Raw genomic sequence first — 54760 nt, forward strand, 5'->3', positions numbered from 1 at the left:
TGTTCGCCATCGATGCGACCACCGGCGTCGTGACCACGGCCGCGGCGATCGACCGTGAAGCGCTCGGCAGCAGCGCGGGCATCACGGTACGCGCCACCAGCGCCGATGGTTCGACGGCAGACCAGGCCTTCAGCATCGCCATCAACGGCGTGAACGAGTCTTCTCCGGTCATCACCTCCAATGGCGGTGCAGCGACCGCCTCGGTGAACGTGGCCGAGAACTCGACGGCGGTCACGACGGTCACTGCCACGGACGCCGACCAGCCTGCGGCCCCCTTGGTCTACTCGATCGTCGGCGGGGCGGACGCTGCCAGGTTCGCCATCAACGCTTCGAGCGGAGCGCTGAGCTTCGTGTCGGCACCGGACTCCGAGTTGCCGACCGACAGCGGTGCCAACAACGTGTACGACGTGACGGTGCAGGTCAGCGACGGTACGCTGACCGACACCCAGGCGATCGCCGTGACGGTGACGCCGCAGAATGAGTTCGCGCCGGTGATCACCTCGAACGGCGGCGGCGCCACCACCTCGGTGAGCGTCGCCGAGAATTCGACCGCCGTGACCACGGTCACCGCCACCGATGCCGACCTGCCCCTGCCGACCTTCACCTACTCGATCGCGGGCGGCGCGGACGCTGCCCTTTTCACGATCAACGCATCGACCGGTGCACTGGCATTCGCCGCGGCGCCTGACTTCGAGGCGCCGACGGACGCCGGTGCCAACAACGTCTACGACGTGACGGTGCAGGTCAGCGACGGCACGCTGACCGATACGCAAGCCATTGCGGTGAGCGTCACGAACGTCGCCGAATCGGGCGGCAACGACACGTACACATTCGGCCTGGCCGCCGGCAACAACACGATCGTCGATGCGGGCGGCACCGACGCGGTCGCGATCACCGGCACACCCGTCACCTCGCTGAACTTCGAACGGGTCGGCAACGACCTGGTCATAGACGCCAACAGCACCCACATCACGGTGTCCGGCCACTACGCCGGCACCGGAAACGCTGTCGAGAGCATCAGCTTCACGGGTGGCGGCTCGGTGTACGGCTATGCCTTGGGTACCGGCACCTACACGCTCACGACGACGGCCACCGGAGGCACCAGTGACGACGTCGTCGCCGGCACCTCGGCGGCCGATGGACTGAACGGCGGCGGTGGCGGCGGAGACGACCTGCTGTTCGGCAATGCCAGCAACGACGTGATGGTCGGGAACAACGGGCTCGACCTGCTGGTCGGGGGGGCGGGCAACGACACCTTGAGCGGTGGCCAGCAGGACGACACGTTCGTCTTCAACACGGCGCTCAACGGCACCACCAACGTCGACCACATCACCGACTTCAGCGCGAACGCGGCGGACTCGATCTTCCTCTCGAGTGCCCTCTTCTCGGGCATCGGCAGCGGCGGCACCCTGGCCGCGGCGGACTTCGCCACCATCGACAGCACGTCGACGCCGGTGTCGTCGCAGACCGTCGGGTCGGGCGTCAACATCGTCTACGACAGCCACACCGGCGCGCTCTACTTCGATGCCAACGGCGGCAGCCTGAACAACGCGGTGCAGTTCGCGGTGCTGGACCTGCCCGGGTTGACCGGCACCGTCGACGCCAGCGACTTCAAGGTGGGCCCGTGACCTGCCCGGCCTCCGCGATCAACCCATGAAAGCCCTCCTGCGCCTGTTGCGACGCCCGCTGCTGCACGTGGCGGCCCTGTCCTTCTTCGTCAACCTGCTCCTGCTCGTCCCCGCGCTGTTCATGCTGCAGGTCTTCGACCGCGTGCTGGCGAGCCAGAGCGGCGAGACCTTGCTGGTGTTGATGATCGGTGTCGGCGTGGCGCTTGCCCTGCTGCTGGCGCTCGACTACCTGCGGGCGCGCCTGCAAGGGGTCGCCGGCAACATCGTCGCCGAATCGCTGTCGCCGGCGGTGACGAGGATCGTCGTCGCGCAGGGCGCCCGGCGCAGCGGCCGCGGCACGCCGGAAAGCCTGCGCGACGTCGGCGCCCTGCGCGCGCTGTTCTCGGCGCAGGGCTTGCTGGCGCTGTTCGACGCGCCCTGGGTGGTCGTCTACGTGGCCGTCATCTGGCTCGCCCATCCCGTGCTTGGAATGGGCGCGTGCGGCGCGGCTGTGGCCATGCTCGCCTTGGCGCTGATCAACGACTTCGTCAGCCGCCGCGAGATCGAGGCGCTGCAGAAGGCCGCCGCGGGTGCCACCCGATACCTGGAGGCCTCGCTGCAGAACGCCGAGGTCGCGCACACACTCGGCATGACCGACGCGCTGGTTGCGCGCTGGCAGCAGCGCAACGCCGAAGTGGTGGCGCTGCAGCACCCGACCGCCACCAAGACGGTCGCGATGGCGGCGCTGGCGCGCACCGTGCGCCAGGCCGTCCAGGTCCTGATGATGGCGCTCGGCGCGTGGCTGGTGATCCGCGGCGAGGCGAGCTCCGGCGTGATGATCGCGACCACCACCCTGCTCGGCCGCGCGCTGGCGCCGGTGGAGCAAGTGGTGGGCAGTTGGCGCATCCTGGCCGAGGGCCGTGCAGCGTTCCGGCGCCTGAGCGAGTTGCTCGCTTTCGCCGACGCGCAGCCGCCGCGCATGGCGCTGCCCACGCCGACCGGGCAGTTGCTGGCGCAGAACCTGATGTTCCGCTCGCCGCAGGGCGAACGCATGCTGATCGCCGGCGTCTCGCTGCAGCTCGAGGCGGGCGAGTCGCTCGCCGTCATCGGCGCCAGCGGTGCCGGCAAGTCGACCCTGGTGCGGCTGCTGACGGGGGTGTGGAAGCCCACCGCCGGGGTGGTTCGGCTCGACCAGGCCGACCTGGCGCAGTGGCCGCGCCAACACCTGGGGCCCTCATTGGGCTACGTGCCGCAGGATGTGGAGCTGTTCCCCGGCACCGTCGCCGAGAACATCGCACGCCTGGGCGAAGTGGATCCGGACAAGGTCGTGCAGGCCGCGCAACGCGCTCACGTGCACGAGCTGATCCTCTCGCTGCCCGAGGGCTACGACACGATGGTCGATCCGCTCAGCCCGGTCATCTCGCCCGGCCAGCGCCAGCGCATCGCCCTGGCGCGGGCGCTGTATGACGAGCCGAAGCTGCTGATCCTCGACGAGCCCAACTCCAACCTCGATGGTGCCGGCGAACAGGCCCTGGCCGAGACGCTGAAGGCCCTGCGCGGGCAGGCGACGGTGGTCGTGGTCACCCACCGCACCACCTTGATCCAGCACGTCGACAAGATGCTGGTCCTCGACGCCGGCAAGGTGCAGCACTACGGCGCCGCGGCAGAGGTCATTAGAGCGATGCAGCACAAGGGCCCGGCGGCGGGCGGCGGCGCGCAGGTGGTCCCCATGCCGCGCGCGACGAACCCGGCAGAGCATGACGTGGCGCGGCAAGTGCGCGAGGAGAGAGCCTGATGAGCAGTGCCGTGATGAGTTCCGTGGAGCCGCAGGCCCCGCTCGCCCTGCACCTGCTCGAGGCGCGCCAGCTCGCCCGCCGCGCGGCCGCGGTGCTGGTGCTCGGTGTCGTGCCGGCGGCCGCCTGGATGGCCTTCGCGCCGCTTTCGGCGGCCGTCGTCGCGAGCTCGCACGTCAAGGTCGACCTCGACCGCCGCGTGGTCCAGCATGCCGAAGGCGGGACGGTGCGCGAAGTGAGGGTACGGGACGGCCAGCATGTCGCGAAGGGCGAGACGCTGCTGGTGCTCGGCGACGTGTCGGTCGATGCGGACCTGAACCGCCTGAACTATCGCGTCGCGGTCGAACGCGCCAGCCTCGCGCGGCTGGAGGCCGAGCAGATGGCGGCGGCGGCGGTGCAGTTTCCGGGCGCCTTGATCGAGGCGGCGCGCAGTGACCCGCGGCTGGCCGAGCAGATGGCCAAGGAGCGTGCGCTTTTCAGCGCGCGGCGCGATGCGCTGGTCAGCCAATCCGTGCTGCTGCGTTCGCAGCAGGTCAAGGTGTTGCAGGAGGCGACGGCGCTGCGCGCGCAGATCGCCCAGGCCACCGAGTCGCTGAAGCACCAGACGGCCGAGCTGGAAACGAACCGCCGGCTCCTCGGCGACGGCTTCATCTCGGCGACGCGCATCTCGCAGCTGGAGGCCACGGTGGCCGACTACGGCGTCAAGCTGGAAGAAAAACGCTCGGACCTGGCGCGCGCAGAGCAACGCCTGCTCGACGCCGACCTGCGCATCAAGTCCCTCGAGGGTGACTACCGACAGCAGGCGAGCGACCAGCTGAAGGTGAGCGCGGCCAAGCTCGCCGAGATCGAGCAGGAGCAGCGCAAGACCGTCGATGCCTCGAGCCGTCAGGTGATCGTCGCGCCGGTGGCGGGCGATGTCATCAACCTGAAGTTCACGACGCCGGGCAGCGTGGTCTCGCCGAGAGAGCCCATTGCCGACATCGTGCCGAGCAATCCGCGGCTGGTCGTCGAAGCACATGTCCGCACCGAAGACGTGAGCCGCGTGCAGCAGGACCAGCCGGCCGAGATCCGCTTCACCGCATTCAATTCCCGCACGACGCCTCTGGTGCAGGGCAAAGTGTTCTACGTCGCGGCCGACCGCACGATAGACCACGCAACCAGCCAGGCGTTCTACGTGGTGCAGGTCGAGGTCGACCCGGCCTCGATGGCACGCGCAGGCGACGTGAAGCTGCAAGCCGGCATGCCGGCCGAGGTCTACCTCAAGGGCGAGGAACGCACGCCCTTGCAGTACCTGGTCGAGCCAGTGACGCAGGTGCTCAGGCGCGCCGGTCGCGAACGCTGAGCACGGGCCTTCTCGCGCGGGCGAGAAGTTGCCGGTCGGCCAGCTGCGACGGTATCGCGCAGCCGGCCGACCACACGCTCAGCCCCTCACGGCTTGCGCCAGGCCGCGCACCATCCCCCGTTGGCCACCTGCTTGCGCCCGAACATCGAGCAGCCGCCCCAGGCATCCGTGGCGGCGCCTTGCCAGAACCCGCAGTTGGCGCAGTGCTGGCTGGCTTGGTGGGTCGGGAACTTCTTGACGTCGACCTTCTGCGTGTCGTGGCGGTAGCCCAGGGCCACCGCGGTCTCGGAGTCCTCGTCGACGTGCGCGGCCTGGGCGTGGGCCGCGGGCAGCGCGGCCAGCGCCGCGCCGCTGCAGGCCAGCCGGATGACGACCCGGCGGCGGGTGGGGTGGCAGCTCATGGCTTCTTGCTCCTTCGGCTCACTTGGCCAGCTTGAAGACCCAGACCATGCCGCCCTGCTCGAGGTAGTTGACCTTCTTGGCCACGTCGCCACCCCACAGCGGCACCGCGCCGCCCCAGCCGGACACCACGGCCACGTACTGCGTGCCGTTCTGCTCCCAGGTCACCGGCGGCGCGACCACGCCGGAGCCGGTCTGGTACTCCCAGACGACCTTGCCGGTCTTGGCGTCGGCGGCCTTGAGGTAGCCCTCGGGCGTGCCCCAGAAGACGAGGTTGCCGCCGGTGGTCAGCACCCCGCCCCACAGCGGCGCGCCGTTCTTCACCTCCCAGACGATCTTGCCGGTCTTGGGATCCATCGCGCGCAAGGCGCCGATGTAGTCGTCGTTGATGGTCTTGATGGTGAAGCCCGCCCCCAGGTAGGCGGCGCCCTTCTTGTAGGCGATGGGCTCGTTCCAGATCTCCATGCCCCACTCGTTGGCGGGCACGTAGAACAGCTTGGTGTCGGGCGAGTAGGCCATCGGCATCTGGTTCTTGCCGCCGAGGAAGGACGGGGCCGAGAACACCGAGTTGCCCTTCTTGCCGTCGCCGGAGGTCGGGTCGCCCGGGCGGTTGTCGGCGTTGAAGTTGGGCTTGCCCGTCTTCAGGTCGATGCCGGAGGCCCAGGTGATCTTCTTGACGAAGGGGAAGGCGTTCTCCAGCTTGCCGTTGTTGGCGTCGATCACGTAGAAGAAGCCGTTGCGGTCGGCCTTGCCGCCCAGGCGGCGGCCGTCGGGCGCGTCGAAGGTGACGAACTCGTTGACGCCGTCGAAATCCCAGCCGTCGTTCGGCGTGCCCTGGTAGTGCCACTTGATCTGGCCGGTCTTGATGTCGATCGCCACCGTCGAGCACGAGAACAGGTTGTCGCCCTTGCGCAGGTGGCTGTTCCACGGCGCGGGGTTGCCGGTGCCGAAGTAGGCCAGGCCGGTCTTGGCGTCATAGGTGCCACCCAGCCAGGTGGCGGCGCCGCCGGTCTTCCACAGGTCGCCCGGCCAGGTCTGGCCGGTGGTGCCGGAGATGCCGTTCTCGATCTTCTTGCCGTCGGCGTCGAACTTGTAGCCCATGTGGCCTTCGACGGTCGGGCGGACCCAGACCAGCTTGCCGGTCTTCGCATCACGCGCCTCCACGCGGCCCACGACGCCAAACTCGCCGCCGGACACGCCGGTCAGGATCAGCCCGTTGGCGATGATGGGCGCGGCGGTGCTGGAGTAGCCGGCCTGGTAGTCGTCGATCTTCTCTTTCCACTCGACGTCGCCGGTGTCCTGGTTGAGCGCGACGAGTTGCGCATCGAGCGTGCTGAAGATGACGAGGTTGTCGTACAGCGCGGCGCCGCGGTTGACCACGTCGCAGCAGGGCATGATGCCCTCGGGCAGGCGGTGCTCGTACTTCCACAGCTTCTTGCCGGTGGTCGCATCCAGCGCGAACAGGCGCGAGTACGACGCGGTCACGAACATCTTGCCGTTGTAGATGACGGGCTGGCTTTCCTGGCCGCGCTGCTTCTCGCCGCCGAAGGAGAAGGCCCACGCCGGCACCAGGCGGGAGGCGTTGGCGGTGTTCACCTGCTTGAGCGGCGAGTAGCGCTCGCCGTCTGTCGACAGGCCCCACGACAGCACGTTCTTGCCCGCGCGGTTGTCGGTCTGGATCATCTGGTCGGTCACCGAGGCCTGGGTGCCAGCGGCGGCGCAGGCCATGGCGGCCAGTGAAAGGGCGCGAAGGGCGTGGAAACGCATGTCCTTGTCTCCGGTTTGAATGGGGGCGCCGCGGGCGGCGTTGCCGCGGCGATCGGCAAGCGACTGATCAAGCGCAAAGCCCATGCCACGCGGCGGGACGGCCGGAATCAGGCGCCGCCTACGTGGCAACCCTGTAGCGAGGGCGTATCCGGAGCGCGCGCTGTCGCAGCTTGGCGCAATCGAGGCGGCGCGAAGCTCGCTCCACGCTGTGACAAGCGCGGTGTCAGGCTTCGTTCAGGGTCGGCTCGGCGCGCAGCCGCGGCGCGGCGAAGTCGACGAAGGCGCGCACCTTGGCCGCCGCGCGCCGGCCCTCGGGGTAGACCAGCTGGACGGGGATGGGCGGTACCTCGAACGACTGCAGCACCCGCACCAGGCGACCCGCCGCGATGTGCGCGCGGACCTGGTACGACAGCGCGCGAGCCAGCCCGTGGCCGGCGATCGCCGCCTCGATCGCCACGTCGCCCGCATTGACCACCAGAGGCGCCCGCGGCGCCGTGGCTTCGCGCAGGCCGGGCTCACCCGGCGCCGAGAAGATCCAAACCTTCGGGGTGGCGCCTCCTTGCGCAAAGAGGATGGCCCGGTGCGACTTCAGTTCGGCCGGATGGGCCGGCGTGCCGTTCGCTTGGAGATAGGCCGGCGAAGCCACGAGCACCCTACGCACCCAGCCGACCGGCACGGCCGTGAAGGAAGAGTCCGGCAGATGCGCGATGCGGACCGCGACGTCGAAGCCCTCTTCCATCAGGTTCACCACCCGGTCGACGAACAAGGCTCTGGTGGTGACCCTCGGGTAGCGTGTCAGGAAGTCGAACAGCAGCGGCGCCACGTGCAGCCGGCCGAAGATCACCGACGCGGTGACGGCCAGCTCGCCGAGCGGCTCGCTGTGCGCGCCGCGTGCCGAAGCCTCGGCCTCGTCCAGCTCGGCGAGGATGCGGCGCGCGTCCTGCACGAAGCGTTCGCCGATGTCGGTCAGCCGCACATGCCGCGTCGTTCTGTGCAGGAGCCGGGCGCCGAGATGCAGTTCCAGCGCGGCGACCGCACGGGTGACCGCGGGGGCCGAAATGCCGAGGTGCCTCGCCGCCGCGGCAAAGCCGCCCGATTCCGCCACGGTGACGAAGGTGCGCAGGTGATCGATCTCGGCCATTGCAGCGGGCGTAATGCTGAAGTGCGACTCGTGGTGATTCTGCTCTCCACGCGAAATGCCTATCGTGCGGACATCCCCCAAGCACCCGGAGAACACCATGCCCCTGCGCCTGTACCGCTACGCCCTGTCCGGCCACGCCCACCGGGCCCAGCTGATGCTGTCCCTGCTCGGGTTGCCCGTCGAACTCGTCGACGTCGACCTCCTCGGCGGCGAGCAGCGGCGGCCCGAGTTCCTCGCCCGCAACCTCTTCGGCCAGGTGCCGGTGCTCGAAGACGGCGACGAGACCATCGCCGACAGCAACGCCATCCTGGTCTACCTCGCCACCCGCCACGACCCCAGCGGCCGCTGGTATCCGCGCGACGCTCTCGGTGCCGCCCGCGTCCAGCGCTGGTTGAGCGTGGCGGCCGGCCAACTGGCCAACGGGCCCGCCTCGGCCCGCGCGGCGGTGGTGTTCAGGCGCGAGCAGGACCCGCAGCGCCAAGCCCTGGCCGAGCGCCTGTTCGCCCAGATGGAGCAGCACCTGGCCGCCCAGCCCTGCCTCGCCGCGGCCGAGCCCACCATCGCCGACATCGCGCTCTACACCTACACCGCCCATGCGCCGGAGGGCGGCGTTTCGCTGATGCCCTATCCCGCCGTGCGGGCCTGGCTGTCACGCATCGAAGCCCTGCCCGGCTTCGTCGGCATGGCCCGGCAGCCGGAACCGCCGGCAGCGCCTGCGTGAAGGCCCGCGTCATGACCGACCGCCAACCCCTGCCCGGCTGGGCGCATGCCGAGCCGGCCTTCCATGCCGGTGAGCGGGCCCTGCAAGCCCGCGCCGGCGTGGCCGAGCGCATGGCCGAAATCGGCCACCGTGTCGTCCGCGCCGAAATGCCTGACCAGCACCGCGAGCTGTTCGAGAAGCTTCCGTTCATGCTGGTGGGCGCGCTCGATGCGGCCGGACGGCCGTGGGCGACGATGGCCGCCGGCCGGCCAGGGTTCGTTCGCACGCCGGATGCGCGTTCGCTCGTGCTCGGGCACCGGCCAATCGGCGAGACGACGCTGGACCTGCGACTGGAGCCTGGCCGGCCGATCGGCTTGCTGGGCATCGAGCCGTCGACCCGCCGTCGCAACCGGGCGAACGGTGTCGTCGCGTCGCCAGTCGCGGCCGGTGAACTCGCGGTCGAGGTGGTCCAGAGCTTCGGCAACTGCCCCAAGTACATCCAGGCCCGCGACTTCACCTGGACCGAGGCTGAGCCGGCGGGGGCTCCTCGAAGCTTCGGGCCGCTGCTGCCGGCGGAGGGCGTCACAGTCGTCCACCAGGCGGACACCTTCTTCATCGCCACCGCGTCTTCCGGCGATGCGGCGCCCTCGGCGAACGGCGGCGTGGACGTCTCGCACCGAGGCGGCTTGCCCGGCTTCGTCCGGGTCTCGCAAGCCGACGGGCGCAGCCTCCTGACGATTCCCGATTACGCCGGCAACTTCTTCTTCAACACCCTGGGCAACGTCGCGGCGTATCCGCGGGCCGGGCTGCTCGTCGTCGACTGGCGGCGCGGCGACCTGTGGTGCCTGACCGGCAAAGCCGAGGTGCTGTGGAACGACCCCGCGATCGCGGAGTTCGATGGGGCGCAACGCCTGTTGCGTTTCCAGCTCGACGAAGGCTGGCACCTGCCGCGGCAGCTTCCCCTGCGCACAGGGGAGCCAGCCTTCGCGCCGCAGTTCCGGCAACTCTGAGGCGCCGAGGAAGCCCGGCGCCACGCTTCAATCGACTCGCCGACGGCGCGGTGCGCCGTCCAGCACCCTCGCCTGCTCCTCGGCCGAGAGCGACGAACGGCTCACCGCCTCGCGCAGCGCGTTCGCAAACGCATCCGACCCTCGGGCGAGAGCGCCGCTGCAGGCCGTCACCCCTTGATGCTCGGCCAGCAGCAGCTCGACCTTGAGCGCGGCCGGCAGCGCCGAAGAAAGGACGGCATCGGCATACGCCTGCACGGCCCCGCCGCGGTCGTGCAGCGCCGCGGCCGCCAGGGCAGGCAAGCCGCCGGGGTCGCGCGCCAGCAGCAGATCACGCTTGGCGCCCGGTGGCAGGTCGGAGCGAGCGACAACGTCCACGAACTCCGCGATGGACCTCGGCTGCTCCGACAACACGGCCACCGACAGCGCCGGCCGGCCCAGCTGATCGCGGGCGGACAGCAAGTGGTACTTGTGCACCGCCGTGAGCTTGCTGGAGTTCGCAATGCCTTGCGCCAATGCGCGCACGGCATCGCCCTGGCCGCTGCCCATTCCTATGGCCAGCGCAGGCGCCGGCCTTCCATCAGGCCGAGGCCCCTGCAACAGCGCAGCGACGTAAGGCGTCTCGAAATCGGATCGTTCCAGGGCATCGACCAGTGCGCTGACCGACTGGTGCTGGCCCATCTGCATCGCCATCGACACCGCCGGCACGCCATCAGGATCAGCCGCGATGATCAGCTTCGCGCGCAAGCGCGAGTCGAGGCCCGAGTCGACGATGCCGCCGACGAGCGCACCCACCGCTTCCGCCCGCCCTTCCTGCATGCCGACATGCAAGGCCGGTACACCGTCGCCGGCCTGTCCGGTCAGGAGCTCCACCTTCGACTCGTCGTCCAGCGCGCAGTCGCGCACGATCTCGCAGAAGGCGGAGGTGGCATCGGCCATGCCCTTGTCGACGGCTGCATACAGCCCCGTGTCTTCGTCGATGTTGTAGGCGGCCAGCAACTCGGTCGCGCCTTCCGGATCGTCGCGCGCCATCTGCACGATGGTGGGCTTCAAGTCGCGCAGCGAACCGCCGAAGCCGTCGCCGAGCAGGAAGTACATCACCGTCTCGTCGAGCGGCGGCAGCTCGTTCGCCAGCCGGCGGCCCACCGGCCCCCCCGGCGGCGCCGCGGGAAGGCTCGCCAGCCCGCCCTCGGGAATGGCACGAACCAGGAGCGCGGTCGATCCGAAGTACGCGACGGAAAGATCCTCGTGCTTGAGGAAGTCCTTGATCGCTCCTTCCTGCACGTCGCCGAGGTCGCCGGTGCTCGACCTCTTGTGCGTCAGCGTCGAATTCGGGTCGTAGACCTTCTGCACGTACTGGACCGGCTGGCCGGGCTCGCGCTTGATCTTGAACTCCGCCGCCATGGTGTGCATGGTCGATTCGACGAGCATCCGCATCACCGTCACGGCGCCCTGCTCCATCTCGCGGAAGCACTTGGCGGCGAAGTGGCCCCACTCGTCGGGCTTGACGATGTACAGGTCCGTCTGCGCCGCGGCCAGGTTGTCGTAGGTGGCCTGCTCGGTGCGAGGCACGTTGCGCACGATGGCCTCCAGGCTTTCGAAGGCCCGGTAGTCCGGCTTGGCCGGGCCCGCCTCATGCTGTCGCAGCCAGGCCATCGCCAGGTGCCGGCATTCGATGAGTTCGCCATCGGCACCCGCAAAGTGCGCCTGCTGATTGAGTCTCACCTCCGGGTCGCGCCCGGGCTTGCTCGAGTAGTAGGGGATCTGCTTGAGGCCCGCGATCGCGACCGCAGCAGCGTCCGCCCCATCGGCAGGGGCCTTCTTGTGCGCCGGCGATGGCGATCGCGGCGCTGTGGCACCGGCGACCGATCCGCCTCGCGGCGATGGGCCCGGGAGACTGCTTGCGGGCAGCTCGGCCGTGGCATGCCGTCCAGCGCCAAGAGAGCTCTCGTCGGGCGTGCGGACGGGCGACGGCGTCCGCCCCGGGCTGGCGATACGGGAGGGCGAGAGCATGAGCTGGCAGGGACGAACCCAGTACGAGATGTATCGCTCGAGTCTGCTTCAACCCAGCCTGGCCATCGACGCGGTTGCGAAAGCGACTTCGACCGCCCGAACATCGCCCGATCGGACTCAGCGCTGTTTGGCGTCGAATCAATTCACGCGCCGCACTCAGCAGCCACGCGCAACATCGCCGCCAGGCTGCGCTCCACATCCCCGTCGGTGGTGGCCCATGACGACACGCTGATGCGCATCGCCGTGTGCCCCTGCCATTCCGTCACGCCGCACCAGCAGGTCCCCTCGGCCTGCAGTGCGGCGATCACGCGGCGGGTCATGGCGGCATCGCCGAAGCTGACCAGCACCTGGTTCAGCACCACCTCGTTGCGAATCACATGGCCGGCTTCGGACAGGCCCTGGGCGAAGCGCCGGGCGTGCCGGCAGCAGCGCTCGACCAGGTCCGCCACGCCCTGGCGCCCCAGCGCGCTCAGCGCCGCCCAGATGTCGACGCCACGCGCCCGGCGCGACAGCTCGGGCGTGAAGTCGGACGGCACGCGCTCCTGCGCCGTGGCCGGCAGGTAGGCCGCGGTGACGGACATCGCGGCGCGCAGCGCATCCGCATCGCGCACGAACGCGAGGCCGCTGTCGTAGGGCACGTTCAGCCACTTGTGGGCATCGGTGGCCCAGGAGTCCGCCTGCTCCACGCCATCGGACAGCGCTCGCAGCGCCGCGCAGGAGCGAGCCCACAGGCCGAACGCGCCGTCCACATGCACCCAGGCGCCCGCGGCGTGGGCCTGCGCGCAAAGCGCCGGGATGGGGTCGAACGCGCCGGTGTTCACATTGCCCGCCTGCAGGCACAGGATGGTCGGGCCGGACAGCGCGGGCAGCCGGTCGGCCCGCATGCGGCCCTGCGCATCCACCGGAACCTGCACCACGCGCCGGCGGCCGAGACCGAGCACGCCGAGCGCCTTGAACAAGGTGGGATGCGCCTCCTCGCCCACCACCACGGTCACGGGCGGCGCCCCGAAGAGCCCGTCGGCCTCCACATCCCAGCCGGCACGGGCCAGCACCGCGTGCCTCGCCGCGGCGAGGCCGCACAGATTGGCCTGGGTGGCGCCCGTCACGAAGGCGCCCGCCGCGTGCGCGGGCAGGCCGAACAGGTCCAGCAGCCAGCGCAAGGCGGCCTGCTCGAAGGCTGCCACGCCGGGCGAAGCGCTGGGGGAAGCGGCGTTCTGGTCCCAGGCAGTGGCCAGCCAGTTTGCGGCCACGGCCACGGGCAAGGCACCGCCGACAACGAAGCCGAAGAAGCGGCCGCCGGCCATCGCCATCGTGGCCGGCGACCCGAGCTCGTCGAGCCGTTGCAACACGGCCTCGGGCGGCTGCGGCCCTTCGGGCAGCGTCTCGTCCAGGCCTTGCAGTCGCTGCCTGGCCTCGGCTGTCGGCGCGACAGGACGGCCCGGCAGGCCTTCGAGATAGCAGGACGCCCGCCGCGCGGCATCGTCCAGGAGAGCGTGGGTCATGTATCGCGCCGCAGCTTGAGTTCTGGCTCGCGCGATTGTCGCCAGCGCAGCGCGCCGAGCCGCTTCGTCAGCAGCGGCCGAAGGCGGCGAGCGGGCAGCTGAAGGTGCCGCGCCAGCAGCAGACACAAAGCCAGCCCCGCCAGCAGGGGCCGCAGGTCGGCTCGCGCGTTCACCGGCCGGGCCAGCGACGGCGCGGTCAGGGCCTTGGCCAGGCCCTCCTCGCCAGTCAGGCGGTGGAAGCCCAGGCGCTGTTCACGGGCGAGCAGCCGCAGATAGGCCTCGCGCATCGACGACAGGTGCTCGCTGCCGGGCGTCGCGCCGGGCAGCGCGGGCGCGGGCGCGTCGTCGTCGACGAACTTCTCGGAGCGCACGCTGGCCCCGCGCCCTTCGCTGTAGACATCGCTCTGGGCCACTTCGTCCGACCCCCAGAACCCGAGTGAGCGACCCGACGGATCGGTCTTGGGGATGGGCATCGGCACCAGCCCGCCTACGCCCACGATCAGCCCCGCCACGTCGCCCGGCTTGTCGTCGAACGAAGGCCGGTGCTTCGGATTCAAGGGCGGCGCCTCGTGGCCGTCGGTCACGAAGACCAGCGAAGGCTGGTGCGGCAGCGCACGGGCGATCCCCCAGGCGCTGTGCAGCCCCTTGGCCACCTCGCTGTTGCCGCTCCAGGCCATCTGGCCGTCGATGCGGGCCAGGGTCGACTGCAGCTCCACCAGACCGCCGCACACCTCGATGGGCGCGATGAGCAGGAAGGCCCTGTACTCGGTGAAGATGGCCCAGCCCACCTTGGAGCCGCAGGGCAGATCGTCCAGCGCCTGGCCCAACGCGTGCTTCGCAAAGGCCAGCCGCGAGGCCGGCCGGCCTTGGACGAACTCGTCCTGCACGTTCATGCTCTGCGTCACGTCGAGCACGATGACGTGCTCGAACAGCGACTGCTCGACCTCGACACCGGGCTTCAGGAAGCAGGCCGCCAGGGCCAGCGCCGCAGCGCCCAGCTGCCAGCGGTCGGCCTCGCGCCGGGCCGAGTCCACGGCCCGCCTGCCCAGCGCGGACAGCGCCTGCGCCCCTCGGCGAAGGGGCCCGTTCATGGCAAGCCCGGGCTGTAGCCGCGCATGGTGGTGGCGGCCCGTTCGGCCCGCTTGGATTCCGCGGCCGCGTCGGGATCGGCCTCCTCCGGATCCGGCAGCATGCGCTGCGCGCGCTCGAGGTTGTAGCGGGCGTCCCAGTCCCCGGGGTCGCGCCTGAGCACCTCGCGGTAGTTCTCCTTCGCCAGCTCGATCAGCGCGATCGCCTGGCCCGAGGGCTGCCCTTCCAGCGCGCGCAGCGCCTGCCGGACCAGCAGGTTGGCGCTGTTGAAGCGCGCGGCCTGGCCCAACGCCGTCTCGGCCTCGAGCGCCTGGTAGCGCTTCAGGGCCGGGTCGAACTCGCCGCTGGCCGCCTGGGCGTAGGCGTAGGCGAACTGCAGCTCCGGTTCGGCGCCGGCCGGCGGGGGCGTAGCCTGGCCGGCCTTGATCTGCGCGTTCAGGCGCTGCAGGCGCCACGTCCAGGCACCATCGGCCGTTGCCACCACAGCGAGCGCGGCCAACGCGGCCCAGACGGCGCGCCTCACGCCCATCGCTTGATCTCCAGCAGGTTGGCCGCAGTCAGCAGCAGCACGCAGGCCAGCGCCAGGCCGTAGGCCACCGGCGCCAGGTCGCGCCGCGGGACGATCTCGCGGTAGACGATGGGCAGGTTCTCCAGCCGGTCCAGGTCGTCGATGGCCTTCTGCAGCGCCGTCGGGTTCTCGGCCTCGTAGGCGTGGTACGGCGCGCCCAGCGATTCGAAATAGCGATGGAGCACGTACTCGGGCACGACGTCGAGGTTGGCCGGGGTCTCGTTCTTCTCCACCCGCAGGCCGGGGCTGTTGAGTGATCGCAGGTAGATCCAGTAGATGCCGACGCGGTGCTTGCGCACGAGGTAGCGCAGGTGCTCGCGCACATCCGGGTCGAGCTGGTCGCCCCCGTCGGAGACCAGCAGCAGGATGCGCGAGCCGGTGTACGGCCGGCCCTCGAAGTACGACAAGCCCGAGGCCAGGGCGAGCCCGATGTTGGTCTCTGACAAGCCGCGCCCGACGCTGGCCGCCGCGATGGCGGCCTGGATCGCCTCCTGCTGCTGGGTGAAGTCGAGCACCCTCATCGGCACGGTGCTGAACACGACCATGCCGAAGCGGTCGTCCGGGCGCCGGGCGGCGAACTCCGCCAGCAGCTGGCGCGCGGCCTGTCCCTTGGAGTCGCGGTTGCGCGCGTTGGCCAGCCTCGAGTAGTAGTCCAGCGCCTCGGGGCCGGTGCCGCGCACGGCGGCTCCGCCGGCCGCCGTGGCCGAGCCGGCAAAGCCCTGGTCCATGCTGCGGCTGCGGTCGAGGATCAGCACGATCTCGGCCCCCTTGCCGACCTTTTCCACCGGGTACTCGGGCCGATAGGGCCCGCCGATGCCGATGACGATGGCGGCCAGCGCCAGCAGCGCCACCAGGCGCAACGCGGCATTCAGCGCGGCCGAAGCCCGGTCGCGCGGCATCTGCTCGGCGGCGGAATTGCGCAGCTCGTGCGCGACACCCGGCAGCAGGGCCAGCAGCGCGAGAGGCAGCAGCCACAGGGCCCAGGGATGGGTGAGGCTCATCACGATGTGCCCCGCTCGGCGTCGCGGCAGGCGCGGCAGAAGCGCAGCAGCCAGTCGTGGTCTGCCGAATCGCCAGCGGGCACCGCTGCGGCGAAGAACTGCTCACGCGAGCGCCGGAAAAAGCCCGCCAGCTCTTCGCGCAGGCCGGCGAACTGCGGATGCTCGGCCACGAAGGCGGCGATGTCGGATTCGAAGACCACGCGTCCGGCGGTCTGGTTCAAGGCGCCGTGCAGACGGCGAAATGCCTCTCGCCGCTGTTCGGCGGACGCCGTATTCCCCTGGCGCAGGGAGCGCCACACGACACCGAAGGGCCGGTGGTACGGGGCCCACCACGGCAGCCAGAGGTACACGAAGCCGAGGTAGCCGAGCAGGACCGCCGCCACGGCGGCATAGGCGAGCAGCCGCTTGCGCGCTGCGGTGGTGTCGAGCAGGGGCGGCAACCGGTCGGGCCGGAACTCGCCCAAGCCTTCCCTCGTGCGGGCCTCGGGGGGCGTCAGCGGGGACACGGTCACCGGCCAGGCGTCGACGCGCAGATCCTGCTCGCGCGGCGCGTTGCGGCCTGTCGACGAGGGCACGAGATGCAGCGTGATGGGCGGCAGCTCCAGCGTGCGAACGTCCGGCGGAGACACCAGCACCTGGTACTCCAGCTTCAGCTCGTGCCGCCGCCCTCCCGGCCGCCAGCTGCTTTCATGGGCCAGGCGGCGCAATTCGATCGCCCGCCCACGCAGCGCGCTGTCCGGCAGCGAGGCCTCGTCGAGGTCGAGGCCCGCCGGTATGTCGACAGTGACGACACGCAGCACGACGTCGCCGATCGAGTAGCCGAACGCGCGCGGCTCCTGCACGTGAACGCCAGGGACGTCGGCCGCGCGAACCTGCGCCCACCCGCCCATGGCCAGCGATGCCGCCAGGAGCGCCGGGACCGCGCGAGCATTCATCCGGCGCTCACGAGAAGAAGTAGCGGGTGACGGCGTCGGCATCGAACCCGTCCTCCAGGAACAGCGGTGCCAGCCGCCGAGCCTGGAACTGCTTCAGCAGGGCATCGCGGCGGGCCTGCTGCTGGACCAGCCAGCGCTGGCGAAGCGCCGGCCGCCACCAGACGAGCCGGCGGTGGCCGGACTCCGGATCCACCACGCGGGCCAGGCCGCTGCGCGCCTGGAGGGCGAACTCCTGCCGGTCCCACAGCACCACCGGCACCACGTCGTGCGAGGCCAGGCTGTCGAGCACCTGCTCCACCAGCGCCGGCGGCAGGTGGAAATCGGACAGCAGGAAGACCAGCGAGCGCTGGCGGCTCAGGTGCCGGTGCGCCTGCAGCAGCCCGCCGGCCGATCGGCCCTGCGGCCTGAGGCTGCGCAGGCTGTCGGCTATGTGCGCCACGGCGCCTCGCGCGCGGGTCTGCGGCTGGAGGAAGCCCTCGATCACCTGCGTGTCGCAGCCTATGAAGCCGAAGCTGTCGGCATTGCGCCAGGCCGACCACGACAGGCTCTCGGCAAAATCCGCCAGCACCTGCAGCTTGGGGCGGGCCCCTTCGAAGCCCATGGAGGCGGACAGGTCGGCCACCATCGTGACCGGGATTGAACGGCGTTCGCTCTGCACCCGTACCAGCCAGTTCTCCAGCGGGTCGCGCAGGCTGGCGTGCAGGTCCAGGCGGCGCGGGTCCGGCACGTCGAGCAAGGAGGCGTGTCCGCGGAACTCGAAGCCACTCGCGCCGCGCGTGCTGCGGTGCCGGCCGGGAAACTGGCCGCGCACCATGGTGCCGACCCGGTAGTGGATCTCCCTGGGCGGCGCCGCATCCGAGGCCATGGCGTCAGGGCGCTGCCACGCCGTGCAGGATGCCCGCCACCAGCGGGCCGGCGATCTCGTGGCGCCGCATCTCGTAGACCGGCTGGTAGCAAAGGCGATGCGCCACGCTCTCGAAGAACACGGCCTGCACGTCCTCGGGCGTCACGTACTCGCGATCCTGCAGCCAGGCACAGACCCGCGCCGCGCGCAGCACCATGCTCATGCCGCGCGGGCTGGCGCCGGCCAGCATGAGCTTGGAGACATCCAGGTCCGACAGGCGCACGCCATAGTCGGCCGGCGCGGCGGTCGCCTGCCACAAGGCCAGCGCATAGTCGGAAAGCGCCTGCGAAGCGCTGATGCTGCGCTGCACCAGCGCGCCGATCTCGTTCAGGGCCTGGTGGTCGACCATGGCCGGTGGCAGGTCGCCGACGAGGCGATCGGTGTCGTGGAAGCGCGGGTCGAACATCAGCGCGCGGCGGTCCTCGGCCGTCGAAGGGGCGTCGATGGTGATCTCCATCATGAAACGGTCGCGCGCCGCCGACGAGATCTCGAAGGTCTCTTCACGCTCCACCCGGTTGCGGTCGGCAAAGACCTGCAGGTGCGGCAGGCGGACCTCCCGGTTGAAGGCCGAGATGCTGCGCTCGGCCATGGCCCGCAGCAGCAGCGAATGCACTTGCGGACGGGCGCGGTTGATCTCGTTGAAGAAGAAGATCGCCAGCTCTTCGCCGTGCCGGATCAGCGGGCCGGGGTCGACCGCAGGGCGCCCGTCGCGACCGATGTGGGTGTAGTAGACGAGGTCGTTGGGCATCAGGTCGATGGTGCCCTCGGTGCGGGCGAAGGCGCCGCCCAGCACTTGCGCGAAGGCGCGCAGCAGCGTGGTCTTGCCGACGCCCACGTCGCCTTGCAGCAGCACGTGGCCGCGCGCGAAGACGGCGATGTTGACCAGCCGGATGACCCTCGCCTGGCCGATCATGGCCTTGGCCACCTCGGATTCCAGCGCCAGCGCGCGCTGCCGCCAGTCGGCCAGCAGCGCGTCGTCTCCGTTCATGCGGCACCCTTTGTCGGTGTTGTCGTTGGTGACAGTGTGCGCCGGACACGGCACAGCCCTTGCGCCGGAGCGCTCCGTGCCCCGGCAAGCAAGAGCCGAGCCGTCGTTCACAGCTGCGCCCGGCCGCAACGATCGCAAACCGGGGCCGCCGGTTCGCGCCGGCGTAGCTTGGTTCGGGCCGCGTGAAGGTGGCGTGCCCAGGCCGCCCTACCCTGGGCCCGGACCGATCATGACGCGACCTCTCACGCCTTCAGCGCCGCCGCATGCCGCGCACCGACCTTCTCCCTCGGGAGACACCCACCGCCCGGCCACTCCGCAGCCGGGGGGATCCAACCCTCCTCCCTCCACGTTCCAGGAGCTGCCGCCCCGCGGCTTGCAGGCCCTGGAAAGCACCACGCTCTCGCGCCGCGCGCCGTTGCCGGTCGAAAGCCGGCTCACCACGCGCGGGCAGGCGGCGACCATTCCCTTGCGGCAACCCGATCGGATCGCCGCGCAGGAGATCCCCCTGGCCGCTTACGTGGCGGCCAGGGCGCTGGACGGACGCAAGGTGGAACCCGAGGACCTCGACCGGCTCAGGCGCTCGGATGAGTCGCTGCGCGAGGCCCGGGCGCTGCTGCCCTACGGCCGCGGCAATGTCCGGGAGGACCACAGGCAGGGATTCGGCCAGGCCACCACGCGGGTGGAGGCTGCCCGCACGCTGGAGTTCGCCACCCTGACAGCGTCCACGGCGGCTCGGGCCCTCTGGGCCGGTGCCGGAAACTGCGGCGAACATGCCGTCGTGACGACCTTCGCGCATGCCGGCCGCCTGAGCGCCGGATCCGGCGAGACCGTGGTCATGCTGGGCAACGTCGTGGCCGATCACGGCTGGGCCGAATCCGTGATGGCCGGGGCACGCAAGCTTTCGTCGCTCTGGAAGCCGGACGAGAAAACGATCGTGCTCGACGCGTGGAAGGACGGCCCGGCCGTCTTCGCGCCGGACAGCACGCGGGTGCAGTGGAAGTGGCTCAGCGCCTTCACCTTCATCAAGGTCGACGGGCCGCGGCCCGAGCTCCTCGGGCAGGCCAAGAGCGACGCGCGCCACATCGCACTCGAGCACGATCCGCGCAACCTCCCGTCGCAGAACAGCACATGGGGACTCCTGCGCGCCCAGCCGGGCGTCAGCGAAGCCTTCGTGCAGCGGGCGCTCTCGAAGCCAGTGTCCGCGCAGGAGGCGCTGGCCGTGGCACTCAAGGGTCGCCCCGTCACGGGCGGCGAGGCCACTTCCGCAGCGGTCCTGCCCGCGGAGGTTCGCCAGGAGATCCTCGTGGCCGGGGTGGCTCGCGAGTTCCTGGAGGCGCCGCAGCCGCTGGAGACCACCGCGCCCGGCCGGGGCCGGGTCCGATCGGCGGCCGATCAGGCACCGGAGGTCATGGCCGCCATCGGCCGGCTCGCGCAGGTGCAGGTGCGACAGCACTTTCCAGGGTTCCTGCCGTCCTTCGGGCCACCCTTCACCCTGGGCCTGCCCGTCCAACCGCGGCTGGTGACGCGACCGGTGCGGAGCCCCCAGGGGCCCGAACCAGCGTGACCTGGGGCGATCTCCGTCATTCCCGGGCGCTCAGAACCCGATGCGAACGCCCAGCCACCCGGAACGCGGCGCGCCGGGCCCGACGAACTGCTCGGTGCGCCACTCGTCGGGCGGCAGCAGGCGCTGGCGTGAATCGAAGGCGTTCTGTCCCAGCAGCCCGGCCGTGCCGTAGCGGCGGTCGAAGAGGTTGGCGATCTTGCCGATGAGCTCGACGCCGCGGCCGAGCTTCCAGCCGGCGGTGAGGTCGACCACCGCGAAGCCGCCTATGCGCCCGCTGCCGTTGAAGGCATCGCCGTCCGGCCGGTGGGCGTTGTTCTCGTTGCCGCGAACATACTGGCCAGAGTAGGCCCGCAGCTGCGTGCCCAGGCTCCACCCTCCGCCCGGCTGCCAGTCGGCGGCCAGCTTGAACGTGTGCTGCGGCAGGCCCGGGAGCCGGTTGCCGGGCCGCACCTCGATCTCGCCCTCGCCCGTGCAGCGCGGGCTCGTCCCGGCGCTGCTGTTGGCCTCGGCCACCAGGCAGGCCGAGGATTCGAAAGTCGCGCGCAGGTAGCTGTAGGAGGCCGACCAGTTGAAGCCCGTCATCTGCTGCGACACGGCCAGCTCGACGCCCTGGCGCTTGGTGCGGCCGAAGTTGGTGAAATAGCCCGCCGCCAGGCCGTTGCTGATGAACAGCAGGTCATCGCGGTTGACGGTGCTGAACAGCGACGCGTTCCAGTGCCAGTCCGGCTCGAAGCTGCCCCGGATGCCGGCCTCGACGGTGCGGGAGACGACCTGCTTGAGCGGCGGGTCGGATTGCAGCGCGTTGGGCAGCACGCAGGCATGCTCGGGGTCGGAGCATCCGAGCTCGATCGGGCTCGGCACGCGATTGCCCTGGGAAAGGCTGGCATACGCGGTGAAGCGCGGCGTCAGCTGCCAAGTGAATCCGGCGGCCGGGTTGAGCTTGCGGTAGTGGCCTTCGCCGTCGAGGTTCGTGTCGAGCCCGAGGTCACGGCGGCCCTCATCCACCGTGGTCACCCGCGTGTCGTTGAAGCGGGCCGACAGCGTCAGCTGCAGGTCGGGCCTCAGGGCATAGAGCTCGTGGACATAGACGCTGGCCGTGCGGCTGTGGCCGGCGATCAGGGCGTCGGTCTGGGGTGCCTCGGTCGGGACGATCAGGAGCGTGTCGTCGATGTCTCCTTCGGCCGCGGTCTGGCGGAAGCGGCTGCGCGCGGTGTCGATCGAAGCGCCCACGGTCAGGCGGTGCGGCGCACTCGTCCAGGTCGATTGAAGGGCGGCGCCCATGCCGCTCTGGCGGGTGTGGGTGCGGTGCTCGACGCCGGCCGGGGTGCCAGCCGCGGGGTCGTAGTCATCGTTCAGGTCGCCGTTCAAGGTGTCGGCGTTGGCGATCCGCGTATAGACCGTCGCCGACAGGCGGTGTTCGCGGCTGAGGTCCAGGTTGGCGTTCAGGTCGACGAGCGTCATGTCGTTGTCGGTCCGGTCCGGCCGGGTGTAGACCTGCTCCCGGCGTTGCGCCAGCATGGTCTCCGGCAAGGGCCCGTTGCCGATGAGGCTGCCGCCGACATGGGTGAGCGCCACATCCCAGGAGAAGCTGCCGAGGTGCTGCCCGCCCTTGCCGAAGAACTGGCGCAGCTGCGACGGCGAGTAATCGCGCCAGCCATCCTCGTTGAAGGTGCTGGCGGCCAGGAACAGATGGCCTTGCTCCCCCAGGGCCTGGCCGTGGGTGACCTCGGTGCTGACGCGGTTGAAGGAGCCCAGCTCCAGCTCGACGTCGGTGCCCGGGTGGGTATCGCCGCTCTTGGTCTGGAGGGACAGCGCACCGCCCAGCGTGTTCAGGCCGAACAAGGGGTTGGAGCCTGGCAGCAGGGTGATGCTGGCCAGCGCGGCCTTGGGGATCAGGTCCCAGTTCACGATGTCGCCGAACGGCTCGTTCACGCGCACGCCGTCCTGGAACACCGACAGGCCCTGTGGCGTGCCGAGCAGCGGGCTGGCGCTGAAGCCGCGGAAGTTCACGTCCAGCTGGAACGGATTGCCCTGCATCTCGTTCACATTGACGCTGGGCAGTTGGCCGCCCAGGAAATCCGGCAGGTTCAGGCTCTGGAGCTGGCGCAGGCGGCGATCGTTGGCCGTCTGCACGTTGGAGGGGATCTGGTCCTTGGCGACGCCCGTGCCGGGCACCGGCGTGACGCCGATGATCTCCACGCGCTGCACGTCCCCGGCGGCGGCCACCAGCTCGTCCTGCCCGGGCTCCTGCGCCGCCGCGCCGGCACAGGCCAGCGCGCTCAGGCCGGCCAGGGCCAGGGGGTGTCTGCGCCAGTGCGGCGTCCGAGGGAACATCCGGAGTCTCCTGTGTCCTGTGCCCGTCATCGATCGGCGAGCTTGGCGCCGACGCTATCAAGGGCCCTTCGCACCGACCACGGAAAACTTCCCGGCGTTCACCGCCGCGCCCTCAGGCCCCGGCGGTCGAGATCACGCCATGCCGCATCGCCAGGTGCACCAGGGCCGCGGAGGTGGTGACGCCGAGCTTGTCCTTGATCACCGTCTGGTGGTTGGAGACGGTCTTCGCGCTGAGCTTGAGCGCCTCGGCGCATTCGCGCGGCGATTGGCCCTGGGCCAGCAGGCGGAAGACCTCGAACTCGCGGCCGCTGAGGGCCGCCAGCCGCGCCGCCTCGTCGAGCGGGTCGCGATGCAGGAGGTTCGACGGCAGATCGGGGTCGAGATATCGGCGCCCGGCATGCAGGCTGCGAACCGCGTCGACCAGCCCTTCGGGCGGGCTGGCCTTGGTGAGGTAGCCGCGCGCGCCGGCCTCGAAGGCGCGGCGCACGAGCAGCGGGCCGTCGTGCATGGTGAACACCAGCACGCGTGCCTGCGGCTCACGCGCCAGCACCCGGCGGATGAGCTCCAGGCCGCCGCCGCCCGGCATCGACAGGTCGGTCACCAGCACGTCCGGCCGCGCGCTCGAGAAGGCCGCATAGGCGGCGTCCGCGTCGCCGGCCTCGTCGACCACCCGGATGTCGCCCGCCTGGTCGAGCAGCCGCAGGTAGCCGCTGCGCACCACCGGGTGGTCGTCGGCGAGCAGGACGCGGATCATGCGGCCTCCTGCAGCGGTGGCGCTTCGACGATCGCCGGCAGCGGGATGCGCAGCGTGAGGCGCACGCCGGAGCCAAGCCGCCCGTCCACCTCGAGGCTCCCCCCGAGTGCTGCGGCTCGTTCGCGGGCCCCGAGCAGGCCCAGGCCGCGCGTGGCCGCCTTCGGGTCCATGCCGTCGCCGTCGTCCTGGACGGTCAGACAAAGCTCGCTGGCCGACGGACGATCCAGTCGCACGCGAACCAGGCTGGCCCCGGCGTGACGCATCACGTTCGTCAGCCCCTCCTGCACCGTGCGGTAGACGGCGATGTCCACCGATTCGCCGAGCGAGGCCGGCAGCACGTCGTGGTGGAAGGCGCAGCTGACGCCGGTGCGCTCCTCCCAGCTTTCGCACTGGGCCTGCAGCGCGGCCACCAGGCCCAGCGCGTCGAGGTCGGCCGGGCGCAGCCGGCGCAGCAGGTCGCGCACGAGCTGGTAGAGATCGTGCGCTGCGTTGTCGGCGCGCCGGGCGGCGGCCAGCATCCCTTCGCGGTCGTCCACGGCGCAGCGGCGCAGCCAGGCCGTCTCGGCGCGGATGGCACTGCAGCGCTGGCCGAACTCGTCGTGCAGCTCGCGGGCCAGGGCGCGGCGCTCGCTCTCCTGCAGGGCGATCAGGCGCTGCGCCAGCTCGCGGTTGTGCTCCAGCAAGTCACCGACGTGGGCTTCGGCCTGGACCCGGCGTCTGAGCTCCGCCAGGGCTTCGCGCCGCCGCCGGAAGGCATACCAGGCCAGGCATCCGGCCAGCACGGCCAGCACCAGCGGCAGCTCGTCGAGCTGCCAGTGCTCGTAGCGGCCCAGCCAGCGCGCGTAGTGCTCATGCAGCTCGAAGGCAACGGACAGGCCGTAGGCGCCTGCCGTGACGACCACCACCCAGCCGAGGTCCCCCAGCCCGGGTCTTCGTTTCATGGTCCCCCTCCCCCGCCCCGCTTGGTGAGGCCGCCGAAGCCGCGCTGCGGGTCGTAGCCCCAGCAGGCGAAGATGAAGAACGCGGCCAGGCAGCCCAGCACCACCCAGGGCGCCGGCCCGGGGTCTTTCCCATACAGGGCGAAGCGCATCCACTCGACCGCGTGCGTGAAGGGATTGAAGCGCGCGACCTCGTAGACCCAGCCGGCGCCCTCACGCAGCTTCCACAGCGGATAGAGCGCCGTCGACAGGAAGTACATCGGGAAGATGACGAAGTTCATCGTGCCCGCGAAGTTCTCCAGCTGGCGGATGTGGACCGACAGCAGCAGGCCGAAGGCGCCCAGCATCAGCGCCCCGGCCAGCAGCGCGACGAGGGCGTGCAGGCCGCCGAGCGACCACAGCGGGAGCTTCGTGCCGAACAGCAGAGCCACCGCCACGAAGGCCAGCGCCTGCAGCACCGACAGCAGCGCGGTCGCGCACAGCTTGCACGCCAGCACCCAGGCTCGCGGCAGCGGTGCCGTCAGCAGCAGGCGCATCAGCCCCATCTCGCGGTCGTAGACCATCGACAGCGAGGACTGCATCCCGTTGAACAGCAGCACCATGCCGGCGAGACCGGGTGCGATGTAGACGTCGTAGGGAATGGCAGTGCCGTAGGGCTGCACGACCGCGTCACCCAGGACGTTGCGAAACCCGGCGGCGAACACCGCCAGCCACAGCAGCGGGCGGACGAGCGCCGAGACCAGGCGCCCGGTCTGCTGGAAGAACTTGAGCAGCTCCCGCAGCACGATGGCCCGCAGCGCCTGCAACGCATGCGGAATGCCGCGACGGGCCAGCGGCTCGGCGCCCACGCCGTTCACTGGTGCACCCTCGGGCCCGCGGCCCGGTCCCTCCGAGAGGGAACGAGCCCCCGGGCCATGCAATGGCCCCTTGCGGGGCCGTGGCGGCCGGGCGCCGCTCATGCGGTGCAGGCGATGAAGCCCGCCTCCAGCGTCGCGCCGCCGAGCAGGCGCGTCACATCTGCCGGGCTGCCATCGGCCAGCAGCTCGCCGCGGTGCAGCACGAGCACGCGATCGGCCGCCTCGGCCTCTTCCACCAGGTGCGTGGCCCACAGCACGCAGGTGCCGCGCTCGCGCACGCCGACTCGCAGCGAGGCCAGCAAGTCCTGGCGCGACTTCGGATCGAGCCCGACCGTCGCCTCGTCCATCAACAGCAACGGTGGCCTGTGCAGGTTCGCCCGCACCAGCTCCACCTTGCGCCGGTTGCCGCCCGAGAGCTCGCGCGCCGGGCGGTCCAGGTCGGCCTGTATGCCGAGATCGGTACAGCCTGTCTCGATGCGCTGCGCCGCCAGCGCGCGCGGCAGGCCGTGCAGGTCGGCCTGGAACAGCAGGTTGCGGCGCACGCTGAGGTCCAGGTCGAGCGACAGCTGCTGGAACACCACGCCGATCTGCCGCAGCGCACGCGTTGCCGCGTGCCGCAGAGAGTGGCCCGCCACCTCCACCTCGCCCTCGTCGGCCGCGAACAGCCCGGTCAGCACCTGGAACAGCGTCGACTTGCCCGCGCCGTTGGGGCCGAGCAGGGCCACGAAGCTGCCGGCCGCCAGCTCGAGCGAGAGCGAGCGCAAGGCCACGTGCTTTCCATACCGCTTGGTCAGGCCGGTGGTTCGCAGCATCGCTGCAGCGGGAGCTGGAGCAGTCATCGGCAGCACATGGATGGGGACTCACCTGAAAGCTCGGAATGGAGGCAACGATAGCTGCCCTTGATAGCAAGGCCCGGGCCGCCGCGCGCGCCGGCGGGAACGCCCCATGCCCCGGAGCCTGGCGATGAAACACTCTGTGCCGGCCCGGATGCTTCGCTTTCGACGCACCCTGTCAGCAAGCGGTGTGGAGGCGCATTGCCGTCCCCTCGGCGAAGACGTCGAGCCCTCGTACTTTCCCTATCCGGATGATCCCTGAATCGTCGGCCGCCGGACCGCGCCGAAGCGTTGCTCACGAGGACAGCTGTGCCGGCGAGAACCAGGGCCTGGAGCAGATCCGGCGGGCGGTCGTCGCAACGGCCGCATAAGTGGGCGCAGAAATTGCGGTTGGCTCGCTTGCCGAGTTCTCGAGGTCGCGTGGCGACTCATCGAAAGGATGACGCTGCGAGGCCGGGCTCCGGTCACTTCTACAAGGAGACACAGCAATGCGCATTTCTGGGCAATCTCGTCGGCCCGCCTGGTCGCGTTTGGCGTTGGCCGTGTTCGCCCTGCCGGGCCTGGCTCTGGCAAACGCGGACGTCGAGAAGAACATCGCCAACGAGAAGAACTGGGCGATGCAAGCGGGTGACATGTACAACCAGCGCTACAGCAAGCTGAAGCAGATCAACACCGGCAACGTCGGCAAGATGCAGGTGGCGTGGACCTTCTCCACCGGGGTCCTGCGCGGCCACGAAGGCTCGCCGCTGGTGATCGACGGCACGATGTACCTGCACTCCCCGTTCCCGAACAAGGTCTTCGCGATCGATCTCGACACTCAGAAGATCAAGTGGAAGTACGAGCCGAAGCAGGATCCCGCGGTGATCCCGCAGATGTGCTGCGACACCGTCAACCGCGGCCTGGCCTATGCCGAAGGCAAGGTCATCCTGCAGCAGGCCGACTCCATGCTCGTCGCGCTGGATGCCAAGACCGGCAAGCCGGTGTGGCAGACCAAGAACGGCGATCCGAAGCTGGGCGCGGTGAACACCAACGCCCCGCACGTCTTCAAGGACAAGGTCATCACCGGCATCTCCGGCGGCGAATGGGGTGTGCGCGGCTTCCTTGCGGCGTACAACCTGTCCGACGGCAAGCTGGCCTGGAAGGGCTACAGCGTCGGCCCCGACGCCGAGATGCTGATCGACCCGGCCAAGACGACGACCTGGACCGACGGCGCCGTCAAGCCCGTGGGCCCGGACTCGTCCATCAAGACCTGGAAGGGCGACCAGTGGAAGATCGGCGGCGGCACCACCTGGGGCTGGTACAGCTACGACAAGGCGCTCAACGCGGTCTTCTACGGGACCGGCAACCCCTCCACCTGGAACCCGAGCCAGCGCCCGGGCGACAACAAGTGGTCGATGAGCATCTGGTCGCGTGACGTCGACACCGGCAAGGTCAACTGGGTCTACCAGATGACGCCTTTCGACGAGTGGGACTTCGACGGGATCAACGAGATGATCCTGGCCGACATCGACGTCAAGGGCAAGCCCACCAAGGCCCTGGTGCACTTCGACCGCAACGGCTTCGCCTACACGCTGGACCGCACCAACGGCGCCCTGCTGGTCGCCGAGAAGTACGACCCGCAGGTCAACTGGGCCACGCACGTCGACATGAAGACGGGCCGGCCGCAGGTGGTGGCGAAGTACTCCACGGCCCAGAACGGTCCTGACGTCAACACCAAGGGCATCTGCCCGGCGGCGTTGGGCAGCAAGGACCAGCAGCCGGCGTCGTACGACCCCGAGACCAAGCTCTTCTACGTGCCGACGAACCACGTCTGCATGGACTACGAGCCGTTCAAGGTCGAGTACACCGCGGGCCAGCCGTACGTCGGAGCCACGCTGTCGATGTTCCCGGCGCCCGGCAGCCATGGCGGCATGGGCAACTTCATCACCTGGAACGCCGGCACCGGCAAGATCGTGCAGAGCCATCCCGAGAAGTTCTCGGTGTGGAGCGGCTCGCTCAACACCGCGGGCGGACTGTCCTGCTACGGCACGCTCGAGGGCTACCTCAAGTGCGTCGACAAGAAGGACATCAACAAGGAACTTTTCAAGTTCAAGACGCCCTCAGGAATCATCGGCAACGTCTTCTCCTACGAGCACAAGGGCAAGCAGTACATCGGCGTGTTCTCGGGCATCGGCGGCTGGGCCGGCATCGGCATGGCGGCAGGTCTCGAGAAGGACACGGACGGCCTGGGCGCGGTGGGCGGCTACCGCGAGCTGAACCAGTACACCGAACTCGGCGGCTCGCTGACCGTGTTCGCCCTGCCGAACTGATGACGAACCGGCCGACCACTGGACCGGCCTGAACCGAGGGGGATGGCGCCATCCGGCTCCGTCCCCCGTTCTTTGATGTGGATGACCAAACATGCTTCGAGCGACTGTCTGTGGGTTGTTGATCGTCATGGCGGGCAGCGCCCTGGCTGCGGATCCTCCGCTGTACACGGTGGTGGACGGCTACAAGGTGGATCCGGAAACGATGAAGGGCTTTCGCACCTGGCGGCAGGCGGCCTGCGACCGCTGCCACGGCGCCAACCAGGAGGGGCTCGTCGGCCCGTCGCTGGTGAACAGCCTGAAGACCCTGACCAAGGAAGAATTCGTCAAGACGGTCCGTGACGGCCGGCTCGACAAGGGCATGCAGAGCTTCGGGAACAACCCGACGGTGATGGACAACATCGACCACCTGTATGCCTATCTCAAGGGCCGCTCGGACGGCGCGATCACCCGGGCCAAGGTGGAGCCCATCCCATGACGAGGCGTGCGGCGATGAAGGCTTCGGTGGCTTGCGTCGCACTCGCGATGGCGGCAGCGCCGGCCTTCGGCCAGGACAAGCCGCCCGAGCGCAAGGCGCTGCGCGTGTGCCAGGACCCGAACAACCTGCCCTTCTCCAACACCGGCGGCGAGGGCTTCGAGAACCGCATAGCCGAGGTCTTCGGCAAGGCGCTCGGCCTGCCGGTGACGTACTACTCCTTCCCGCAGCGCATGGCTTTCATCCGCAACACGCTGCGCTACAAGCTGCCCGGTGCGGACTATCCCTGCGACATCGTGATGAGCGTGCCGGTGGGCTTCGACCAGGTCTCGGTCACCAAGCCCTACTACCACTCCACCTATGCGATGGTGTTCCCGCGCGGCAAGGGCCTGGACGGTGTCGCCTCGAGCGACGACTTCCTCAGGCTGGACCCCGCCAAGCTCGCCAGCTTGAGGATTGGCATCTACGACCGTTCGCCCGCCTCCGAGTGGCTGAGCCGCCATGGCCTGCTCGAGCGCGGCGTGCCCTACAAGATGCTCAACGCCGACCCCGAACAATACCCCGGCGAGATCATCGAGAAAGACCTGGCGGCCGGCAAGATCGACGTCGCCATCGTGTGGGGCCCGATCGCCGGCTTCTTCGCGCAGCGCGTGAAGAACCCCGTGCTGTCCGTGGTGCCGATGAAGTCGGAGCCGGGCATCAAGCTCGACTACCAGATGGCCATGGGCGTGCGCTACGGCGAGCGCGAGTGGAAGCAGCAGGTCGAGTCGCTGATCGAGTCGCGCCAGGCCGAGATCCAGGCCATCCTGAAGAACTATGGGGTGCCGGTGGTCGACGACTCGTACGCGGCACCGGGCAAGTAGACGCGATGCGCTGTTCACCACGCCTTGCCGGCCTCCTGGGCAGCCTGTTGCTGAGCCTGTCCGGCCACGCGGCCGAGGACTTCTCGGACGCCGAGCGGGCCCTGTTCATGGACAACCAGCTCGCCAACCTGCAGCCGCCGGCCACGGTGCGCTATGTCTACCGAAAGTCGGGCAGCCTCGAGACCCCGTTCGAGGACAGCGCCACGCTCACGCTGGCGAAGAAGCCCGATGGCAGCTGCTGCGCGGCGAACGCCGAGTTCCTCACCGGCGCGAGGCGTGTGACCCTGCCGGAGCTCGAATCGCCTCAGGGCAACCCGGTGATCCTGTACTTCCTGGAGCGCGACATCCACGAAATGCAGCGCCTGACCAAGGGGCAGCACAACTACTTCCGCAAGCGCATCCGGATGGCCGTCTACGAAGGCGCGAAGGTCCGCGACGTGACCCTTTCCTACCGCGGCGCGAGCGTCCCGGGCAAGGAGATCACCATCTCGCCCTACCTCGACGATCCGCTGCGCGCGCGCTACGAGAAGCTGGCCAACAAGCAGTACGTCTTCACCCTGTCCAGCGCCGTGCCGGGCGGGGTTTACGCGATGCACTCGCGGATCAGCGCCGACCCGGCCGATGCCGAGCCTCTGATCGAGGAAGACCTGCGGATAGACGGCGCGCCCGCCCCGGCCGCCGGCCCGGCGCCGCGCAAACCTTGAGTCCCCGACGGTCCACTCACTCCCATGAAGAAGACACTGCATCGCCTGGTGAGCTCGTCCGCCCTGTCCTTGCTGGCCCTGCCGGGGTTGGCGCTGGCCAATGACTTCCCCACCGTCGATCGGGTGCTGTACGTGCAGGATTGCATGAGGGCGCATCCCGGCGCGTACTACGAGATGGTCAACAAGTGCTCCTGCGCCGTCGACCGGCTGGCCGAGGAGGTGAAGTTCGACGACTACGTGACCATGGCCACCGTGGTCAACGCCATGACGATAGGCGGCGAACGCGGCAGCGAGCTGCGCGACAACGAGTCGCTCAAGCCGCAGGTCGCGCGCTACCGCGAGCTGCAGTCGCGAGTGCAGAAGGCCTGCTTCATCAACCCGGCGCCGAAGTAAGCCGCCGGGTGGCGCTGTACCGGCGGCGACCATGACGCGCATCCCCAGCCTCGTCGCGTGGCTGCTGCTCATGGCGATGGGCGCCCAGGCGGCGCCATTCGCCTACATCACCAACCAGGGCAGCCACGACGTGTCGGTGATCGACCTGGCCACGCACGCCGTGGTCGCCACCGTGCCGGTGGGCCGCTCGCCGGCCGGCGTGGTGGCCTCCAGCCGCGCCGGGCAGGTCTTCGTCTCCAACCCGGACAGCAAGACGATCTCCGTGATCGACATGCGCCGGCAGGCCGTGGTCGCCACCTGGCCTGCAGGGGACGGCCCCGTCGGCCTCGATGCTTCGCCGGACGGCCGGCTGCTGGCGGTGGCCGACTGGTACCGCCATCGCCTGCTGCTCATCGACACCCGTTCGCCTGACGGGGCGAGCACCGAGGTGCCCGTCGGCCAGGCTCCGGCCGGTGTCGCGGTGCATCCCGACGGCCGCACCGTCTTCGTGGCGGAGCGCGACGACGACAGCGTGGCCGTGGTCGACATCCGCAGCCGGCGGGTGACCGGCCGCTTGAAGGTTGGCTCGCATCCCTTCGCGCTGCTGTTCGACGGTCCGCGCGAACGCCTGTACGCGCTCAACGTGCAGAGCAACGATGTTTCGGTCATCGATACGCGCCGCCTGACCGTCATCGCCACCGTGCCGGTCGGCAAGGCCCCCTACGGCGCCGCGCTGGCCCGGGGCGGCGCCCTGCTCTACGTGACCAACCAGCATGCGGACAGCGTCAGCGTCCTCGATGCCGAGGCGCTGAAGGTGGTCCGCACGCTCGATGGTTTCGGCTACCCCGAGGGCGTGGCCGCCCACGGCGACCGCGTCTACGTCGTCAACTGGATGGACGACAACGTGAGCGTGCTCGATGCCGCCACGGGCCGCACTCTCACCCACGTCGCCACCGGCCGCAACAGCCGCGGCTTCGGTTCTTTCATCGGAACGCCACCCCCATGAAGCAAAAGCCCCTCCACCTGACCCGGCGCGCCGTCGCCATCAGCCTGCTCGCCGGCCTCGCCACGGCGAGCAACGCCCATGGCCCGACGCGGCAGAAGGTCGTCGAGCAGGTCACCATCGACGCGCCGCCGGCCGCCGTCTGGGCGCGCATCCACAACTTCGACAGCCTGAAGGACTGGCATCCGGCGATCGCCGAGAGCCCGGCCGACAAGGGCAACGAGGAAGGCTCGGTCCGCTTGCTGAAGATCAAGGGCGGCGGCGAAATGACCGAGACACTGGAGGCCCACGACGAGGCCAGGATGAGGTACAGCTACCGCGCCAAGGATGGCGGCGCATTGCCGGTCAGCAACTACACGTCGACCCTGAGCGTGCGCGGCGAAGGCAGCCAGTCGGTGGTGGAGTGGCGCGGCGCGTTCTACCGCGGCTATCCCAACAACGACCCGCCGCCCGACAAGAACGACGAAGCGGCCGTGCGCGCCATCACCGGCGTCTACCAGAGCGGCCTGGCCAACCTGAAGAAGCTGGTCGAAGCGAAGTGAAGTAGCCATGGGCATCGCGCTGCACCGGCCCGTCGTCCTGCTGGGACTCGCCGTCCTGCTGGTCGCGTGCGCGGCGGCGCCGGCCTTCCTCGCCGAGCCGGTCGGCACCCAGGCGATCCAGCTCGCCGGCGGGGTCTACATGGTGCCCGGCGCGAGCGGCGTCGCGGACGAGCAGAACCTCGGGCGCATTGGAAATGCCGGCTTCATCGTCGGCGACGAAGGCGTGCTGGCGATAGACACCGGCACCTCGTATGCGCAAGGGCGCGCGCTGCTCGAGGCCATTGGCCGGGTGACCGACAAGCCGGTGCGCGAGGTGCTCGTGACCCAGGTCCACCCCGAGTTCGTGTTCGGCGGCGCGGCGTTCCGCGAGCGCGGCATCCCGGTGGTCATGCACGACGAAGCCGCACGGCTCATGACCTCGCGCTGCAGCGTGTGCCTGCGGCAGCTGCACGTGAGCGTGGGCGACGAGCCCTTGCGAGGGACGGCCACCTATGCGGCCGACCGATCGTTCACCGCTCCTCACAGCGTGGCCTCGTTGGGCCGGCCGGTGCAGGTGCTGTACTACGGCCACTCCAGCGGACCGGGCGATGTCGCGGTCTTCGACGAATCCAGCGGCGTGCTCTTCGCCGGTGGCCTGCTCGACAACCAGCGCATCCCCGACATCCAGGACGCCGACCTCGAAGGCTGGAAGCGCGCCCTCGCCGCCCTGCGCACGCTGCCCGTACGCCGCGTCGTGCCCGGCCACGGGCCGGCCGGATCGCCGGCCCTCATCGATGCGGTCGAGCGCTACCTGGTGCAGCTGGAGGACCGTGCGCGCGCCCTCGCCCAGGCCGGCACCGACCTGATGGCCGTGCCCGATGCCGCCGCCCTGCCCGAGTTCAGCGCCTGGGCGCAGTACGACACCATCCACCCTCGCAACGCGACGATCGCCTACCTGCGGTTCGAGCGCGAGCTGTTCTTCAAGTGAGGCCAAGCGCATGATGAACCGGACCTTCTCCCGGCGTGCCACCTTGCAAGCGCTCGGCGCCGGCGGCCTGGTCGCCTGCGGCCTGCCTTCGCGGGCGGCCGTCGGTGGCCTGCCTTCGGCGGCCCACGCGGACTCCTCGCCCGAGTGGGACAGATTGCGCGAGCGCCTGTTCGGGAGCCGGCCCATCGAGGCGGGGGCGCAGGCGAGCGCCGTGCAGCTCATCGCGCCGTTGCGAGCCGCGTACGGCGCCTGGGTGCCCATCAAGATCGTGTCGAAGATGCCCCAGGCCGAAGGCCTGCAGGTGAAGAAGCTCTACCTGGTGATCGACAAGAATCCGTCGCCCGTCGCCGCGGTGCTGGACCTCACCCTCGACGTCGGCCAGGCCGATTTCGAAACCCGCGTGCGGGTCGACGAGTACAGCCACGTTCGGGTGGTGAGCGAGCTGTCCAACGGCCAGCTGCACATGGACTCGCGCTACGTGAAGACCTCCGGCGGCTGCTCGGCGCCACCGAACCGCGATGCCCTGCACCTCATCGGCAAGACCATGCTGAAGCTGGCCGGGCCGATGAAGCTGAACGAACCCAACGCGGCCGACGTGACGGTGGTCCATCCGAACGACACCGGCTTCGAGCTCAACCAGCGCACCCTTGTCTACATCCCGCCGCATTTCGTGCGCTCCATCCGGGTCAGCTATGCCGGAAGGAAGGTGTTCGACGCCGACCTCGACTTCTCGATCAGCGAGAACCCGACCTGGCGCTTCAACTTCGTGCCGCACGGCCCGGGCGAGCTGCGCGCGGAGGTCACCGACTCGCGCGATGGCCAGTTCGTCGGCACGCTGGCGGTGGCCTGAGATGCCCCGTGTCCGACGTGTTCTCGTCTGGATTTGGCTGGCCGCCGCATGGCAAGGCGCAGCGGTAGCGGCGTTCCCGTCGGCCTACGCGCCCATCGTCGTGCAGCCGGTGCCGACGAACCAGGCACCGCAAGGGCAGGAGTTCGATCTCACCCCGGCCCTGAAGCAGGCACGACAGCAGCACAAGCGGCTCTACGTCTACCTGGGGGCCAGCGACTGCGCCTACTGCCGCCGCTACGAAACCTTCCTCCAGAAGCACGCCGCGGAACTGGTGGCGCCCTTCGCCAAGGATTACCTGGTCGTCGACCTTCGCAGCCAGCTGTCCTTCGACGCGCCGCGCCTGTTCATCAAGGTGAATGGCCGCAGCCTGCCTTATGCGGACTTCCAGCGCTCCATCGGCGATGAACGCGCGCGCCTGCTGGTCTACCCCAGCGTGTGGCTGTTCGATGCGGATGCCAAGCCACTGATGCAGATGCCGGCCGGCGCGGGCACCTTCGAGACGGTGCCCGAGCAGTTGGAGATCCTCCGGCTCGAACAGTGACGCGCTGGTCTCACCGAGGTGCCATCGGGCCCTTCGACAGGCTCAGGGCGAACGGATTCCCCCAACCCGTTCGGGCTGAGCCTGTCGAAGCCCACCCCTGCGCCATCGGGCCCTTCGACAGGCTCAGGGCGAACGGATCCGCACCCGTTCGGGCTGAGCCCGTCGAAGCCCACCCTTGTGCCATCGGGCCCTTCGACAGGCTCAGGGCGAACGGATGGAGGTGGACAGGCACTCCCCCGCCCGTTCGGGCTGAGCCTGTCGAAGCCAGCCCGATCCACATCCGTTCGGGCTGAGCCCGTCGAAGCCCACCCCTGTGCCATCGGGCCCTTCGACAGGCTCAGGGCGAACGGATGGAGGTGGACAGGCCCTCTCCCACCCGTTCGGGCTGAGCCTGCCGAAGCCAGCCCGATCCACATCCGTTCGGGCTGAGCCCGTCGAAGCCCACCCTTGTGCCATCGGGCCCTTCGACAGGCTCAGGGCGAACGGATGGAGGTGTGGACAGGCCCCCTCCCACCCGCTCGGGCTGAGCCTGCCGAAGCCAGCCCGATCCACATCCGTTCGGGCTGAGCCTGTCGAAGCCAGCGCAGTCCATATCCGTCGGGCTGAGCCTGTCGAAGCCCACCCTTGTGCCGGCTGGCTCTTCGACGAGCATCAGCCTGAACGGACCGCGGCGGACGCGAGCCGCCTGGACTGCACCGGATCCCGAAACACCAGCGGATGCTCGGTGAGCTGCGCCGCGCCGCTCTCCGCGCGGGCCACCGCTTCGAGCACCTTGCCGTGGTGCGGGCTCTTCACGCAGACCGGGTCGGCGGCCTCCGGATCGTTGGCGATGAGGTAGGCCTGGCAGCGGCAGCCGCCGAGGTCCTGTTCCTTGTGCTCGCAGCTCGCGCAGGGCTCCTTCATCCAGCCGGTACCGCGGTAGCGGTTGAAGCCTTCGGAATCGAACCAGATCTCGCGCAGGCCCTGCTCGCGCACGTTGGGGAAGGCCAGGCCCGGCAGCATCTTCGCGGTGTGGCAGGGCAAGGCCGTCCCGTCGGGCGTCACGGTCAGGAACATGCTGCCCCAGCCGTTCACGCACTTCTTGGGCTTGCCCTCGTGGTAATCCGGCGCGACGAAGAAGATCCGCATGCGGCCTTCCAGCTTCTTGCGCCACTCGTCGGTGATGGCTTCGGCGCGCCGCAGTTGCTCGTGCGTGGGCAGCAGGTGGTCGCGGTTGAGGTAGGCCCAGGAGTAGTACTGCGTGTTGGCCAGCTCGATGTACTCGGCACCGAACTCCGCCGCCATGCCGATGATGCGGTCGATGTGGTCGATGTTGAGGCGGTGGATCACCACGTTCATCACCATCGGCCAGCCCTGGTCCTTGATGGTCTGGGCGACCCGGTTCTTCAGCTCGAAAGTCTTGGTGTGCGAGAGGAAGTCGTTCATCTCCCGCGTGGAATCCTGGAACGACAGCTGGACGTGGTCCAGCCCCGCCGCCTTCAAGGACGCGGCACGTGCCGGCGTGAGGCCCACACCCGAGGTCAGCAGGTTGGTGTAGTAGCCCAGGCGGTGCGCCTCGGCGACGATGAGCTCGAGGTCATCGCGAACCAGCGGCTCGCCACCCGAGAGCCCGCACTGCACGGCGCCGAGCTCGCGCCCCTGGCGCAACACGCGCATCCAGTCCTCGGTCGACAGCTCGTTGCCCTGCTCGGCGTAGTCGACCGGGTTGTAGCAAAACACGCAGTGCAGCGGGCAGCGGTAGGTCAGCTCGGCCAGCAGCCACAGCGGGGGACCAGGCCGGGCGTTCGACGAAGCGACGTCGCTCATTCCCACACCAGCCAGCCTTGCTTGGCCGCCATTTCCATGAAGGCCACCACGTCGGGCCGCAGGCCCTCGGCCTCGAAGGTCTGCTCCAGGTCCTTCACGATCGCCGCCACTTCGCTCTGCCCGTCACAGCGCTTCATGATCTCGCCGGCCGTGCCGTTGAGCTTCACCATGCCCTCGGGGTAGAGCAGGACGTGGCAGTCCTGCACCTGCTCCCATTGCAGCCGGAAGCCGGGGCCGACGCGCGGCCGGCTGAGATCGCCCAGGATCTCGCTCAAGAGTTCACCCCGTACTTCAACGCCATCGCATCGTTCATCGTCCACAGGATGTCGAGCTTGAACTGCAGGATCTCCAGCGCACGCTCCTGCAGCGGCCGGGTGTCGAAGTAGTCCAGCGTGATGGCCAGGCCCTGCTCCACGTCGCGCCGCGCCTGACTCACCCGGTTGCGGAAGTAGGACAGGCCTTCCGGCTCGATCCACCGGTAGTGCTCCGGCCAGGTGGCCAGGCGCTGCTTGTGGATCTCGGGCGCGAAGAGCTCGGTGAGCGAGGAGCACACGGCCTCCTGCCACGGCGCCCGGCGCGCGAAGTTCACGTAGGCGTCGACCGCGAAGCGCAGCGTAGGCAGCACGTGGCGCTGGTCTTCCACCTCTTCGCGCGTCAGGCCCACGGCCTCGGCCAGGCGCAGCCAGGCCTCGATGCCGCCGGGATCCTTCACGCCGCCGAGCTCGAAGCCATCGTGATCGAGGATGCGCTGGATCCAGCCGCGCCGCACTTCGCGGTCGGGGCAGTTCGACATCACCGCCGCGTCCTTCACGGGAATGGCGATCTGGTAGTAGAAGCGGTTCGCCACCCAGCCGCGGATCTGCTCCGGCGTTGCCTTGCCGGTGTTGAGCATCACGTTGAACGGATGGTGGATGTGGTACGAGCGGCCGCGCTCGCGCAGCTGGGCTTCGAACTCGGTGCGGCTCCAGGCCGGTGGGGTGCTGCGGGTCATGGTGTCAGAGCTCGATGGTCATGTGGTCCTCGCAGACCTCGATGCCATGGCGGCCGAGCGCTGCGCGTTCACCGGAATCCTCATCGAGGATGGGGTTGGTGTTGTTGATGTGAATCAGCAGCCGCCTCGTGTGCCGCGGCAGGCGGCCGAGCCACTCGATCATGCCGCCCGGGCCCGACTGCGGCAGGTGGCCGATGTCGCGCGCCGTCTTGCGGCTCAGGCCCAGGCCGATCATCTCGTCGTCGGTCCAGAAGGTGCCGTCGACCAGCACCGCATCCGCGCCGCTCATGGCATCGAAGACCGGCGGCGTGATCTCGCCGAGACCGGGCGCATAGAAGGCGCTGAGGCCGCTGCGGCGATCGCTGATCAGCATGCCGATGTTGTCTCCCGGCACCGATTGCTCGCGGTGCGGCGAATACGGCGCGGCCTTGCTCGACAGCGGCATGGCGCGGAACTGCAGGTCCGGCACGCCCGGCACCTCGAAGGCCTCGCCCTCGAGGCCTATGCGGTGGCGGTCGACGCGGCAGTAGTGGTCGAGCACGCGCAGGATGGGGTTGCCGCGGCTCAGGTCCTCCTCGACCGGGTCGGTGCACCACAGCGGTAGCGGGCTGCCGCGCTCGCGCAGCATGAAAAGCCCGGTGGCGTGGTCGATCTGGCCGTCCATCAGCACCACGCCGGCGATGGCGGTGTCGCGCAACGCGCGTGACGGCTGCAGGATGGGGTTCGTGCGGATCTGCTCGAGGATGTCGGGCGAGGCGTTGAACAGGACGCCGTCCTGGCCGTGGCTCGGCTGCACGAAGATGGAGGACTGGGTCCTCGCCTTGGCCCGCACGCTGCCGTCACGCCAGCCGGCGCAGTTGTGGCAGTTGCAGTTCCACTGGGGGAAGCCGCCGCCGGCGGATGAACCGAGAACGGTGATGCGCATCGTGGCGTGGCCTCGCGGATCGGGCCCCGGCCGCGCGCCCGGGGCTTCATGACGGCTGAAAGTCGCCGACGGGCCGCCCCTAGGCGACAGCTCCCCTCGGGGGACCGACGCCGGAGGCGGCGTAGGGGTCAAGTCAGCGCGCTGCCACGTACATCGTGATTTCGAAGCCGAAGCGATAGTCGGTCGCGGTGGGGGTCTGCCATTTCATCGGGGGTCTCCTTGAGAGGTGGCACAGAAGCCGACTGGCCACTGCGGGGATACGTCGATCCCGTGAGGCATGGTCTCCCGTCGACGGCCTGCGGCCCAGTCCCCGGATCATGAATCGAGCCTCATGATTTTCATGAATCGTCCGACGAGGCCGGGCAGGACTCGCAGCGGTGGGTGGCTTCCAGATCGTCGACACAGAACCGGGATGAGGTCGAGTCTTCGCTCATTCGGCGATCTCCCTGGAGGCGAACATCCTGAGCAGCCATGACCGGGCCTGTGGTGACTTGCCGTACGCCTGCGACCCGGGCGCACTGAACTCCACTTCCGTCCCCCTTCCTGGGCCACTGCGGACCGTGACCTTTCCGCCGACCAGCTCGGCACGTTCGCGCATCCCGCTCAAGCCGAAGTGCCCTTCCCTTTCGCCCTTGCCCAGCACATCCGCCTCTATGCCCTTGCCATCGTCGCGCACCGTCACGCGCAGCTGCCGCGGGTCGTAGCAGATCTCGATGCCGATCTGCTTCGCCTCGGCATGTCGGAAGGCATTGCGCAGCGCCTCGCCGGCGATGCGGAAGGACTCGTGGCGCACGAGCGGATGCAAAGCCTGCGGCGTGCCCTGCACTTCGACATGCGCCGATGCTGCATGTCCGTTCTCGTTCGCGAGATCCCGTGCCAGTGTGCGCAAGGACTCCGCGAGGTTGTTCTTCTCCAGGGTGGAGGCCCGCAAGCCTTGCACGGTTTCGCGGCCCTCCGTGATCGCCTCGGCCACCTGCTCGATGGCGACGGCAAGCACCTGCTTCGATTCGCGCGGGCGATCGGGCAGGAGGTTGAACGCGGCCTGGAACTGCAGCAGCAGCCCGTGGAACCGCTGCAGCAAGGTGTCGTGCAGGTCGCGCGCAATGCGCGTGCGCTCGGCCACGCGCGCCTCGAGCGTCGCCTCGAACTGCCGATGCAGCCGCCGGATGCGCATGTGAAGCCGGAGTTGGAAGCCGCTCCACGCCAGGCCGATCAGCAGGGCAGCGCAGGTGATGCGAAACCACGTCGTCTGGTAGAAGGCCGGCTGGATCGAGAACTCGAGCTGAGCGCCTTGCTCGTTCCACACGCCGCTGTTGTTGGCCGCCTTCACCCGGAAGCGGTATTGGCCTGGCGGCAGGTTCGTGTAGCTCGCCAAGCGCCTGTCGACGGCCTCCTGCCAGTCGGTGTCATGCCCTTCGAGCCGGTAGCGGAAGTGAACGCTGTGCGGCTCGGCCAGGCTGAGCGCGGAGAACTCGATGGCGATATCACGGACCAGCGGCGGCAGGCGCAGGCCCTTGCCGACCGCGTAGGTCCGCTGGTCGGCGACGATGGAGTCGATGTGGATCGGCGGGGGCACGGGATTGGACGGGATGTGATCGGGATCTATCCACGCGAGCTCGGTCCCCGCCAGGAACCACAGCTTGCCATCCGGGCCCACGGCCGAGGCAGGGTTGAAGGAGCCCTGCTCCCTGGCCGCGGGCAGGACGCCGTCCGCGGCCCCCCACAGCTTCGTTGGCACCTGCCGGCTCGGGTCGGCGATCCAGGCCGCCACGTCCTCCCGCGCGACTCGCACGAGGCCGCAGGACGCGTACATCCACATCGACCCGTTGCGGTCGAGCGTCGACCAGTGGATCCTGTCGCAGGGCAGGCCGTTGGCGGTCGAGAGCGTCTTGATGCGGCCGTCCTTGATCCGGCTGATGCCGTGTCCATTGGTCCCCACCCACATCGCCCCGTCGGCATCGAGCCGGATGCCGGTGACACGGACCGCACGCGGCCCGCCCGCGTCGCCCACGCCCGGGTCGGCCAGGTAGGTAGCCTCGATCTTGCCGTCCTTGAAATAGGACAGCCCTGCGTGATCCCAGAACGAGAGCCACAGGCCACCTCGATCAGCAACGATGACCTGCGCATGTTGCTTCTTGCCGAGAGTGGCCCACGGAATGTTCTCGACAATCCGGTCCTGGCGCAGGCGTGCCAGGCCCTTGTTGCCCGCCAGCCAGAGGTTGCCCTGCGCATCCCCCGTCATGGAGTAGATCTCGTCGCTGGGCCCGGCGTCGACAGGGACGAAGCGCCCGTCCGCGAGATAGGCGAGGCCCCGGGCCGTGCTCACCCAGAGGCGGCCGTCGGCGTCCTGGTACTGGGAATGCACGTGCGCGTCGGGCAGGCCGTCTCGCTCCTTGTAGACGACGAGGCTCCCATCCTTCCTCCTCGCCAAGCCACCGTTCGTCGCCACCCAGATGCTGCCGTCCGTGGCGGCGAGGACGGACTTCGTGACCTCGTCGGGCAGCCCCTGTCTCGTCGACACGGTGGTGACCGGCAGCTTGCGAAAGCGGTCCAACCCCCTTTCGCTGCCGTACCAGATGTTGCCCTCGTGATCCTCGAACAGGCTGCACGCGATATTGCCGGAGAGGCCATCCGCCCGCGTGAACGTGTCGGCCTGTCCGTCCTTCACGTGGATGAGGCCGCGGCTGTCCGTTCCGATCCACAGCCCGCCATCGCGATCACGCAGCAGCTTGTTCGACTGGACGTCGGAGTCGGCGACCCAGTCTTCTGACGTGCCGGCGCGTCGAAACGGATAGGGTACGAGCTGGCCGCCAGCCACTTGCCTCAGCCCTCCGCCTCGGATGCCGACGAGGATCTTTCCGTCGACCGTCGTGCTCAGGTCGCCCACACGCGGAGCGCCCGTCAGGAATTTTCGGGGCGGCCCGGGGCTCCATTGCCAGACGTCGGATTCGCCGCCCACCCAGAGGTTGCCCGAACTGTCCTCGCCCAGGCTCCACACCAAGGAGCCGAAGCCGCCCCCCTCCGGCGCGAAGCACCGGATCTGCCCGGCACGAATGCTGCACAGCTTGCCGGGGTCCGATCTCACGCCGGCCCAGATCGTTCCGTCGCGATCCTCCAGCAGCGACGTCACGAACATCTTGTGCGTCGCCGGATAGAAGGTGAACTTCCGTCCATCCCAGCTGGCCAGACCGGAAAAGGTGCCGATCCAGAGCGTGCCGTCCCGCGACACCAGCAAGGAGTAGGGATCGGACTCCAGCAATTGACCGTCCGGCGGCTGCCACGGCACGAATCGAAGGCCGTCGAAGCGGAACAGGCCGATCGACCCGGCGATCCACAGGTAGCCGTCGGGCGTCTGGGCCGTCGCGAAGACGAGGCCCAGATCGGTGCCTTCCCGGGCCGTCCACGAGGTGTGCGAGTACTGGGCGATCTGCAGGGGCGGATCGGGCGCCGCCGCGCGGGCGGGGGACGGCGGGGCGAACAGCGCCGATACCAGCAGCAGGCCCGACAGCAGACGGCTTCGACGGTAACCTTCCAGTTGACTCAAGAGCAATCCTTTTGCCGCTTCTGCCTGGCCGCAGCCTATCTCGAAATTCTCACAGATCGGCATCCCGCCAACCACGTGCCGCCGCCAGGACGAAGCCGAGCTTCGGTGGGCGCTTCACGGACCGGGTGTTCCAGACTCGACACCCGTGCGTTTCGGATGCATCGGATCGCTGTCGGCCACAGACATGCGCTGCACGTACAGCAGCATGGCCGGCCCGACGGCGTGACCGCCGTGGTCCTGCACGGCGTCCCTGGTTCGGGCCGCACAGCTGTCCGACAGCCGGCAGCTGACGCGCTGGATCGAGCAGCACGTCGAGCAGGAAAGGCGCCTGATCGCGCGCGAGCTGCACGACGAGCTGGGTCAGTCGGTGACTGCCATCCGCAGCCGGCCGAGCTGGCCCTGACGCTGTACCGGGCAGCGCAGGAGGGCATCACGAATGCTCTGCGGCAAGGCGAGGCACGCCCTTTGCGCCTCGAAGGGTGGCCGAGCTGCAGACCGGCGAGCAGGCCTGCAGCGAGTACGCGCGGGTGAAGCCGGACGTGGTCGTCATGGACCTGTCCATGCCGGGCATGGGCGGGCTGGAGGCGGTCCGCCGCCTCATCGCCCAGGATCCCAAGGCGCGCATCCTGGCCCTGTCGGCCCACGAGGACACGGCCCACCCTCGCCGGGTGCTGCGGTCCGGCGCGCTGGGCTACCTCACCAAGCGCAGCGCGCCCGACGCGCTCATCGACGCCGTCACGGCCGTGTTGCTCGCCATGATTCGCCTGCCCCTAAAGCTCTATCGTCATGTGGTCCTCGCAGAGCTCGATGCCCTGGCGGCCCAGCACCGCGCGTTCACCGGAGTCCTCGTCGAGGATGGGATTGGTGTTGTTGATGTGGATGAGCAGCCGCCGCGTCGCCCGAGGCAGGCGGCCGAGCCACTCGATCATCCCGCCGGGGCCCGACTGCGGCAGGTGGCCGATGTCGCGCGCTGTCTTGCCTGAAAGGCCCGGGCCGACCATCTCGTCGTCGGTCCAGAAGGTGCCGTCGACCAGCACCGCGTCGGCGCCGGACATGGCATCGAAGACGGGCGGCGATATCTCGCCCAGCCCCGGCGCGTAGAAGGCGCTGCGGCCGCTGAGCCGGTCGGTGATCAGCATGCCGATGTTGTCGCCCGGCACCGATCGCTCGCGGTGCGGCGAGTACGGCGCGGCCTTGCTCGACAGCGGCATCGCGCGGAACTGCAGGTCCGGCACGCCGGGCACCGTGAAGGCCTCGCCTTCGAGCGAGATGCAGTGCCGGTCGACGCCGCAGAAGTGCCCCAGTACGCGCAGGATCGGATTGCCCTGGCTCAGGTCCTCCGCCACGGGATCGGTGCACCACAGAGGCAGCGGGCTGCCGCGTTCGCGCAGCATGAGGAGCCCGGTGGAATGGTCGATCTGGCGCTGCCATCGCGCCAGCCGGCGCAGTTGTGGCAGTTGCAGTTCCACTGGGGGAAGCCGCCGCCGGCGGATGAGCCGAGAACGGTGATGCGCATCGTGGCGTGGCCCTGGTGTTCGGGGCGGCCCCGGGCGTGCGCCCGAGGCCGAATCGATTTTCATGAATCACCCGACGAGGCCGGGGCAGGACTCGCAGCGGTGGGTGGCCTCCAGATCGTCCACACAGAACCGGGATGAGGTCGAGTCTTCGCTCATTCGGCGATCTCCCTGGAGGCGAACATCCTGAGCAGCCATGACCGGGCCTGTGGCGACTTGCCGTACGCCTGCGACCCGGGCGCACTGAACTCCACTTCCGTCCCCCTTCCTGGGCCACTGCGGACCGTGACCTTTCCGCCGACCAGCTCGGCACGTTCGCGCATCCCGCTCAAGCCGAAGTGCCCTTCCCTTTCGCCCTTGCCCAGCACATCCGCCTCTATGCCCTTGCCATCGTCGCGCACCGTCACGCGCAGCTGCCGCGGGTCGTAGCAGATCTCGACGCCGATCTGCTTCGCCTCGGCATGGCGGAAGGCATTGCGCAGCGCCTCGCCGGCGATGCGGAAGGACTCGTGGCGCACGAGCGGATGCAAAGCCTGCGGCGTGCCCTGCACTTCGACATGCGCCGATGCCGCATGTCCGTTCTCGTTCGCGAGATCCCGTGCCAGTGCGCGCAAGGACTCCGCGAGGTTGTTCTTCTCCAGGGTCGAGGCCCGCAAGCCTTGCACGGTTTCGCGGCCCTCCGTGATCGCCTCGGCCACCTGCTCGATGGCGACGGCAAGCACCTGCTTCGATTCGCGCGGGCGATCGGGCAGGAGGTTGAACGCGGCCTGGAACTGCAGCAGCAGCCCGTGGAACCGCTGCAGCAAGGTGTCGTGCAGGTCGCGCGCAATGCGCGTGCGCTCGGCCACGCGCGCCTCGAGCGTCGCCTCGAACTGCCGATGCAGCCGCCGGATGCGCATGTGAAGCCGGAGTTGGAAGCCGCTCCACGCCAGGCCGATCAGCAGGGCAGCGCAGGTGATGCGAAACCACGTCGTCTGGTAGAAGGCCGGCTGGATCGAGAACTCGAGCTGAGCGCCTTGCTCGTTCCACACGCCGCTGTTGTTGGCCGCCTTCACCCGGAAGCGGTATTGGCCTGGCGGCAGGTTCGTGTAGCTCGCCAAGCGCCTGTCGACGGCTTCCTGCCAGTCGGTGTCGTGGCCTTCGAGCCGGTAGCGGACGCGCGTGCTCTTGGGGTCGACCAGGGTCAGTGCGGCGAACTCGATGGCAACGTCGCGGACCAGCGGCGGCAGGCGCAGACCGTCGGCGACAGCGTAGGACTGGTGATCCGCGACCAGGGTCTCGATCTGAACCGGCGGCGGCACCGCGTTGGGGGCCATTTGGTCGGGGTCGAAAAGCTGCACATCAGCCACCCCGGTCGACCAGAGCTTGCCATCGGGGCTCCTGGCCACCGTCGGATTGAAGTAGGTCGAAGCTTCCTGGCGCCGTGGCACGCCATCGGCCCCGTCCCACACCTTTGGCGTGACCCGGCGGCTGGGGTCGGCGATCCAGGCGGCCACGTCGTCACGCGACACCCGCACGAGGCCGCACGCCGTGTAGATCCACAGCGAACCCTTGTGGTCCGGAATAGACCAGTGGATCCGGTTGCACGGCAGGCCGTTGGCGACGGAGAGCGACATGGCGCGGCCATCCTTGATCCGGCGAAGCCCGCTCGCTCCGGTTGCGGCCCAGACTGATCCATCCGCGTCGAGCCGGATGCTGGCGACGTGCTGGCCCTCACCCGGGCCTTGTTCGGATGCGTAAGTTTCCTGGACCTTGCCGTCCTTGACATACGACACCCCTGTGCTGTCCCAGAATGCCATCCACAGCCCGCCTCTGTCGGCGAGGATGTCGTGGGCGGATCCCCGACGGCCGAAGGTCTCCCACGGAACGTTCTCGACGAACCGGCCGCGATGCAGGCGTGCCAGTCCCTTGTTGCCCGAAAGCCAGAGGTTGCCCTGCGCGTCCCCCGTCATGGCATAGACCTCGGTGCTGGGGCCGCCGTCCGCCGCCACGAAGCGGTCTTTGGCGAAGTAGGCGAGGCCGCCCTCGGTGCTCACCCACAGGCGCCCGTCGGCGTCCTGGTACAGGGTCTGCACCCTCGAATGCGGCAGCCCTTCGCGCTGCCTGTAGACGATCGGCCGGCCGTCCTTCCATCGCGCCAGTCCGTCGCGGGTGGCTACCCACACGCTGCCGTCGGTCGTGGCCACGACGGCTGTCGTCAACTCGTGGGGCACGCCCTGCCGGGACGAAAGGGTGGTGACCGGCAGCCTGCGGAAGCGATCCACCCCCTTGCTGCTTCCGAACCAGATGGTGCCCTCGCGGTCCTCGAACAGGCTGCAGGCGATGTTGCCGGACAGGCCATCCGCCTGGGTGAACCTGTCCGACTCGCCGTCCTTGACGTGGATGAGACCCTGGTCTTGGGTGCCGATCCACAAGCCGCCTTCCCGGTCACGCAGCAGCTTGTTCGACTTGACATCGCCGTCGGCCAGCCATTCGTAGGGTCTGGTGGCGCCCCGCAACCGGTGCGGCACCAGTTGCTCGCCTGCCATCTGCTTGAGGCCGCCGCCCATGACGCCGACGAGGACGTCTCCATCGACTGTCGTGGTCAGGTCGCCCACGCGCAGGCCAGTCATCGGGTAGCGCCGGGGCGTCCCGGGGCTCCATCGCCAGACGCCCGATTCGGCCCCTAGCCATAGATTTCCGGCCCGATCCTCGGCCAGGCTCCAGACGAAGCCGCCGAAACCGCTCCCCTCGGCGACCGAGCAGCGGACCTGGCCTGCGCGGACGGCGCACAGCCGACCAGGCTCCGCGAGAACGCCTGCCCAGACGGTACCGTCGCGGCTTTCCAACAGCGAGGTCACGAACCCCACGCCGACCTCGGGATGCCGTCGGATGAATTCGCGGCCGTTCCAGCTGGCCAGGCCGGCGTAGGTCCCAATCCAAAGCGTGCCGTCGCGCGACACGACCAGGCAGTAGGGCTGGTCCGGCAGCGACTGACCGTCCGGCGGCTCCCACTTCTTGAATCGAACGCCGTCGAAGCGGAACAGACCGTACGACGCGGCGATCCACAAGTAGCCGTCGGGCGTCTGTGCCATCGCCATGACGAGGCCCAGCTCGGAGCTTTCGGGCGCTGTCCACGCGGTGTGCGCGTACTGGGCGATCTGCAGGGGCGGATCGAGCGCCGTCGCGCGGGCGGGGGACGGCGGGGCGAACAGTGCCGATACCAGCAGCAGGCCCGGCACGAGGCGGCTTCGACGGTAACCTTCCAGTGGGCTCAAGAGGAATCCTTTCGCCGCTTCGGCCTGGCCGCAGCCTATCTCGAAAGGCTCACTGTCGGGTAGATCGCCATCGACCATTGGAAGATCGGCCAGCCACGTGCCGCCGCCAGGACGAAGGCGAGCTTCGGTGGGGCGCTTCACGGACCGGGTGTTCCAGACTTTGCCTGCGAAAGCCGCAGCCTCGCGCTCGCCCTGTTCCGCCAGGGGCCGCGACCGATACCATCACCTCGTGTCTTCGCCGCCCACCCTGCTCCACTTCGACACCCCTGCGTTTCGGATGCATCGGATCGCCGTCGGCCACGGACATGCGCTGCACGTGCAGGAGCATGGCCGGCCCGACGGCGTTGCCGCGGTGGTGCTGCACGGCGGCCCTGGTTCGGGCTGCACGCCGCTGCAGCGGCGTTTCTTCGATCCGGCCCGCTACCGCATCGTCTGCATCGACCAGCGTGGCGCGGGCGCCAGCCATCCGCGCGGCGCCGTTGAACACAACACCACCGCCGAACTGCTCGAAGATCTGCACGCCGTGCGAGAGCAACTCGGCATCCAGCGCTGGCTGGTCGTGGGTGGCTCCTGGGGGGCGGCGCTGGCGTTGGCGCATGCCGCCGCGGAGCCCGAGGCGGTGGCCGGCCTCTTGCTGCGATCGAGCTTCCTCGCTCGTGCCGAGGACATCGCCTGGTTCTTCGGCGGCGCTGCTTCCGAAGAGCCCCGGGCCTGGGAGGCGCTCACCGCGGCCGCACCCCACGCGCAGCGAGGCAACCCCCTGCCCTGGCTTGCCGACGAACTGGGCCAAGCCAACCCGCTGCGCCGACATGCAGCCGCCCTAGCCTGGGCACGATGGGAGCAGGCCTTGGCCACGGGGATGCAGGACGACACCACGCCCTCCCAGGCCCTGCTCGATGCACTCGCAGACCGCTACCGCGTGCAAAGTCACTACCTCCTGCACCACTGCTGGCTCGACTCGCCCACGCTGCTCGAACGCTGCGAGGCCATCCCGCCCGTGCCCATCTTGCTGCTGCACGGCACCATCGACCGCGTCTGCCGGCCCGAAGGCGCCCTCGCGCTGCACCGCGCCCTGCCGCCAAGCCGGCTGCAATGGGTGGACGGCGTAGGCCATGACCCGACGCACCCCGCCATGGCCGGCGCGATGGTCCGCGCCCTCGACACATACGCCCGACAGGGCCGGTTCGCACCATGACGCTGCGGCTGAAGATCAACCTCATCGTCGGCGCCCTCACGGTGCTCTTCGCCGCCTCGGTGATCGCCCTGCAGTTGCGCAGCATGCGAGAGTCGGTGCACGAAGAAGTGCTGGCCGCCAACCGCGTCGCCGCCCAGTTGCTCAACCGCACCGCCTGGCGCTACGCCGCGCAGGGCACGCCGGCCATGCTGGCCTTCCTGCAGGGCGTGGGCCGGGTGCGCTCGAACGACATCGAGCTGTTCGATGCACAGGGCACCAGCCTCTACCGCTCGCCTCCCTCGCCCTACAAGGCCGGCCGCGACGCGCCCGACTGGTTCGAGGCGCTGATCTCGCCGCCGCCTTCGGTTCAATCGATCGAGTTTCCGGACGGCAAGCTCGTGGTTCGTGCCAATGCCTCGCGGGCCGCGGTGGACGCCTGGGACTACGTGCGCTGGCTGGCCGGCGGCGCGCTGGTGCTGCTGCTGGTGCTCAATGCCCTGGTGTTCTGGCTGGTGGGAAGAACGGCGCGCCCCTTCGGCAAGATCGTCGAAGCGCTCAACCAGGTGCAGGCCGGCCGCTTCGACGTGATCCTGCCGCCCCTGCCCGGCACCGAGGCGGCCGCGATCGGCAGCGCCTTCAACCGCATGGTGCGTGACCTGAACACCCACATAGAGACCGAGAAGCGAGCGGTGCGGGCCGAGCTTCAGCTGTCCGACAGCCGGGAGCTGACGCGCTGGATCGAGCAGCACGTCGAGCAGGAAAGGCGCCTGATCGCGCGCGAGCTGCACGACGAGCTGGGCCAGTCGGTGACCGCCATCCGCAGCATGGCGCTGTCCATCGCCCAGCGCGTCGGCCCGCTCGACGGCCAGGCCGAGCAGGCCGCCCGGTTGATAGCCGATGAATCGTCGAGGCTGTACGACGCCATGCACGGCATCATCCCGCGGCTCACGCCCCTGGTGCTCGACAACTTCGGCCTGGCCGACGCGCTGCACGACCTGGCCGAGCGCACGCAGCGCCTGCAGCCTGAGGTCGGGATCCAGCTGCAGGTCGACCTCGGGCCGGCCCACCTGCCGGCCGAGCTGGCCCTGACGTTGTACCGGGCAGCGCAGGAGGGCATCACGAATGCCCTGCGGCATGGCGAGGCACGCCATTTGCGCCTCGAGGTGCGTGGCACGGCGGGCGAGGTGCTCCTGTCGCTGGTCGATGACGGCCATGGCCTGCCGCCCGACTGGGCCCAGCGCACGGGGCACTACGGCCTGCGCTGGCTGGGCGAGCGGGCACAGGCCCTGCGCGGCCGCCTGGACGTGGAGCCCGCCTCGCCGCGCGGGGTGCAATTGCGGCTGCTTGTTCCCCTGGAGGGCGAATGATCCGTGTGATGCTCGTCGACGACCATGCGCTGGTTCGCATGGGTTTCCGCATGCTGCTGGCCGATGCGCAGGTCGAGGTGGTGGCCGAGCTGCAGACCGGCGAGCAGGCCTGCAGCGAGTACGCGCGGGTGAAGCCGGACGTGGTCGTCATGGACCTGTCCATGCCGGGCATGGGCGGGCTGGAGGCGGTCCGCCGCCTGATCGCCCAGGATCCCAAGGCGCGCATCCTGGCCCTGTCGGCCCACGAGGACACGGCCCACCCCCGCCGGGTGCTGCGGTCCGGCGCGCTGGGCTACCTCACCAAGCGCAGCGCGCCCGACGCGCTCATCGACGCCGTCACGGCCGTGGCCGCATACGAAGCCTATGTCGATCCCCAGACCGCCCGGGCACTCGCCATGGCGCAGGTCAAGGGCGAGACCAGCCCGACCGAGGCGCTCAGCGAGCGGGAGTTCTCCGTCTTCCTGCAGTTGGCCCGCGGCCAGTCGGTGGCGCAGATCGCCGACAACCTGAAGCTCTCGCCCAGCACGGTGGGCACCCACCTGTATCACATCAAGCAAAAGCTCGGTGCCAGCAACCAGTCGGAGCTCACGCTGGTCGCTCTGCAGTGGGGCCTCATCCAGATCTAGATCGCCTTCGCCCGGCGCGGCAATAGTGCATTGCTCCAAGGGAAAACCCTTGGAGTTGGCACGCTAGTTGCCTCGTAAATAAGTGCAAACCCGGTCATTTCGACGGGTCGGGCCCTGAGGTGGTGCAGATGCGGTGGCTGTTCGTGATGTTCCTGGCAGTGGGTAGCGCCGCCGTCTCCAGCGAAGGCATCGGCGAGGTGCTGGAGCGCTCCCAGCAGGTGCGTCTCGATTCGCACCCGGTGGTGGATGCCGCGGCGCCGTCGGCCGTCAAGATCCGGGAGAGTTTCGAGGCGGTGCTGCGCGGGGCCGGTCCCCTGCCGGCGGTCGAGTTGCGGGTGGTGTCGGGCGCGCCCCTCGCCGAGACGCTGCAGGGCCGGATCATCGTGGTCGACGAGTCGCTCGCCGCCACCGGCGAAGGCGAGCGCATGTTCGTGCTGGCCCACGAACTGGGCCACGTCGCCCTGAAGCATTGGCCGCAGATGCGCAATCTCTACCTGGCCTACATCCCCGGCGAGGTGGTGCAGTCGCACACCGATTCCATCGCCGCCCTGCTCGGCTACGACGCCTCCGCCCTGGCCCACCAGCAGGAGTTCGAGGCGGACCTCTTCGCCATGCGCACCTTGCGCGGGCTCGGTCGGCCGCCGGAGGAATTCGTCCAGGCCCTCATGCAGGAAGGGGTGCACGGCGATACCGCCACGCACCCCGGCACCATGAAACGCGTCAGGTCACTGCGACACGCAGCCGCCGAGGACAGCGGCGCCGGGACGCAATGACCGGCCCGGCGCGGCAGGCCTCAAGCCGCCACGTGGAATGAGCTCATCGACTGAGACAGCCGGCCCGACTGGCTCTTGAGGGACTGGGCCGCGGCGGACAGTTGCTCGACCAGCGCCGCATTCTGCTGGGTCATCGTGTCGATCTGGGCGATTGCCTGGTGCGTCTGTTCGATGCCGGCGTTCTGCGACTGACCGGCCTCGGCGATGTCGCCGATCAGCCCGGCGACGCGCTTCACGCTGTCGAGGATCTCCTGCATGGTGCGGCCCGCCTCGTCCACCAGCTGGGAGCCGGCCGAGACCTTCTCGGTCGAGTCGCCGATCAGGGTCTTGATCTCCCGGGCGGCCGTCGAGCTGCGCTGGGCGAGGCTTCGGACCTCCGAGGCGACGACCGCGAAGCCGCGCCCGTGTTCGCCGGCACGAGCCGCCTCGACGGCCGCGTTGAGGGCGAGGATGTTGGTCTGGAAGGCGATCCCGTCGATCACGCCGATGATCTCGGAGATCTTGTTCGCGCTGCCGTTGATCTCGCCCATGCGGGCGATCACGTCGCGCATCATCGCGGCCCCGCGCGTGGCGACATCGCTGGATTGCGTCACCACGCGGCGGGCCTCGTGGGTGTTCTCGGCGTTGCTGCGCACGGTCTCGGCCAGCTGGTGCATGGAGCTCGAGGTCTGCTGCAGGGCGCTGGCCTGGCTTTCGGTGCGCGAGGACAGGTCGGAGTTGCCGCTGGCGATCTCCTCGGACGCCGTGTTCACGCTGGCCACCGTCTCGCGCACGTCGAGCACCATGGTGCGCAGCTTCTTGCGCATGCTGTTCAGCTCGGCCCGCAGCCAGGAGATCTCGTCCTTGCCCGGGGAGCTGATCTTGGTTTCCAGGTCGCCGCCAGCGATGCGGACCACGCACTGGACGGTGGATTCGACCGATTCCTTGATGCTGCCGCGGATGAGCCATCCCCCGGCGAAGGCCAGCACGCAGCCCAGGCCCGTCAGGCCCCCTATCAGCAGCGTCGCCGAGCCGGTCTCCGGCATGCCCGGCCTTTGAAGAACGCTCAGGGCGGTGGCGCCTATGAGCGCCTGCATCCCCGCCATGGTCGCGAAACCGATGACCACCCGCTTGACCAGGCTGACCCGACGAATCCATTCCATTTGCTGTCTCCTTGCATGGCGCTGCCTCGTGCGCTGGGCGGGCATGGCGCGCTGCAGGCTATTTCGGACTGCTCCGGCGCCAGCTCAAGCGTCCCTGAGATCGAAGACCGGCCAACCTTCACGCATTGCGCGGTCTCGCAGGCGCTCGTCGGGGTGGACGACCACCGGGTGGGTCACCGCTTCCAGCAGCGGCAGGTCGTTGGAAGAGTCGGTGTAGAACCAGGAGCGCTCGAACCCGGCCAGGCTCTCGGCCAGCGGGGGCTGGCACTCCGACAGCCACTGGCCGACCCGCGTGACCTTGTGCTCGCGAAAGCAAGGCAGCCCCGCGATTTCCCCCGTCAAGGCGCCGAGCGGCGAGCCGTCGACCGTTGCCGGCTCGGTGGCCACCAGGTGATCCACCTCGAACAGCCTTGCAAAGGGCTCGGCGATGAAGCGCGTCGTCGCCGTCACGATCGCGCAGATGTCGCCCGCCTCGAGGTGGCGGCTGACGAGAGCGCGCATCGAGGCCGGTACCCGGCCGGCCATCTGCATCTCGAACTCGCGTCCCCATTGGTCGAGCAGGGCCCGCGGGAACTTCGCCAGCGGCGCCACGCTCGCGCGGTGCAGCTCATGGATGTCCAGCGTGCCCTCGACGTACCGCTGGCAGCAGGCGAGGTAGTCGCCGGTGGCGCTTTCAGGCAGGGCGCCCTCGTCCACCAGGAACTGCGTCCAGGCCATCCCGCTGTCGAAGGGGATCAGCGTGTGGTCGAGGTCGAAAAGAGCGAGGTTCATGGGTGCACCCTTCGGCTTGCGGCCGGACGAGGTTCAGGCGGCCAGGGCTCCCAGCCTCTGCGTCAGGCGGGCCCTTACAGCACCACGCAAGGCGTTGCAGACGACGATTTCCTCGGCGGCGAGGAGATCGCGCCGGGAAAGGCTCCGCTCACCCGCCGCCCAGGCCGGATCGGCGAGCAGCACCGAGCGCATGACGCCGGGCAGCGCGCCGTCCTCCACCGGCGGCGTCCACCAGCGGCCCGCCAGGCGGACGAAGACCGAACTGCGCCCGCCCTCCACCAGCCGGCCGTCGGGAGTGAAGAACAGGCTGTCGAAAGCCCCCGCCGCCTCCGCGGCGCGCACGCCTTCGTCGTACGCGGCACGCAGCGTCGTCTTGTGGCCGGACAGCGGGCGCTCGTCGGGAAGTGGCCAGGGCGCCAGGAGCAGCGTGACCTCCTCGCAGGGCAACGGCTGCAGCGGAGCCTGCGTGACCCGCAGTTGCCCGTCATGCGCCAGTTCCAGGCGCAGGCGATAGGCCACGCCGCGCACGAGGCGGGCCGAGCGTTGCGAAATCTCGGCGGCCGCCGCGACCCGGTCGAACGTGAAGCCCAGGACACGGGCGCTGCGGCCCATGCGCTCCAAATGGCGTTGGACGTGCCGGACCGCTCCCCCGGGCGTGACCAGCAGGGTCTCGAACAAGCCGAAGCCCGGATCGAGTCCGGTGAGGAAACGCGCCTTGAGCAGGCACTCGTCGAATTCGTCGCGCGCGCGGCTGTCCTGGACGATGCCGGCGCCAATGCCCAATGTCAGGGGCCGCAGGCCGCACGCCGGGGCGTCGAGCACCAGGGTGCGAATGGCCACGCTGAAGCAGAAGTCCCCCACGGGCGACGCGAGCCCGGGCTTGTCCAGCCAGCCGATCGCCCCGCAGTAGAGGCCGCGCGGCGTGGATTCCAGGCCGGCGATCAGGTCCATCGTGTGGTGCTTCGGCGCGCCGGTGATCGAGCCGCAGGGGAAGACCGCTCGCAGCAGATCGGGCATGCCTATCCCGGGCCTCAGCCTCGCCTGCACCGTGGACGTCATCTGGAACACGGTCGCGTACGGCTCGATCGCGAACAGCGACGGAACCTTGACCGAGCCGACCTCCGCCACGCGACCGAGGTCGTTGCGCAGCAGGTCCACGATCATCAGGTTCTCGGCCCGGTTCTTGATGTCTCCGGCCAGCAGTCGCGCCGTCTCGCTGTCGCCCTCGGGAGCGACGATGCGCGCGGCAGTGCCCTTCATCGGGCGGGCCGTCAGCAGGCCGGACTCATGGCGCAGGAAGAGTTCCGGCGAACAAGACAGCACGTGGGTGGCCGGCCCCGAAAACTCCGGCAAGGCGATGAAGGCACCGTAGCTCACCGGTTGCCGCGCCCGCAAGGCACGGTACAGCGCCACCGGCGAGCCATAGGCCTGGCCGTGCAACCGGTAGGTGTAGTTGACCTGGTAGGTCTCACCGGCCGCGATCGCCTCGTGGATGCGGTCGATGCAGCGGATGAACTCAGGGCGATCCACGCTGGGCTCCAGGTTCATCACGCCGCAAGGGTGGCCGTGCTCGCCTTCGGCGTGCTCCAACCCGTGCAGCCAGGCGTCCACCTCGGCCGCATGCATGCGCAACAGGTCCCGGAACATGAGGACCCGCAAGGCTGCGTCGTCATCGGGCGCCAGGTGCTCAGTACCTGCCTTCAGCAGCTTCGCGCCCCACTCGTAGTCGGCCAGCACCACCGCGTGCAGGCCGGCCGCCTGGTCGGCTTCGACGCGCGACCACATCGCCTCGAGGACGGACGGATCCTGGCAGCAGTGCTCGCGCACGAAGCCGGTGTACAGGCGGCTGGTCGGGCACTCCGGCGTGGCGGCCCGGTCGTCCAGCAGTGCGAAGCAACTCATGCCAGCCCTCTCATCACATGGCCACCCCACGGTGGCCCTTTCCGAACTGCCCGACCCTTTCGTCCGGCGCAGTGGTCGAATCCCCTGCCCCGTTCGCCCTGAGCCTGTCGAAGGGCAGGCCACCACTCCACCCCTGGGCCTTCGACAGGCTCAGGCCGAACGGCGGGGTAGTGCTCGGGCCGAACGGTGAAGTGGCCGAATCCCTTCCCCCGTTCGCCCTGAGCCTGTCGAAGGGCAGGCCGGCGCTCCACTCCGGGGCCTTCGACAGGCTCAGGCCGAACGACGGGGTGGTGCTCAGGCCGAACGGTG

Annotated in this window: 48 protein-coding genes and 2 pseudogenes (1 of these 50 only partly in view); 22 read left to right on the plus strand and 28 right to left on the minus strand. The window is 69.4% G+C overall.

The window, feature by feature from the left end; translation table 11 throughout:
• The 3 genes in view from ACS5PM_RS28570 to ACS5PM_RS28580 are tightly spaced (at most 25 nt apart) and all read left to right on the plus strand, a layout consistent with a single transcriptional unit that may run on beyond the window.
• On the plus strand, positions 1–1628 hold the end of the coding sequence (locus tag ACS5PM_RS28570) for a beta strand repeat-containing protein (RefSeq protein WP_439391325.1). 2809 nt of this gene lie to the left of the window's left edge; only the last 1628 of its 4437 coding nucleotides appear in the window; the start codon falls outside the window, past its left edge; its stop codon occupies positions 1626–1628.
• 25 nt (positions 1629–1653) lie between these two features.
• Entirely contained in the window at positions 1654–3402 is a 1749-nt protein-coding gene (locus tag ACS5PM_RS28575; RefSeq protein ID WP_439391326.1) for a type I secretion system permease/ATPase, read from the plus strand.
• Complete coding sequence (locus ACS5PM_RS28580; RefSeq protein WP_439391327.1) at positions 3402–4742, plus strand: HlyD family type I secretion periplasmic adaptor subunit; 1341 nt, start codon at positions 3402–3404, stop codon at positions 4740–4742. The genes ACS5PM_RS28575 and ACS5PM_RS28580 overlap by 1 nt, the downstream gene beginning before the upstream one ends.
• An 86-nt stretch (positions 4743–4828) precedes the next feature.
• Here the strand turns inward: ACS5PM_RS28580 and ACS5PM_RS28585 are convergent, their stop codons facing one another.
• The 3 genes from ACS5PM_RS28585 to ACS5PM_RS28595 all read right to left on the minus strand — a co-directional run bounded on the left by ACS5PM_RS28585 (position 4829) and on the right by ACS5PM_RS28595 (position 8049).
• Positions 4829–5143 (minus strand): high-potential iron-sulfur protein, encoded by a 315-nt coding sequence (locus tag ACS5PM_RS28585; protein WP_439391328.1) that lies wholly within the window; start codon positions 5141–5143, stop codon positions 4829–4831.
• Between the two features lie 19 nt (positions 5144–5162).
• Positions 5163–6908, minus strand: coding sequence for a PQQ-dependent methanol/ethanol family dehydrogenase (locus ACS5PM_RS28590; RefSeq protein ID WP_439391329.1), 1746 nt, complete (start codon positions 6906–6908; stop codon positions 5163–5165).
• Between the two features lie 223 nt (positions 6909–7131).
• A complete protein-coding gene (locus tag ACS5PM_RS28595; RefSeq protein ID WP_439391330.1) occupies positions 7132–8049 on the minus strand; it encodes a LysR family transcriptional regulator in 918 nt (305 codons plus the stop codon).
• A 97-nt stretch (positions 8050–8146) separates the two neighbouring features.
• Between ACS5PM_RS28595 and ACS5PM_RS28600 the strand changes: the two genes are divergently transcribed.
• The gene (locus ACS5PM_RS28600) at positions 8147–8770 is read left to right on the plus strand and encodes a glutathione S-transferase family protein (RefSeq protein WP_439391331.1); all 624 of its coding nucleotides are present in this window, start codon (positions 8147–8149) and stop codon (positions 8768–8770) included.
• 11 nt (positions 8771–8781) lie between these two features.
• Positions 8782–9759 (plus strand): flavin-nucleotide-binding protein, encoded by a 978-nt coding sequence (locus ACS5PM_RS28605; protein WP_439391332.1) that lies wholly within the window; start codon positions 8782–8784, stop codon positions 9757–9759.
• A gap of 27 nt (positions 9760–9786) precedes the next feature.
• Here the strand turns inward: ACS5PM_RS28605 and ACS5PM_RS28610 are convergent, their stop codons facing one another.
• From ACS5PM_RS28610 to ACS5PM_RS28645, 8 genes are all read right to left on the minus strand, one after another.
• Positions 9787–11769 carry a ShET2/EspL2 family type III secretion system effector toxin gene (locus tag ACS5PM_RS28610; RefSeq protein ID WP_439391333.1) on the minus strand — a complete coding sequence of 661 codons (1983 nt, stop codon included), beginning with the start codon at positions 11767–11769 and terminating at the stop codon, positions 9787–9789.
• 143 nt (positions 11770–11912) lie between these two features.
• Positions 11913–13271 carry a pyridoxal phosphate-dependent decarboxylase family protein gene (locus tag ACS5PM_RS28615; protein WP_439391335.1) on the minus strand — a complete coding sequence of 453 codons (1359 nt, stop codon included), beginning with the start codon at positions 13269–13271 and terminating at the stop codon, positions 11913–11915.
• Positions 13268–14362 carry a vWA domain-containing protein gene (locus ACS5PM_RS28620; protein ID WP_439391337.1) on the minus strand — a complete coding sequence of 365 codons (1095 nt, stop codon included), beginning with the start codon at positions 14360–14362 and terminating at the stop codon, positions 13268–13270. Before ACS5PM_RS28620 ends, ACS5PM_RS28615 begins: the two co-directional genes overlap by 4 nt.
• A complete protein-coding gene (locus ACS5PM_RS28625) occupies positions 14359–14883 on the minus strand; it encodes an MxaK protein (protein ID WP_439391338.1) in 525 nt (174 codons plus the stop codon). The genes ACS5PM_RS28620 and ACS5PM_RS28625 overlap by 4 nt, the downstream gene beginning before the upstream one ends.
• Positions 14880–15929: a vWA domain-containing protein gene (locus ACS5PM_RS28630; RefSeq protein ID WP_439391340.1), complete on the minus strand. Its 1050-nt coding sequence runs from the start codon at positions 15927–15929 to the stop codon at positions 14880–14882. Before ACS5PM_RS28630 ends, ACS5PM_RS28625 begins: the two co-directional genes overlap by 4 nt.
• Positions 15929–16864, minus strand: a complete 936-nt coding sequence (locus ACS5PM_RS28635; protein WP_439391342.1) for a hypothetical protein — start codon at positions 16862–16864, stop codon at positions 15929–15931. The genes ACS5PM_RS28630 and ACS5PM_RS28635 overlap by 1 nt, the downstream gene beginning before the upstream one ends.
• A gap of 7 nt (positions 16865–16871) precedes the next feature.
• Positions 16872–17729: a DUF58 domain-containing protein gene (locus tag ACS5PM_RS28640; RefSeq protein ID WP_439391344.1), complete on the minus strand. Its 858-nt coding sequence runs from the start codon at positions 17727–17729 to the stop codon at positions 16872–16874.
• Between the two features lie 4 nt (positions 17730–17733).
• Positions 17734–18756 (minus strand): AAA family ATPase, encoded by a 1023-nt coding sequence (locus tag ACS5PM_RS28645; RefSeq protein ID WP_439391345.1) that lies wholly within the window; start codon positions 18754–18756, stop codon positions 17734–17736.
• 229 nt (positions 18757–18985) lie between these two features.
• Between ACS5PM_RS28645 and ACS5PM_RS28650 the strand changes: the two genes are divergently transcribed.
• Positions 18986–20320, plus strand: coding sequence for a hypothetical protein (locus ACS5PM_RS28650; protein ID WP_439391347.1), 1335 nt, complete (start codon positions 18986–18988; stop codon positions 20318–20320).
• Positions 20321–20350: 30 nt separating this feature from the next.
• On the opposite strand, the gene ACS5PM_RS28655 is transcribed toward ACS5PM_RS28650, so the two are convergent.
• The 5 genes from ACS5PM_RS28655 to ACS5PM_RS28675 form a co-directional block, all read right to left on the minus strand.
• Positions 20351–22654, minus strand: coding sequence for a TonB-dependent receptor (locus ACS5PM_RS28655; protein WP_439391349.1), 2304 nt, complete (start codon positions 22652–22654; stop codon positions 20351–20353).
• Positions 22655–22766: 112 nt separating this feature from the next.
• A complete protein-coding gene (locus ACS5PM_RS28660; protein ID WP_439391350.1) occupies positions 22767–23408 on the minus strand; it encodes a response regulator in 642 nt (213 codons plus the stop codon).
• A complete protein-coding gene (locus ACS5PM_RS28665; protein WP_439391351.1) occupies positions 23405–24349 on the minus strand; it encodes a sensor histidine kinase in 945 nt (314 codons plus the stop codon). Before ACS5PM_RS28665 ends, ACS5PM_RS28660 begins: the two co-directional genes overlap by 4 nt.
• Positions 24346–25203, minus strand: a complete 858-nt coding sequence (locus tag ACS5PM_RS28670) for an ABC transporter permease (RefSeq protein WP_439391352.1) — start codon at positions 25201–25203, stop codon at positions 24346–24348. The genes ACS5PM_RS28665 and ACS5PM_RS28670 overlap by 4 nt, the downstream gene beginning before the upstream one ends.
• A 98-nt stretch (positions 25204–25301) precedes the next feature.
• The gene (locus tag ACS5PM_RS28675) at positions 25302–26015 is read right to left on the minus strand and encodes an ATP-binding cassette domain-containing protein (protein ID WP_439391393.1); all 714 of its coding nucleotides are present in this window, start codon (positions 26013–26015) and stop codon (positions 25302–25304) included.
• A gap of 509 nt (positions 26016–26524) precedes the next feature.
• On the opposite strand from ACS5PM_RS28675, the gene xoxF reads away from it, so the two are divergent.
• From xoxF to ACS5PM_RS28725, 10 genes are all read left to right on the plus strand, one after another.
• The gene (gene xoxF / locus ACS5PM_RS28680; protein ID WP_439391353.1) at positions 26525–28345 is read left to right on the plus strand and encodes a PQQ-dependent ethylene glycol dehydrogenase XoxF; all 1821 of its coding nucleotides are present in this window, start codon (positions 26525–26527) and stop codon (positions 28343–28345) included.
• 91 nt (positions 28346–28436) lie between these two features.
• Positions 28437–28820, plus strand: coding sequence for a c-type cytochrome (locus ACS5PM_RS28685; RefSeq protein ID WP_439391354.1), 384 nt, complete (start codon positions 28437–28439; stop codon positions 28818–28820).
• Positions 28817–29680 carry a substrate-binding domain-containing protein gene (locus ACS5PM_RS28690; protein WP_439391355.1) on the plus strand — a complete coding sequence of 288 codons (864 nt, stop codon included), beginning with the start codon at positions 28817–28819 and terminating at the stop codon, positions 29678–29680. Before ACS5PM_RS28685 ends, ACS5PM_RS28690 begins: the two co-directional genes overlap by 4 nt.
• Positions 29681–29685: 5 nt before the next feature.
• Entirely contained in the window at positions 29686–30384 is a 699-nt protein-coding gene (locus ACS5PM_RS28695; protein WP_439391356.1) for a hypothetical protein, read from the plus strand.
• Between the two features lie 24 nt (positions 30385–30408).
• The gene (locus ACS5PM_RS28700) at positions 30409–30777 is read left to right on the plus strand and encodes a hypothetical protein (protein ID WP_439391357.1); all 369 of its coding nucleotides are present in this window, start codon (positions 30409–30411) and stop codon (positions 30775–30777) included.
• Between the two features lie 31 nt (positions 30778–30808).
• On the plus strand, positions 30809–31762 hold the full coding sequence (locus ACS5PM_RS28705; protein WP_439391358.1) for a YVTN family beta-propeller repeat protein: 954 nt from the start codon (positions 30809–30811) through the stop codon (positions 31760–31762).
• The gene (locus tag ACS5PM_RS28710) at positions 31759–32301 is read left to right on the plus strand and encodes an SRPBCC family protein (RefSeq protein ID WP_439391359.1); all 543 of its coding nucleotides are present in this window, start codon (positions 31759–31761) and stop codon (positions 32299–32301) included. Before ACS5PM_RS28705 ends, ACS5PM_RS28710 begins: the two co-directional genes overlap by 4 nt.
• Positions 32302–32308: 7 nt before the next feature.
• Positions 32309–33268 (plus strand): MBL fold metallo-hydrolase, encoded by a 960-nt coding sequence (locus ACS5PM_RS28715; protein ID WP_439391360.1) that lies wholly within the window; start codon positions 32309–32311, stop codon positions 33266–33268.
• Between the two features lie 10 nt (positions 33269–33278).
• Positions 33279–34118, plus strand: coding sequence for a quinoprotein dehydrogenase-associated SoxYZ-like carrier (locus ACS5PM_RS28720; RefSeq protein WP_439391361.1), 840 nt, complete (start codon positions 33279–33281; stop codon positions 34116–34118).
• 1 nt (position 34119) lies between these two features.
• Entirely contained in the window at positions 34120–34659 is a 540-nt protein-coding gene (locus tag ACS5PM_RS28725) for a thioredoxin fold domain-containing protein (protein ID WP_439391363.1), read from the plus strand.
• Positions 34660–35310: 651 nt separating this feature from the next.
• Here the strand turns inward: ACS5PM_RS28725 and pqqE are convergent.
• The 6 genes from pqqE to ACS5PM_RS28755 all read right to left on the minus strand — a co-directional run bounded on the left by pqqE (position 35311) and on the right by ACS5PM_RS28755 (position 41925).
• Positions 35311–36465, minus strand: coding sequence for a pyrroloquinoline quinone biosynthesis protein PqqE (gene pqqE / locus ACS5PM_RS28730; RefSeq protein ID WP_439391364.1), 1155 nt, complete (start codon positions 36463–36465; stop codon positions 35311–35313).
• The gene (gene pqqD / locus ACS5PM_RS28735) at positions 36462–36740 is read right to left on the minus strand and encodes a pyrroloquinoline quinone biosynthesis peptide chaperone PqqD (RefSeq protein WP_439391365.1); all 279 of its coding nucleotides are present in this window, start codon (positions 36738–36740) and stop codon (positions 36462–36464) included. The genes pqqE and pqqD overlap by 4 nt, the downstream gene beginning before the upstream one ends.
• Complete coding sequence (pqqC, locus tag ACS5PM_RS28740) at positions 36737–37456, minus strand: pyrroloquinoline-quinone synthase PqqC (protein ID WP_439391366.1); 720 nt, start codon at positions 37454–37456, stop codon at positions 36737–36739. Before pqqC ends, pqqD begins: the two co-directional genes overlap by 4 nt.
• A 4-nt stretch (positions 37457–37460) precedes the next feature.
• Positions 37461–38381 (minus strand): pyrroloquinoline quinone biosynthesis protein PqqB, encoded by a 921-nt coding sequence (pqqB, locus tag ACS5PM_RS28745; protein ID WP_439391367.1) that lies wholly within the window; start codon positions 38379–38381, stop codon positions 37461–37463.
• Positions 38382–38514: 133 nt separating this feature from the next.
• A complete protein-coding gene (pqqA, locus tag ACS5PM_RS28750; RefSeq protein ID WP_439391395.1) occupies positions 38515–38589 on the minus strand; it encodes a pyrroloquinoline quinone precursor peptide PqqA in 75 nt (24 codons plus the stop codon).
• Positions 38590–38811: 222 nt separating this feature from the next.
• On the minus strand, positions 38812–41925 hold the full coding sequence (locus ACS5PM_RS28755; protein ID WP_439391369.1) for a sensor histidine kinase: 3114 nt from the start codon (positions 41923–41925) through the stop codon (positions 38812–38814).
• A 298-nt stretch (positions 41926–42223) separates the two neighbouring features.
• On the opposite strand from ACS5PM_RS28755, the gene ACS5PM_RS28760 reads away from it, so the two are divergent.
• The gene (locus ACS5PM_RS28760; protein WP_439391396.1) at positions 42224–42328 is read left to right on the plus strand and encodes a histidine kinase; all 105 of its coding nucleotides are present in this window, start codon (positions 42224–42226) and stop codon (positions 42326–42328) included.
• Positions 42329–42452: 124 nt separating this feature from the next.
• A pseudogene (locus ACS5PM_RS28765) lies at positions 42453–42602 on the plus strand (response regulator); the annotation flags it as partial.
• Positions 42603–42695: 93 nt separating this feature from the next.
• Here ACS5PM_RS28765 and ACS5PM_RS28770 read toward each other — a convergent pair.
• Together ACS5PM_RS28770 and ACS5PM_RS28775 are read right to left on the minus strand one after the other, a co-directional pair.
• Positions 42696–43441, minus strand: a pseudogene (locus ACS5PM_RS28770) (pyrroloquinoline quinone biosynthesis protein PqqB).
• A 153-nt stretch (positions 43442–43594) separates the two neighbouring features.
• A complete protein-coding gene (locus tag ACS5PM_RS28775; RefSeq protein ID WP_439391370.1) occupies positions 43595–46696 on the minus strand; it encodes a sensor histidine kinase in 3102 nt (1033 codons plus the stop codon).
• 277 nt (positions 46697–46973) lie between these two features.
• Here ACS5PM_RS28775 and ACS5PM_RS28780 point away from each other — a divergent pair, with 277 nt between their 5' ends.
• The 4 genes from ACS5PM_RS28780 to ACS5PM_RS28795 all read left to right on the plus strand — a co-directional run bounded on the left by ACS5PM_RS28780 (position 46974) and on the right by ACS5PM_RS28795 (position 50636).
• A complete protein-coding gene (locus tag ACS5PM_RS28780) occupies positions 46974–47891 on the plus strand; it encodes an alpha/beta fold hydrolase (protein ID WP_439391372.1) in 918 nt (305 codons plus the stop codon).
• Positions 47888–49237, plus strand: a complete 1350-nt coding sequence (locus ACS5PM_RS28785; RefSeq protein ID WP_439391374.1) for a histidine kinase — start codon at positions 47888–47890, stop codon at positions 49235–49237. Before ACS5PM_RS28780 ends, ACS5PM_RS28785 begins: the two co-directional genes overlap by 4 nt.
• A complete protein-coding gene (locus ACS5PM_RS28790; RefSeq protein ID WP_439391376.1) occupies positions 49234–49863 on the plus strand; it encodes a response regulator in 630 nt (209 codons plus the stop codon). Before ACS5PM_RS28785 ends, ACS5PM_RS28790 begins: the two co-directional genes overlap by 4 nt.
• A 128-nt stretch (positions 49864–49991) precedes the next feature.
• On the plus strand, positions 49992–50636 hold the full coding sequence (locus tag ACS5PM_RS28795) for a M48 family metalloprotease (protein ID WP_439391377.1): 645 nt from the start codon (positions 49992–49994) through the stop codon (positions 50634–50636).
• A gap of 20 nt (positions 50637–50656) precedes the next feature.
• Here ACS5PM_RS28795 and ACS5PM_RS28800 read toward each other — a convergent pair whose 3' ends face one another.
• The 4 genes from ACS5PM_RS28800 to ACS5PM_RS28815 form a co-directional block, all read right to left on the minus strand.
• Complete coding sequence (locus ACS5PM_RS28800) at positions 50657–51778, minus strand: methyl-accepting chemotaxis protein (RefSeq protein ID WP_439391379.1); 1122 nt, start codon at positions 51776–51778, stop codon at positions 50657–50659.
• An 84-nt stretch (positions 51779–51862) separates the two neighbouring features.
• Entirely contained in the window at positions 51863–52549 is a 687-nt protein-coding gene (locus ACS5PM_RS28805; RefSeq protein ID WP_439391381.1) for an HAD family hydrolase, read from the minus strand.
• A gap of 33 nt (positions 52550–52582) precedes the next feature.
• Positions 52583–54451, minus strand: coding sequence for an aminodeoxychorismate synthase component I (pabB, locus tag ACS5PM_RS28810; protein ID WP_439391382.1), 1869 nt, complete (start codon positions 54449–54451; stop codon positions 52583–52585).
• A gap of 13 nt (positions 54452–54464) precedes the next feature.
• The coding region (locus ACS5PM_RS28815) for a hypothetical protein (protein ID WP_439391383.1) at positions 54465–54760 on the minus strand (296 nt) is incomplete at its 5' end.

This window comes from Ideonella flava (assembly GCF_051857595.1).
Lineage (GTDB): Bacteria > Pseudomonadota > Gammaproteobacteria > Burkholderiales > Burkholderiaceae_C > Ideonella.

What these genes read in the sequence shown, in the direction of transcription:
- ACS5PM_RS28575 (WP_439391326.1), top strand. Translation starts at nt 1,654, where the DNA reads ATGAAAGCCCTCCTGCGCCTGTTGCGACGCCCGCTGCTGCACGTGGCG.
- ACS5PM_RS28580 (WP_439391327.1), top strand. Translation starts at nt 3,402, where the DNA reads ATGAGCAGTGCCGTGATGAGTTCCGTGGAGCCGCAGGCCCCGCTCGCC.
- ACS5PM_RS28585 (WP_439391328.1), bottom strand. Translation starts at nt 5,143, where the DNA reads ATGAGCTGCCACCCCACCCGCCGCCGGGTCGTCATCCGGCTGGCCTGC.
- ACS5PM_RS28590 (WP_439391329.1), bottom strand. Translation starts at nt 6,908, where the DNA reads ATGCGTTTCCACGCCCTTCGCGCCCTTTCACTGGCCGCCATGGCCTGC.
- ACS5PM_RS28595 (WP_439391330.1), bottom strand. Translation starts at nt 8,049, where the DNA reads ATGGCCGAGATCGATCACCTGCGCACCTTCGTCACCGTGGCGGAATCG.
- ACS5PM_RS28600 (WP_439391331.1), top strand. Translation starts at nt 8,147, where the DNA reads ATGCCCCTGCGCCTGTACCGCTACGCCCTGTCCGGCCACGCCCACCGG.
- ACS5PM_RS28605 (WP_439391332.1), top strand. Translation starts at nt 8,782, where the DNA reads ATGACCGACCGCCAACCCCTGCCCGGCTGGGCGCATGCCGAGCCGGCC.
- ACS5PM_RS28610 (WP_439391333.1), bottom strand. Translation starts at nt 11,769, where the DNA reads ATGCTCTCGCCCTCCCGTATCGCCAGCCCGGGGCGGACGCCGTCGCCC.
- ACS5PM_RS28615 (WP_439391335.1), bottom strand. Translation starts at nt 13,271, where the DNA reads ATGACCCACGCTCTCCTGGACGATGCCGCGCGGCGGGCGTCCTGCTAT.
- ACS5PM_RS28620 (WP_439391337.1), bottom strand. Translation starts at nt 14,362, where the DNA reads ATGAACGGGCCCCTTCGCCGAGGGGCGCAGGCGCTGTCCGCGCTGGGC.
- ACS5PM_RS28630 (WP_439391340.1), bottom strand. Translation starts at nt 15,929, where the DNA reads ATGAGCCTCACCCATCCCTGGGCCCTGTGGCTGCTGCCTCTCGCGCTG.
- ACS5PM_RS28635 (WP_439391342.1), bottom strand. Translation starts at nt 16,864, where the DNA reads ATGAATGCTCGCGCGGTCCCGGCGCTCCTGGCGGCATCGCTGGCCATG.
- ACS5PM_RS28640 (WP_439391344.1), bottom strand. Translation starts at nt 17,729, where the DNA reads ATGGCCTCGGATGCGGCGCCGCCCAGGGAGATCCACTACCGGGTCGGC.
- ACS5PM_RS28645 (WP_439391345.1), bottom strand. Translation starts at nt 18,756, where the DNA reads ATGAACGGAGACGACGCGCTGCTGGCCGACTGGCGGCAGCGCGCGCTG.
- ACS5PM_RS28650 (WP_439391347.1), top strand. Translation starts at nt 18,986, where the DNA reads ATGACGCGACCTCTCACGCCTTCAGCGCCGCCGCATGCCGCGCACCGA.
- ACS5PM_RS28655 (WP_439391349.1), bottom strand. Translation starts at nt 22,654, where the DNA reads ATGTTCCCTCGGACGCCGCACTGGCGCAGACACCCCCTGGCCCTGGCC.
- ACS5PM_RS28660 (WP_439391350.1), bottom strand. Translation starts at nt 23,408, where the DNA reads ATGATCCGCGTCCTGCTCGCCGACGACCACCCGGTGGTGCGCAGCGGC.
- ACS5PM_RS28665 (WP_439391351.1), bottom strand. Translation starts at nt 24,349, where the DNA reads ATGAAACGAAGACCCGGGCTGGGGGACCTCGGCTGGGTGGTGGTCGTC.
- ACS5PM_RS28675 (WP_439391393.1), bottom strand. Translation starts at nt 26,015, where the DNA reads ATGCTGCGAACCACCGGCCTGACCAAGCGGTATGGAAAGCACGTGGCC.
- xoxF (WP_439391353.1), top strand. Translation starts at nt 26,525, where the DNA reads ATGCGCATTTCTGGGCAATCTCGTCGGCCCGCCTGGTCGCGTTTGGCG.
- ACS5PM_RS28685 (WP_439391354.1), top strand. Translation starts at nt 28,437, where the DNA reads ATGCTTCGAGCGACTGTCTGTGGGTTGTTGATCGTCATGGCGGGCAGC.
- ACS5PM_RS28690 (WP_439391355.1), top strand. Translation starts at nt 28,817, where the DNA reads ATGACGAGGCGTGCGGCGATGAAGGCTTCGGTGGCTTGCGTCGCACTC.
- ACS5PM_RS28695 (WP_439391356.1), top strand. Translation starts at nt 29,686, where the DNA reads ATGCGCTGTTCACCACGCCTTGCCGGCCTCCTGGGCAGCCTGTTGCTG.
- ACS5PM_RS28700 (WP_439391357.1), top strand. Translation starts at nt 30,409, where the DNA reads ATGAAGAAGACACTGCATCGCCTGGTGAGCTCGTCCGCCCTGTCCTTG.
- ACS5PM_RS28705 (WP_439391358.1), top strand. Translation starts at nt 30,809, where the DNA reads ATGACGCGCATCCCCAGCCTCGTCGCGTGGCTGCTGCTCATGGCGATG.
- ACS5PM_RS28710 (WP_439391359.1), top strand. Translation starts at nt 31,759, where the DNA reads ATGAAGCAAAAGCCCCTCCACCTGACCCGGCGCGCCGTCGCCATCAGC.
- ACS5PM_RS28715 (WP_439391360.1), top strand. Translation starts at nt 32,309, where the DNA reads ATGGGCATCGCGCTGCACCGGCCCGTCGTCCTGCTGGGACTCGCCGTC.
- ACS5PM_RS28720 (WP_439391361.1), top strand. Translation starts at nt 33,279, where the DNA reads ATGATGAACCGGACCTTCTCCCGGCGTGCCACCTTGCAAGCGCTCGGC.
- ACS5PM_RS28725 (WP_439391363.1), top strand. Translation starts at nt 34,120, where the DNA reads ATGCCCCGTGTCCGACGTGTTCTCGTCTGGATTTGGCTGGCCGCCGCA.
- pqqE (WP_439391364.1), bottom strand. Translation starts at nt 36,465, where the DNA reads ATGAGCGACGTCGCTTCGTCGAACGCCCGGCCTGGTCCCCCGCTGTGG.
- pqqC (WP_439391366.1), bottom strand. Translation starts at nt 37,456, where the DNA reads ATGACCCGCAGCACCCCACCGGCCTGGAGCCGCACCGAGTTCGAAGCC.
- pqqB (WP_439391367.1), bottom strand. Translation starts at nt 38,381, where the DNA reads ATGCGCATCACCGTTCTCGGTTCATCCGCCGGCGGCGGCTTCCCCCAG.
- ACS5PM_RS28780 (WP_439391372.1), top strand. Translation starts at nt 46,974, where the DNA reads ATGCATCGGATCGCCGTCGGCCACGGACATGCGCTGCACGTGCAGGAG.
- ACS5PM_RS28785 (WP_439391374.1), top strand. Translation starts at nt 47,888, where the DNA reads ATGACGCTGCGGCTGAAGATCAACCTCATCGTCGGCGCCCTCACGGTG.
- ACS5PM_RS28790 (WP_439391376.1), top strand. Translation starts at nt 49,234, where the DNA reads ATGATCCGTGTGATGCTCGTCGACGACCATGCGCTGGTTCGCATGGGT.
- ACS5PM_RS28795 (WP_439391377.1), top strand. Translation starts at nt 49,992, where the DNA reads ATGCGGTGGCTGTTCGTGATGTTCCTGGCAGTGGGTAGCGCCGCCGTC.
- ACS5PM_RS28800 (WP_439391379.1), bottom strand. Translation starts at nt 51,778, where the DNA reads ATGGAATGGATTCGTCGGGTCAGCCTGGTCAAGCGGGTGGTCATCGGT.
- ACS5PM_RS28805 (WP_439391381.1), bottom strand. Translation starts at nt 52,549, where the DNA reads ATGAACCTCGCTCTTTTCGACCTCGACCACACGCTGATCCCCTTCGAC.
- pabB (WP_439391382.1), bottom strand. Translation starts at nt 54,451, where the DNA reads ATGAGTTGCTTCGCACTGCTGGACGACCGGGCCGCCACGCCGGAGTGC.